This is a genomic window from Streptomyces sp. NPDC085900, from assembly GCF_044540925.1.
GTDB classification, from domain to species: domain Bacteria; phylum Actinomycetota; class Actinomycetes; order Streptomycetales; family Streptomycetaceae; genus Streptomyces; species Streptomyces gilvifuscus.
Window position 1 is genome coordinate 1 of sequence record NZ_JBITSP010000012.1, and the last position, 56,758, is coordinate 56,758.

A 56,758-nucleotide genomic window follows, 5' to 3' on the forward strand; every position below is an offset into this window, starting at 1 on the left:
CCCGGCGTGCAACGACGGTCCTCCAGAGGCTCGCCGTGCTCGTAGCGGTAGTGGCACGAGCCTGCGGCCGGCTGCTGCTGGACGGTGTAGTGCTTCTGCGGGCCCGCCCCCACCGCGATCGCCTTCCCCCCGCCGGCTGGCGGGGCCGTGGCGGGCGCCCCCGCGGCGGGACTGCTCTTGCTGACGGCCGCTGTCGGGTCGCGCAAGTCGACGGACGAACAGCCCGCCAGCAGCAGGCAGCTGAGCAGGAGGGGCAGCAGGCAACGGCGGGCAGGATGCATGACGATCCCTCACAGGCAGGCGACGGCTGAGCAGATACTCCCCCATCACCCCCCGGCTCTACCGTGCGGGGTACCGCGCAAGGAAGCGTGGTTTTGCACGCTCGCGGTTACCTGGGCCGGCAAAACGATGTGAGCCCCATCCCGGCGATGACGGGATGGGGCTCACACAGTGGAGCGCCGGGCAGGCCTTGCACCTGCATTTCCCCGCAGGAAGCGGGGCGTCTTTCCTTGGACCACCAACGCACGTCCGAACGACCAGAGTTGGTCCAGTCGGCTCAAGATCCATCATAGCGGGTCTCGCGGCCGGTGTGATGGTGAAGGCATCACACCAAGCCCCGTTCGCTCGAGCACGAGGAAGTGGCGCCGTATCGAGCGGGACGAGCACGACCCACCTGAAGAACCGGAGGACCTCACCGAACTCCGTACCGACCCCGCCGCCCCACCCACCTCTCGCGCCCTCCTCGTGCTGACGAACCTCGACACCACCACTGCCAGATGAACTACACGGCAGACGAGGACCCGCGCGCACCACGTCGTGACTCTTCGCCCAGCAGAAGGATCTCCAAGAACTCCTGCAGGGCATCCCTGCAGACGTCATGGCCGCTGTCCAGGGTGTGGACGTCCCAGATTGGGTCGTTCGCCAGCCGGTCGCGCACGGCGGTGAAGGGCGTGCCGTCCCACCCGGACAGATACACGTAGTCCCGGGTCTTGACGTCACGCAAGCCGCCCGCGTCCAGCCGGATCCGCTGAAGGAATGAGGCCAGTGGATGTGCGCTCACGCGCGGGTCGCTGCCGGACGGCGGCTGGACCGCGTATCCGTCCACCGCCGCGCCGTCCAGGAACAGCCTGCGGTAGGCATCGGTGGTCAGATCCCAACAGGATTGGCCGTCCTCGGGTACGTAGGCGTCGCAGTAGACCAGGCGGCGCACGACGCCGGAAGAGGCGCGGTCGGCGGCACCGGTGATCACCATGCCGCCGTAGCTGTGCCCGACGACGACGGCGTCGCTGACCTCCTCGGTAGCGAGTACGGCGAGCACGTCGTCGATGTGCGTGTCGAGATTGACGTTGGAAGAATTCAGGTGGGCGCGGTCACCGACACCGGTGGGGGTAACAGTCAGCGCCCGGTGTCCGGCGGTGCGCAGCCGGTCGGCCAGGCCGGAAAAATACCAGCCGCCGCGCCAGCCGCCGGGAACGAGAACAAAGGTCGTCATGCACGCAGGAACGATGCCCACAGGACGCTGATTCCTCCACGGGCATGGCCAGTTCGCGAGTCCTGCTCGTCTTGACAAACCTCGGCGCAAGCCACACCGAAATGGAAGTAACTGCTGTCTACGGACCGGGAGTTGGTCGTCAGCTGGTGTCCGTGGGCCCTGGCATGATCGCTTTTATGACTCCTTCGATCGTGGAAGAGCTCGTCCTGCGAACGGCCGAGAGGCACGGCGTCCCCGGGCCGGTGGCGCAGGAGATGCTCGCCGGTTTCCGGCCGTGCCTCCACCTGGTCCCCTTCCAAGACCTGACTCCCGCCCAGCAGAAAGAGGCCCGTCCCGCCGCGCGCACGGGGGGCCTCCCCAATCTGCCGGACGGCATCGACTGGCCCGATGGACGCGCACCTCTGGTGCTGACCATCGACTGCGCGGCACTCCCCCGTGAAGCCCTGGACATCGAACTGCCGCCCGACGGGAGCCTGTTGTTTTTCACCGAGATCGAGTACGAGCCGGAGTCGTCGACGGTGGTTCACCTCCCCGCCGACGCGCGGACCACGCAACGCGCAGCGACGTACCAACTCGACGGCGAGCCGGAACAGACCACTGTCTACCAGCCGGGCGTCCTGTATCCGGTGCCGGGGCTGACCGTGGCGCCCGACTGGCGTGACGCCCCCGCGACCAGCGCGTTCCTGGACGGCGGTGCGGGCCGGGACGACATCCTGGACGATTTCGAGGACGCCGTGCGGGACGCGGCAGCGGGCGGCGCCTCACATGGAGTCTCTATCCAACTGGGCGGCTTCTCCAGTCCCTGGCAGTTGGCACCGGACGAGGGGGACCTCGTTCTCCTGGCGCAGATACACGGCCAGTCGATCGAATCCAACGTCTACACCCAGACTCTGATCGTCGGCACCCGCGAGGACATCGCCGGGCGCCGGTATGAAGCCTTGGTGTTCGAACAGCAGGTCTGAGCAGCCGGCTGCTTGCTCGCCGCGGCCCTGGCAGGGACGGGCGTTCCGCAGAGGAGCTTCCGAGGGGCGCAGCTTGGTCGACTGGGTTTCCTTTTGCCCCGATGACCCGCAGCAGCAGGACGTGAGTGCGGCGGGGGTTGTGGTCCTCGCAGAACCGCAGCGCGCCCGCAGCCTGCGGACCCACCCGTGCGACGCTCCGCGACCCGGCAGCGGCCGGGGACGCACCCGCCCCGCTAGAACTCCCACTCGAGGGTTCCGTCAGCGGTGTACACCGCAGTACACCCGTTGCGGGTCAGGTGAGGATCATCGTCGTCTGCGGTGCCCTGCGTGGAGCCGGTTTCCAGCGCGCTCGCCACGTCGGCCACATTTCCGTCACGCTGCGCCATGTGGGCGTGCCGAAGAGGCCGTCGTCCCTGCTCCAGGTCAGCACACTCCCGCGCAGCTCGCCCGGCCGGTTGTCCACCACCAGCAGGTCTCCGGTCGTGTCATCCCCGATCGGCACCAGGAGCGGATGGAATCCGTGACACGGCTCTCCGGCCACAGCTGGGACATCCGCCTCTCCTGCGCCCGGGATCGGCGAGGCGGCGTGCTTACGCTGCCACAGCATCTGCATGCGCTGGAGCCCGACGGGGATGTACAAGGGGGGCAGTAGAACACCGGTGATCGGGTTCGTCTCCGCCCCGTCGAACAGCAGCAGTTGTTCCCTCACTGCTTCGGGGAACGTCTGCTTCATCACGCACTGAGCCTCAGCTATGTCGCCCATCGCCGCCGATGCCCGCACCGTGCGTGCTGTGGAAGGGGCGTGCGTTTCCAGAGCGGTTCGCACGCGTGCCCAGGCGCCGGCGAGTGTCGTCGTCATGGTGGCATCCTGCTGCCTGAAGATGATCATGTAGGCCGTTTTCCATGCGCGTATCTGCTGTTCACCCCTTGGAGGCCCACTACGCAAGGACCCACGACGACCTGGTGGCGAAGGTGTTCCTCGGCGCCGGCGAGGCGGAGCTCGCCGATCCCTACCTGGCCGCCGTGGACATCGTCGGATCGATGACCCGCATGGCGCAGCTGCTGCGGCTGCGCAACCTCCCTTCCATAGCTCACTTCCCGCTTGTACCCCCGACAGACCCACGGTTCCGCGTTGCCGTATGCCCTCAACGAGGGTCTGCGCACGTTGTATCCCTGCGCCACCCCCAGCGCCGAATGAGCAGATCCACGGCAGTAGCACGCATCGCCCCGCTGCAGGAAGAGTGGACGCAGCCGACCCGGGGGTCGGCCGCGCCGGCGCCTGAAGCGTCGGATCAGGGGCACAGGCCTTGGTCGGAGTTGTAGTAGATGTCGATCGAACCGCTCCAGGTCATGCACTGGCCGGGCTCGGGGAGGCCCTTGTACACCGGGCCGGCGTAGGTGGTGTAGGAGCCGGCGTCCCTGGCCGGGTGGTTGCCGGAGGGCCAGGTGTCCAGGGTGACCTCCATGAAGACGCGGGCGCCGGGCTTGTTGCGCACCGTCACCGCGCACCACTGCTTGTCCGCGGAGCTGTAGGCCACGTACGTGGTCGCAGCCACGGTCCGCTGCGAGGACATGATCGGCGTCGACATGAAGACCTCGTACCCCGTGCCGCACGCTCCGTTGTAGGCGCCGGCCGTGGCGGCCGAGGCCGGCGTCGTCGCGGCGAGCGTGCCGCCCAGAGCCAGGACTGCAAGAGCTCCGGCGGTAGCTGCCTTACGGCGGATCGACTTCATGGTGTTCCCCCTGTTGATGTCGGCGGGACGGCCGGTCATCGCCGTCCACGCCAAATGAGACCCGGAAGCCCCACTGACAGTTGTGGGCATTTTTGTCGTGGTCCTGTCACCGACGTCACAACCGCCGTTACGTCGACGCTGCGGTGTCGACCCGTTCGCGTGGCCCTCGCCCGTTCGCGTGACCCTCGCTGGCGCCCCTCTGCTGGAGCCGGTCGGGAGTCGCGGACGACCAGTGTTCACCTGCCTCGCGACCGTTCCTCGACCCGTGGTCGAGTGCGGCGCTCGAGGATGCCACCGGGTGGGGGGTGAGAGACCTCCGTTCGGCGTGAGGAGTGCGTATGCGCAAGGTCGTTTTCCGTGACGGCACCACGACCGCCTGCGAGAGGACAGGGGACTGCCCCGCGGCCGGCCCGGTATGTAGCACGGCGGGCGGGGCCTTCGCCGTCGTCCGCCCGGGTGACGCCATGCGTGCGGGAAGGCGGCTGTGATGCGGCGCGTCGCGGTCGTCGGGGCCGGTGCGGCGGGGGCGCTGACGGCGGTTCAGCTGATGCGGCAGGCCGACCGGCTCGGCCGGGCGGTCGGGGTGTGGTTAATCGATCCGGGTGGGCGGACCGGGCCGGGGGTCGCCTACGGCACGTGCGATCCGCGTCATCTCCTCAACGTGCCCGCCGGCCGCATGAGTGCCTTCCCCGACGACCCCGAACACTTCCTGCGCTGGCTGACGGACCGGGACCCGCACGCCGCGGCCGGTGACTTCGTCCCCCGCCAGGTGTACGGGCAGTACCTCACCGACATCGTCGAGCGCACCGCCGCCGCCTCGCCGCACGCCCGCCTGCACCGGGTGCGGGACGAGGTCGTCGCCGTACGCGAGCAGGGATTCGGGCCGGCTCTGCGGCTGGCCGGCGGTGGTGAGTTGCGGGTGGACGCGGCCGTGCTGGCGCTGGGCAGTCTCGCCCCGGCGCAGGACTGGGCGGGCGCCGAGCTGCGGGGGTCCGGGCGGTTCGTCGCCGACCCCTGGGCGCCGGGCGCTCTCGACGGTCCCGCCGGGGAGGGGGATGTTCTGCTCGTCGGCACCGGTCTGACCATGGTCGATGTGGCTGCCACGCTGGCCCGTCCAGACCGCGTGGTCTACGCGGTCTCCCGGCACGGGCTGCTTCCCCAGGAGCACCTGCCTGCCGCGGCTCCGCCGGTCCAGGCGCCGCCGGGCCTGGACGGTTCGCGCGGTCTGGACGTGCTGCGCCGCAGCGTGCGGCGGCATCTGTCCGCCACCCGGCGTACTTGCGGGGACTGGCGGCCCGCGCTGGACGGGCTGCGGCCGGTGACGGCGGCGCTGTGGCAGCAGCTGCCCGTGGCCGACCGGGCCCGCTTCCTGGAGGAGGACCTGCGGGTCTGGGAGGTGCACCGCCATCGCATGGCACCCGCGAGCGCGGCCACGCTGCGCACACTGTTGGCGTCGGGCCGGCTGCGGATCGGTGCCGGGCAGGTGGTCGCCGCCGTGCCGGCCGATGACGCGGTGACCGTCGACCTCAGCGACGGCACACGGCTGCGGGTCGGTGCGGTGGTCAACTGCACCGGGGCCCGGACGGGCCCGCGCGGCACGACGGCTCCCCTGGTGCGGTGTGTGCTGGAGGGCGGATACGGCCGTCCCGGGCCCGCCGGGCTCGGGCTGGACACCGCCGGGGACGGGCGGCTGGTGCCCGCGGCCGGCGGCCCGGTTCTGCGGCTGTGGGCGGTCGGGGCCGCGCGGCGCGGGAATCTGCTGGAGACCACCGCCGTTCCGGAGATCCGCGCGCAGGCCGCCGAGGTCGCCGGCACCGTGCTGGAGGCGCTCACCGACCGCCGCACCCCCGCGCCGACCGACCGCTACGGGCAGCGCCTGAGCACCTCACCCGAGGCGGCCGAGCTGTACGACCGGGCTTTGGGGCGCATCCTGGCAGGCCGCCTGGGCGCCGAGGAACTGCTGGGCGAAGCCGTCGCCGCCGATCCGGACTTCGCCGTCGGCCACGCGACTCTGGCGCTGCTCGGCCACGAGCGCGGGGGCGTCGGGCAGACGCCTGCGGCGTTGGCGTCCGCCCGCCGGGCCGCGGCCGTACGGGCGGATGACCGCGAACGCAGCCTGGTCGCCGCGGTGGACGCCTGCCTGACCGGCACCGAGGAGCGGGGCAAGGCGGCCCTGCTGGGCCACATCGCCGCCCATCCCCGGGACGCGCTGGCGGTGAGCGCGGCCGTACCCACCGTCTCCTTCAACGGGGTGACCGCCGCCGAGGAGGCCTGGGCCCTGGTCGAGGGACTGTCGGGAACTTACGGCGACGACTGGTGGTATCTGGGGCAGTTGGCCTTCGTCCGGCAGGAACAGGAGCGCTGGGAGGAGGCCGAGGCCCTGGCCTGCCGGGCGCTGGCCGCGCAGCCGGATGCCGGGCACGCCGTGCACGCGCGGGCTCATGTGTACTACGAGACCGGTGAGCACCGCGTGGGCCTGGCCTGGCTGGACGAGTGGCTGCGCCGGCACGGGGACGGGGCGGCACAGCGTTCCCACGTGGCCTGGCATGCCGCCCTGCATGAGCTGTCGCTCGACGACCGGCCCGCGCTGCTGCGCCGTTACCGCGACGAACTCGTCGCCTGCCGGGTGGGCGGGGGCCGGCTGCTGGTCGACTCCGCCTCGCTGCTGTGGCGGGCGCGTATGACGGACAGCTGGAGCGGCGAGTTGCCCGTCGCCGAACTGCTGCACGCCGCTCCCCCGCACTGGCTGGACGCGCCGGCGACGAGCTTCGCCGCGCTGCATGGCGCGTTGGCGCTCGCCGCGGCCGGGGACGTCGACGCCCTGGGCAGGTTGCGTGCCCATGCGCTGGCCCACCATCAGGCGGTGTTCGCGCTGCTGGTCGCGCCGCTGTGCGAGGCGCTGTCGGCCGTCGTGCGGGAGGAGTGGCGGCAGGCGGTACGGCGGCTTCGGCCGCTGCTGCCTCTGCTGGCGCGCACGGGTGCCAGCAAGGCCCAGCAGGAGGTGGTGGAGGAGACCTTGCTGCACGCTCTGATCGCGGGAGGCGAGTACGACCGGGCGGAGCGGCTGCTGGCGGACCGGCTGGAGCGTCGTGCGTCGCCGCTGGACTGGCGGCGGCTGGAGGCGGTGCGGGGGCGGGGTGCGCGGTGGCGTGGGCCTGTGGTCGTCGGCGGGTCCTGGGAACGCGCTCGATCCGCCTGACAGGCGGCCCCTGGGTTTGGTCCGGGCACTGCGGTGGCGCTGACGGAAAGGGGGGTTTCCCCCTGCCGTCAGCGCCACCGCTCGTCACGGGCGTGTGCCACGGCCTCGTTGTCGGGGTCATGGCGCCCGGGTCACCAGGTGGTGCCGGCGGGCTCCTCGATGGTGGTGTTGAGGCGGTTGAAGAAGTTGGTGAGGGCGATCATGAGGATGATCGCGGAGAGCTGTTCCTCGGTGAAGTGGTCCGTGGCCTCGTTCCAGACCTCGTCGGGAACGGCCTTACCCGTACGGTCGGCGATCCGGGTGGCGGCCTCGGTCAGGGCCAGGGCCGCGCGCTCGGCGTCGGTGAAGAACGGTGCCTCGCGCCAGGCGGCCACGGAGTGCAGGCGCTGGTCGCTCTCCCCGTGCTTCTTGGCGCCCGCCACGCCGGCGAACACGCAGGCGCTGCAGCCGTTGATCTGGCTGGCCCGCAGGTGGACCAGTTCGAGGATCTGCGGGGCGACACCGCCCTGGTACATGGCCTGGTAGATGCTCTGGATGCCCTTCATGGCGTCCGGCAGGACCATGGCGGGGTTCTTCATCCGGGCGGTGGGGGTGCTCGCGGCGTTCATGTGCTGCCTTCCGGTTGGTTGGTGAGTGTCTGTCACTGGGCCGGTGGGTCCGGGCGCGGGGGTGTGACAGGTGGGCGATGGCGATGGCTCTTTTTGTGGTCGGCCGGCGCATGGAGCCGGGGCCGCCGGACGCGGGGGATGTCGTCCGGCGGCCCCGGTGCGCGGGGGTCGTGCGTGGGCGGCTCGGTCCGGTCAGACGGCGCTGAGGACGGCCGCCGAGTTGAAGCCGCCGCGGCCGCGGGCCAGGACCAGGGTGTGGCGCACGGGTGTCTCGCGGGGTGCGGTGACCAGGTCGATGGGGCAGTCGGCGGCGGGTTCGGTGGTTCCGGTGGTCGGCGGGATCACCTGGTCGCGCAGGGACAGCAAGGCGGCTGCGACGTCGAGGGAGGCGCCGCCGGCCAGCAGGCGTCCGGTCATCGACTTCGGTGCGGTGACCGGCACCCGGCGGGGGCCGAACAGGGCGGCCAGCGCTTGGGCTTCGGCGCGGTCCGCGGCGCGTGCGCCGGCCGCGTCGGCGTACACCACGTCGATGTCCTCGGGCCGCAGTCCGGCGTCGTCGAGGGCGAGGCGGGCGGCGTCCTGCAGGCGCGGGGTGCCGGGGCCGTCGAAGGTGGCCGCGTATCCGGTGAACGCCCCGTACACACGGGCATCACGTGCGCGGGCGGCGGCGTCGCTCTCCAGGACGAACAGGGCGCCGCCCTCGCCGACCACGTGACCGCTGGCGGCGGCGTCGAAGGGGAGGTAGGCGCGGGCGGGGTCGGCCACCGGGCTCAGCTCGCCGGCGGCGAGGTGGGCGGCCCAGCCCCAGGGACACAGGGCGGAGTCGACGCCGCCGGTGACCATCAGCGCCGCGCCCTTGCGGATCTGGCGGCGGGCGTGGGCGACGGCGTCCAGGCCGCCGGCCTGTTCGGCGACGACGACGCCGCTGGAGCCGCGCAGGCCGTGCCGGATGGAGATCTGGCCGGTGTTGACGGCGTAGAACCAGGCGAAGGACTGATAAGCGCTGACGTGTTGGCCGCCCTTGGACCACAGGGCCTGCAGTTCGCGCTGGCCGAATTCGAAGCCGCCCGCGGAGGATGCGGTGACCACTCCGGCGCCGTATTCGGGCAGTGCGGTGGGGTCGGTGCCCGAGTCGTTCAGTGCTTCGGCGGCGGCGGCCAGCGACAGCCGGGTGACGCGGTCGGTCTGCGGCAGCAGCCGGCTGGGCAGGTGTTCGTCGTCGACGAAGCCGGGGACCTCCCCCGCGATGCGCACCGGGTAACGGGAGGCGTCGAAGCGGGTGAGGGGGCGGATGCCACTCTCGCCGCGCAGGGTGGCCGCCCACCAGGCTTCGGTACCCAGGCCGTTGGGGGCGGCCACACCGATGCCGGTGACGACCGAGCCGGTGCGGGCGCCGGCGCCCGGCCGGGCGGTGGGACGGTCCAGTGTGGCTGTGGTCATGCCGCCTCCTGAAGTCGCGGCCGGGTCAGGACGATGGCGCTTTGGAAGCCGCCGAAGCCGCTGCCGACGCTGAGCACGGTGTCGGTGCGCTGTTCGCGCGCGGTGAGGGGGGTGTAGTCGAGGTCGCAGGCCGGATCGGGCTCGTGCAGGTTGGCCGTCGGCGGCACGGTGTTGTGCTCGATGGCCAGGGCGCTGGCGGCGATCTCCAGGGAGCCGATCGCGCCGAGCGAGTGGCCGATCATGGATTTGATGGAGCTGACGGGCACCCGGTAGGCGTGCTCGCCCAGGCTGCGCTTGAACGCGGCGGTCTCGTGCCGGTCGTTCTGCTTGGTGCCGGAGCCGTGGGCGTTGATGTAGTCGACGGCGGTGGCGTCCAGGCGGGCTTCGTCGAGGGCGGCGTGGATCGCTGCGGCCATCTCCACGCCGTCGCTCTTGAGTCCGGTCATGTGGTAGGCGTTGCTGCGGCCGGCGAAGCCGGCGATCTCGGCGTAGATGTGGGCGCCGCGCCGGCGGGCGTGTTCGAGCTCCTCCAGGACCAGGACGGCCGAGCCCTCGCCGAGGACGAAGCCGTTGCGGGAGCGGTCGAAGGGGCGCGAGGCGGTGGCGGGTTCGTCGTTGCGGGGGCTGGTGGCCTTGATGGCGTCGAAGCAGGCCACGGTGATCGGGGAGATGGGTGCCTCGGTGGCGCCGGTGACCATCACCTCGGCGCTGCCCTCGCGGATCAGGTCGACGGCGTGGCAGACGGAGTCGATGCCGGAGGTGCAGCCGGTGGAGACCAGCGAGACCGGGCCCTGGGCGCCGATGGCGAGGGCTACTTCGGCGGCCATGGAGCTGGGCACGAAGTAGTCGAAGAGGTGGGCCACGGCCCGGGTGTGGTCGACCTCCCAGGTGCTGCCGTTCTCGCTGACCACGCCGTACTCGTTGTCCAGACCGGTGGTGCAGCCGACGGCGCTGCCCAGGGTGAGCCCGGTGCGCACCGGGTCAAGGGCGCCGGTCAGTCCGCTGTCCTCGACCGCCTCCCGGGCGCTGGCGAGGGCGAACTGGGCGGCGCGGTCGAGGCGGGCGGCGTCGGCGGCCGCGATGTGGTGGGCGGCCGGGTCGAAGTCGACCTCGGCGGCGATGCGCGAGCGGAAGGTGCTCGCGTCGAACAGGGTGATGCCGCGCGTGGCGGTGCGGCCCGCGGTCAGGGTGTCCCAGAACGCGCGGGTGCCCACGCCGCCCGGGGCCACGACCCCGATGCCGGTGATGACGACCCGCCTCATCGTGTGTCCCTCACAGTTGTCCTCCAGATAGGGGCCCAGGTACGAGCCGGGTGCGTCGCACCACGCGGCAGGCGCGCCCGATCAGTTGGGGTGCGTGCGGGCCGCGGACGAAGAAGTGGTCGCCGGGGACGGTGCGCCGCACGAACCGGCCGGTGGTCCAGCGGGCCCAGCCGTCCAGCACCCTCGCGCCGACGACGGGGTCGTCCCGGCCGGCGACGGCCAGGACGGGAACCGTCAGCGGGCCGCCGGTGTCGGTGAGCGCGTCGGCGCGCAGCGCGTCGGCGAGCTTGAGGTCGTCGCGCAGCAGGGGCAGTACGCGGCGGTACCAGAGGCTGCCGGGGGCGGCGAGCGCGCCGTCGGGCGCCGCGCCGAGGCCGGCGGCGAACCGCAGCAGCCGTTCGTCGCTCAGGCCGTCGGCGTCGTGGCCGGTCGGTGCGGTCTGCGGTGGGGGGCTCGCGCCGACGGCGAGGCAGGCGGGGGCGGGCAGCCCCCGGTGGATCAGGGCGCGGGCGAGGGTGTGGGCGACGATGCCGCCCAGGCTGTGCCCGTACAGCACGTAGGGGCGGCCGTCGGCGACCTGCTCGGCCAGCGGCTCAAGGAGCGCGCCCAGCAGTGCCTCGCGCGAGGTCGTACGGGGTTCGCGGCGCCGGGTGCCGCGTCCGGGCAGCAGTACGGGCACGGTGTGCACCCCGGGGCCGGTTGCGGTGCGCCAGTGCGCGAAGCCGGACGCGCCCGCGCCGGCGTGCGCGAAGCAGTAGAGCGTGACCGGCGGGCCATCCCGCATGTGTGTCGCACCTCCTCGGCCGCCGCCTTCGACAAGAGCGCATCGGCTGCTTTCGAGCCTCGCCGACGGGCCTGGAGGAAGACTCGAATCGGCCACGCGCGCGAACGCAGCGGTGGCGGCGGATGCCCGCCGACGGGTGGCTCGTGCGGGGCCGGGCGTGGGTCTCAGTGCGCTGGCGTCACGGTGGGCGGCGGTGTCCGCGCCGGTCCTGCGGTGTCGAGGGCGCGGGCGGTGAGGGCCGGTGCGTCGCCCACGTAGGCGGTGGGGTCGAGCAGCTGCTCCAGCTCTTCGACGCTGTGGTGCGCGGTCACGTCCGGCAGGGTGCGCAGCACCTCCAGCAGGGGGATGCAGCGCAGGTCGGCGGTGTGCGAGGCCTGGGACAGCAGGTCCTTGGCGCGCGCCCTGCCGATCCTGGGTGCGAGCACGGCGGCCAGGCGTTCGCTGACCACCTGGCTGCCGGTCAGGCCGAGGTTGTGGCGCATACGGGCCGGGTCGGGGGTGAGGCCCTCGGCCAGCTCGGCGGCCGTGACGGCGGCCCCGCCCGCCAGGCGCAGCGCCTCGCGCAGCAGCAGCCACTCGGCGTGCCACACCCCGGCCGAGCGTTCGTCCTCGGCCACCAGACACTGGGTCAGGCCCGCGGTCAGCAGCGGCACCTGCAGGGCGGCGCTGCGGATCAGCGTGGACAGCACGGGGTTGCGCTTGTGCGGCATGGCGGAGGAGCCGCCCCGGCCCGCGACGGCGGGCTCGGCGACCTCGGCGATCTCGGTGCGGACCAGCACCTGCACGTCGGCGGCGAGTTTGCCCAGGGCGCCGGTGGTGAAGGCGAGCGCGGCGGCGGTGTCCGCGACCGGGGTGCGCAGCGCGTGCCAGGGCAGGACCGGGCGGGCCAGATGGGTCTCGGCGGCGAAGGCGTCCACGAGCCGTTCCCGGTACTCCCCCGCGCTCGCGGCGCCGGCGTCGGGTGCGGCGAACTGAAGGTATCCGGCGAGGGTGCCCGCGGCTCCGCCGAGGGAGACGGGCAAGGCGTCACGGGCGGCCGCGATCCGGGTGGCGGCGTCCAGGACCAGTCGGTGCCAGCCGGCCGCCTTGAGCCCGAAGGTGGTGGGGACGGCGTGCAGGGCCAGGGTGCGGCCGGCCATCACGGTGTCGCGGTGCCGGCCGGCCAGCGCGGCCAGTGCGGCGGCCGTGCGCTGAAGGTCGCCGAAGATGAGGTCCAGGGCCCGCCGGCACATCATCATCATGCCGGTGTCCAGCACGTCCTGGCTGGTGGAGCCGCGGTGCACGTACTCGGCGGCCTCAGGGTCGTCGGCGGCCACCGCCGCGGTCAGGGCGCGCACCAGCCCCACGACCGGGTTGGCGGTCTCCCGGGCCTGCACCGCCAGCGCGCGCGGGTCGAAGCGTTCGGCTCGGGCGGCACGGGTGATGGCGCGGGCGGCGTGCGCCGGGACGGTGCCCAGGGCGGCCTGGGCCCGGGCGAGCGCCGCCTCGGCGTCCAGCAGGCACTGCAGCCACGCCGTCTCGCTGACGGCCTCCTCCACCGGCGTGCCCGCGCGCACGGGAGAGAACAGTCCGGCGTCGGGGCCGCCGTCGAAGCCGCTCGTCGCGGGGGTCAAGGCGTCATCTCCAGAACGTCGGTCGGCAGGCCGGGAAGGGGGACGGTCAGGCGGGCGGGGCCCAGGGCGAGGACCGTGCGGGCGATGGCGTCGGAGTCGCCGAGAATCACCGAGTCGACGCCCGGGCGGATGCCGGCCGCCGTCACCCAGTGCACGGCCTCGGTGGGGACGCCGTAGGCGAAGCGGCGCGGGTGGGGCAGGCCGTGGGCGTCCACGAGGTGGTAGGGGCGGGCGGAGACGGCGAGGCCCGCCGACTCATAGGCGCTTTCGCCGGTGGTCTGCATCCGGTAGGGGGCCGCCTGGCCGGTGGTGAGCAGGTGGCGCAGCAAGGGGTCCGCGGTGCGGTGCAGGTCGGGTTCCGGCAGGCGTGCCTCGATCAGTGCCCTCGCATGGACGGGGGCCGCGTCGACGCCGTCGGCGGTGGCGACGAACGCGGCCCGGCCGCCGTCGGTGCGGAGGCTGATCCGGGTGCCGGGGCCCAGCGGGCGGATGACGTCGGCCTCGATCAGCGCGTGCAGTTCCTCGATGCGGGAGACGGGGGGCCCGATGGACAGGAAGGCGTTGAGCGGGGTGTACCAGGCGGTGAGTTCGTCGCGGTAGGAGTCGCCGTCCAGGCCGCCGTGGTCGACGGCGAGGCGAATTTCGTTGCGCAGGTCGCGCAGGACGTCGAGGGCGGCCTTGAGGGGGCCGTTGACGTTTCCGGCCCTTGCGTGGCGGATGTCCTCGGCCAGGTGACCGAGCAGCCAGTTGCGAAAACTCGTCCGGTCGGGGAAGCGGCGTCCGGCGGTGGGGTGCTGGATGCGGTCCCAGTCCCAGCGTGCGGCGGGGTCGATGCGGTGGGCGTCGAGGAGGCGGGCGCGGGCCGGGGCGGTGCCGGCGGTGAGGAAGGCGGGCACGAACGCGGCCGCCTCGCGCGTACGGCCTTCGGCGTGCAGCAGCGTCTCGTAGTAGACGCTTTCGACCTCCAGGCGGATCAGCGGCCACAGGTCGGTGCCGAAGCGGACCGCCTCGCCGCTCAGGCGGCGGCGCCGCAGTGTGTCGATGGTCTCGGGGGTGAGGACGCGCGGTTGGTGGCGGCCGTGGGGGCCCTTTTCGTTCTCGCCGCGCGCGTGATGGGGGACGCCGCGGCGGGAGCCGGCGTAGATCCGCGGTTCGCGGCCGGAGGGCAGGTAGGTGAGGCGTCCGGAGCGGCGGACGAACGTCCCGCCGCGTCCTTGGGTGAGCAGGGCCATGCCGTCGAAGAAGTTCAGCCCCAGCCCGCGCATCAAAACGGGCTGCTGCGCGGGGAGGGCGGCTAGGTCGAGGTCGGCGGGGTTGGCCGGGGGGATGTAGGTCAGGTGGTGGTGTGCGGCCGCGGCGGCCCAGACGGATTCCTCGGCGGTGGGGCGGCGCGACAGGTGGCCCTGGGCGAGGACGACGGCGTCCAGGTCGCGCAGGCGGGTGCCGTCGGCGAGGGTGAGGGTCTGCGGCCCGCCCGGGGTGCCGGTCTGCTCGCGCAACGCCACGGCGTGGGTGCGGTGTTCGACGACATGGCAGTGGGCGGGCGCCGTGCGCACGATGCGCCGGTAGCAGTCCTCCAGGTAGCTGCCGTAGAAGGCGCGGGTGGGGTAGGCGTCCGGGTGCAGGGCCGCTGCTTCGGCGTGCACGGCGTCGCCGTACCGGCCGGCGGGTGCGGCCAGGACGACGGAGCGGGCCCACGCGTACAGGTCGGGTCCCGCTTCCACCGGTCCCTTCATCGCGACCGTGTCGTCGGTGAACACCGTCACCTGGCAGGCGACGGTGTTCATCAAAAGCAGCCGTGACTGGTCGGTGCGCCAGACGCGTCCGGCGCCGGGCCGGCAGGGGTCGACGAGGTGGATCGTCACCCGGCGCGGGGCGGGGTCGGCCCGTTCGTTGGCGCAGATGCGTTCCAGCACGGACAGGCCGCGGGGTCCGGCTCCCACGATGCAGACGCTGAGGTCTGCGGCGCTCACCTCGTCGTCCCGGGGCAGGCGGGGGCGGGCGGACGGCACGGGTGCGACCGGCCGACCGGTCGGCGGCCGCCGGGGCCGGTGCAGGGGCCGGGCGGGGTGGGGCGCCGGTGGCGGGTGGTCATGACGGGTGCTCTCCTCACGTCGGTGCGCCGGTGGCGGTCGCTGCGGGCGCGCCGGCCATGGCGGCCGGTGGCTCGTCGGCGAGGGCGGCGAGCGCGTCGGAGACGGTCGCCGCACCGCCTGCCAGGTGGGGCAGTTCGCGCAGCAGGCGGGCGCACTGGCCGACCAGGCGTGCCGCGTCGGCGTCGGCGAGCCGGGCGCGGTCGTGGACGGCGCTCAGGTGCAGGCCGTCGTCGGCGTCCCGGCGGGCCTGCAGGGTGACGGGCAAGACGGTGGGCGTGCCGGCCGGGCGGGGCGGTGTGACGCTGATGCCCTGGGCGGCGAGCGCGGAGCGCAGGGTGGGGGAGCCGCGCCGCCGGTGCTCGAAGACGACGAGGCTCTCGAGGAGTTCGTCGCCCGCCCCGCGCCCGCTCCAGGCGCCGATCTGCTGCAGGGACACCCATTCGTAGGCGGCCATCTCCAGTGCCTGGTCGCGCAGGTCGGCCAGCAGCCGGGCCACCGGCGCGCCGGGGTCGACCCGGACGGTCATGGGCAGGGTGTTGGCCAGCAGGCCGGGCAGCCGCTCGACGAAGTCCACGGCGACGCCACGGCCCAGGACGCTGACGCCGAAGCCGACCAGCGCGGGCCCGGCGGTGGCGCCCGCCCGGTACAGCAGCAGCGCCCACGCCGCCTGCAGCGCGCCGGCCTCGGTGCAGGCGTGGGAGGCCGCCCAGGCTCGCAGCCGGCCCGCCGGTCCGGCTGCGAGCCGGGTCTCGGCCCGCCCGTATCCACTCAGGCCGGTGGCCGGGCCCGGGGTGCCGGGCCGTATCAGGGCGGTGGCGCCGGGGGCGGTGGAGGACCAGAAGTCGCGGGCGGGCGCGGTGTCCTGGCCGGTGAGCCAGCGGGCGTAGTCCCGGTGGTCGGGGCGGCGTTCGCCGCCCGGCAGGCGGCCCCCGGCGAGGTAGGCGCGGTAGAACTCCTCCAGCAGGACGGCCACGCTCCAGTCGTCCAGCGCGAGGGTGTGGAAGGTGAGCAGGATCCGCACGGACGGCGGATCGCCGCCGTGCGGGGCGGCTTCGTCGACGAGGCGGAGCCGCAGCAGGCCCGGGCGGCGCAGGTCGAAGCCGCGCAGCCGGTCCCGTGCGGTGAGCCGGTCGAAGTCCACGGAGCCGACCGCATGGCGGACGACCTCGGCGCGGACGTGCTCGTGCAGGACCATGCGTGGTTTGTCGCCGTCGAAGGCGGCGCGCAGGACGCTCTCGTGCGCGAACACCGACTGCCAGGCCGCGGTGAACCGGCCGGTGTCCAGAGGGCCGCGCCAACGCCAGTGCAGCTGCTGCACGAAGCGGCCGGTGCCGCGGTGGGCGAGGGCGTGCGGGAGCAGGGCACGCTGCTGGGGGGTGACCGGCACGCTCGCCGCGGCCCACCGGCTCTCCCCCGGCGTCGAGGCGGTGTCGGATGCGGCCGCGGTGAGCGCCGCCAGCGCGCGGTGGTCGGTACGGCCGTCGGGCAGCAGGGGAATGTACGGCACCCGGTGCACACGGGCCGGGAGCAGATGGGACGGCAGGCGGGAGCGCAGGGCGGCGCGCAGTTCGGCGGGCGGGGTGCGCGTCACCACGTGCGCGACGATCCGCGGGCCACCCGGGGCGTGCCGGGCGGCATGGACGGCGGCATCCCGCACACCGGGCAGCGACACCAGGGCAGCACGCACCTCACCGAGTTCGGCCCGGTCGCTCATGAGCTCTCCCTTGGTCGGCGGCAGACGGGACGGGCCCGGCCTGCTGTCGCCGCAGCGGTGCGCCAGGAGCCTGACGCACCGCTGACGGCCACCGCCGGGTTCGGTCTCGCCACGCTCCATCACAGGGCCCGGGAGTCGAATGCGGCTGTGGCCGCGCTGGTGGGCCGCTGGGGCCGCCCGCCGACGGACCGGGGGCAGGGGGCCCGGGTCACGCGGTCCGGGCGAGCGGGACCCAGGAATCTCACGACCGTTCTTCGACCCGTGGTCCAGCGAGGCACTTCAAGCTGCCGACAGGTGGGAGGTGAGGGCACCTCCGCTCGGCGTGAGGAGTGCGTATGCGCAAGGTCGTTTCCCGTGACGGCACCACGATCGCCTACGAGAAGGCGGGAGACGGTCCGCCGATCGTGCTCCTGAACGGCTCGTTCCGCGACCACACCATCTTCGACGCGCTCGTGCCCGAACTGGCGCCGCACTGCACCACCTACGTCTACGACCGCCGCGGACGCGGCGAGAGCGGCGACGCCCCGCAGTATGCGGTCGCCCGCGAGATCGAGGACCTCGAGGCGGTGATCGAGGAGGCCGGCGGGTCGGCGGTGGTGTTCGCCGGATCATCGGGAGCCAACCTCGCGATCGAGGCGGCCCTCGCGGGCGCCCCGATCACCCGGCTGGCGCTGCACGAGCCGTTCTACCGCACCGACGGCTTCCCCAAGCCCCCCTGGAACGTCGCCAAGACACTGCGGGTGCTGATGGAGCAGGACCGCCGTCAGGAGGCGGTCGAGTACTACCTGGGCAGTTTCCTGGGGCTGACCCCGGACACGGTCGCGCAGTGGCGCCAGGGGCCGATCTGGGCGGTGAACGAGGCCAACGCCCACACCCTCGCCTACGACGTGGCGATCTGCGGCGACTGCAGCGTCCCGGCCGGCCGGCTCGCCGACTACCGCACACCGACGCTGGTCCTCAACAGCAGCGGCACCAGCGACTGGCTGCGCGCGGCGGCCCAGGCCACCGCGGCGGCCCTGCCCGAGGGCCGGTCGCTGGAACTGCCCGGTTCCTGGCACCGGATCGACATGGACGTCCTGGGCCGGACCCTGGCCGAGTTCGCCACCGCCTGACCCCGTCCCGCTCCGGCACGTCACCTCACGTTCAGGAGGGCAATCACCGTGACCACGGCTCACACCCTGGCCGCCGCACCCCCTACGGCACCGGCCGCGGCCGCCGCCACCCGCGAGCGCGGCGCCACCGTGTGGCTGACCGGGCTGCCGAGCGCGGGAAAGACCACCCTGGCCCGCGCGGTCGCCGACCGGCTGACGGCCACCGGCCGCCGGACCGAGGTACTCGACGGTGACGAGATCCGCCGGTTCCTGTCCCAGGAACTGGGCTTCACCCGGGCCGACCGGCACACCAACGTCACCCGGATCGGCTACCTGGCACAGCTGCTCGCCTCCCACGGCGTGCTGGTGCTGGCCCCGGTCATCGCCCCCTACGCCGCCTCCCGCGCCGCGGTCCGAGAGCGGCATACCACCGGCGGCACCGAGTACCTGGAGGTGCACGTGGCGACCGCGCTGCAGGTGTGCGCCGAGCGGGACGTCAAGGGCCTGTACGCCCGGCAGGCGGCGGGCGAGCTGACCGGGCTCACCGGCATCGACGACCCCTACGAGGTGCCGGACGCCCCGGAGCTGCGGATCCGCACGGAGGGCAGGTCGGTGGCGGAGACCGCCGCCGAACTGCACGCCTTCCTGGCCGAAAGGGGCCTGGCATGACGGTCCTGACGCAGGATCCGGCGGGACTGGCCCGCGACGCCACGACGGTGTCCCACCTCGACGGCCTGGAGTCGGAGGCGGTGCACATCTTCCGTGAGGTGGCGGGCGAGTTCGAGCGGCCGGTGATCCTGTTCTCCGGCGGCAAGGACTCCATCGTCATGCTCCACCTGGCCTTGAAGGCGTTCGTCCCGGCCGCGGTGCCGTTCTCGCTGCTGCACGTGGACACCGGGCACAACTTCCCCGAGGTCCTCCACTACCGCGACCGGGCGGTCGCCGCACACGGGCTGCGGCTGCACGTCGCCCTGGTGCAGGACTACATCGACCGCGGCGTCCTCAAAGAGCGCCCCGACGGCACCCGCAACCCGCTGCAGACACTGCCGCTGACGGAGAAGATCCAGGCCGAGAAGTTCGACGCGGTCTTCGGCGGCGGACGGCGGGACGAGGAGAAGGCGCGCGCCAAGGAGCGGGTGTTCTCGCTGCGGGACGAGTTCTCGCAGTGGGATCCGCGCCGGCAGCGCCCGGAGCTGTGGAACCTGTACAACGGCCGCCACTCCCCCGGCGAGCACGTCCGCGTCTTCCCGCTGTCCAACTGGACCGAACTGGACGTGTGGCAGTACATCGCCCGCGAGGCCATCGACCTGCCGGAGATCTACTACGCCCATCACCGCGAGGTGTTCCGGCGCGGCGGCATGTGGCTGACGGCCGGCGAGTGGGGCGGGCCGAAGGACGGCGAGCGGGTGGAGAAGCGGCGGGTGCGCTACCGCACGGTCGGCGACATGTCCTGCACCGGCGCGGTCGACTCCGACGCCGACACCGTCGAGAAGGTGATCGCGGAGATCGCCGTGTCCCGGCTGACCGAGCGCGGGGCGACCCGGGCCGACGACAAGCTCTCCGAGGCCGCGATGGAAGACCGCAAGCGCGAGGGGTACTTCTAGCCATGACCACCGCCGTGAATGCCGCCCCGACCGCACTGCTGCGGTTCGCCACCGCCGGTTCCGTCGACGACGGCAAGTCCACCCTCGTCGGGCGGCTGCTGCATGACTCCAAGTCGGTGCTGGCCGATCAGATGGAGGCCGTCGAGCGGGCCTCCGCGGGCCGCGGCCAGGAGGGGCCCGACCTCGCGCTGCTCACCGACGGGCTGCGGGCCGAGCGCGAGCAGGGCATCACCATCGACGTCGCCTACCGCTACTTCGCCACCCCGCGCAGGCGGTTCATCCTCGCCGACACCCCCGGCCACGTGCAGTACACCCGCAACATGGTCACCGGCGCCTCCACCGCCGAGCTGACGGTGATCCTGGTCGACGCCCGCAACGGCGTCGTCGAGCAGACCCGCCGCCACGCGGCGATCGCGGCCCTGCTGCGGGTCCCGCACGTGGTCCTCGCCGTCAACAAGATGGACCTCGTCGGCTACCGGGAGTCGGTCTTCGCGGCGATCGCCGCGGAGTTCACCGCCTACGCCCTCGAACTGGGCGTGCCGGAGGTCACCGCGATCCCGATCTCGGCGCTGGCCGGGGACAACGTGGTGGAGCCGTCCGCGACCATGGACTGGTATGCGGGCCCGACCGTGCTGGAGCATCTGGAGACCGTGCCGGCCGGGCACGACCCGCGGCCCTGCCCCGCCCGCCTGCCGGTGCAGTACGTGATCCGGCCGCAGAGCGCCGAGCACCCCGACTACCGCGGCTACGCCGGGCAGATCGCCGCCGGCACCTTCCGCGTCGGCGAGGCGGTGACGGTCCTGCCCTCCGGGTGTGCCACCCGCATCGCCGGGATCGACCTGCTCGGCGAGCCGGTCGAGGCGGCCCAGGCGCCGCTGTCGGTGACGCTGCTGCTGCAGGACGACCTCGATGTCTCCCGCGGCGACCTGATCGTGCCCAGCGGCGACGCGCCGGCGAGCACCCGGGACATCGAGGCGACCGTCTGCCACGTCGCCGACGCCCCGCTGACGGTCGGCCACCGGGTGCTGCTCAAGCACGGTACCCGCACGGTCAAGGCGATCGTCCAGGACATCCCCTCCCGGCTCGCTCTCGACGACCTGTCCCTGCACCCGCACCCCGGGCAGCTCGCCGCCAACGACATCGGCCGCGTGCAGATCCGCACTGCCGCACCACTGCCCCTGGACTCCTACGCCGACTCCCGGCGCACCGGCGCGTTCATCCTGATCGACCCCAGCGACGGCACCACCCTCACCGCGGGCATGGCCGGGGAGTCCTTCGCCCCCGCGGCCTTCGCCGACGCCGCACCCGGCCACGGGCACCGGCACGTCTGAGCACGCTCCATTCGAGAGGACGCCTACCGTGTCTGCCACCCCCGCCCGGCGCTGCATCCTCGCGGCCCTGGCCACGCTTCCCCTGCTCGCTCTCGCCGCCTGCGGCTACGGGGCCCAGGCCAAGGACGAGAACACCGCCAAGGTCGCCGCCGGCGCGAAGAAGATCGACGGGCTCGGCTCCGTCCGGATCGGCTACTTCGGCAACCTGACCCACGCCACTGCACTGGTCGGCCGTGAGCAGGGCCTGTTCCAGAAGGAACTGGGCGCCACCAAGGCCGAGTACGCCCTCTTCAACGCCGGGCCCTCGGAGATCGAGGCGCTGAACTCCGGCTCCATCGACATCGGCTGGATCGGCCCGTCCCCGGCGGTCAACGGCTACACCAAGTCGGGCGGCAAGAGCCTGCGCATCATCGGCGGTTCGGCGTCCGGCGGGGTGAAGCTGGTCGTCAACCCCAAGAAGGTCAGGTCCCTGAAGGACGTCAAGGGCAAGAAGATCGCCACCCCCCAGCTCGGCAACACGCAGGACGTGGCCTTCCTGAACTGGATCGCCGGCCAGGGCTGGACGGTCGACGCCCAGAGCGGCAGGGGTGACGTCACGGTCGTCCGCAGTGACAACAAGGTGACGCCGGACGCGTTCAAGGCCGGTTCCATCGACGGCGCCTGGGTGCCGGAGCCGACCGCCGCCAAGCTGGTCGCCGAGGGCGGCACGGTGCTGCTGGACGAGGCGACGCTGTGGCCCGGCCACAGGTTCGTGATCACCAACATCGTCGTGCGGCAGAGCTTCCTGAAACAGCACCCCAAGGCCGTCGAGGCCGTCCTGAAGGCGTCGGCCGAGACCAACACGTGGATCAACGCCCACCCGGAGAAGGCGAAGGCCGCGGCGAACAAGCAGCTGCAGGCCGACTTGGGCAAGGCCCTGCCGGCGAACGTCCTTGACCCGGCGTGGGAGTCCCTCCAGATCACCGACGACCCGCTGGCCGCCACCTTGAGCACCGAGGCAGAGCACGCGGTCACGGCGGGCCTGCTCGACAAGCCCGATCTGAAGGGCATCTACGACCTCACGCTCCTGAACAAGGTGCTGAGGGCCAAGGGCCGGAGCACGGTCGACGACGCCGGTCTCGGCGTCGGCTGACACAGGTTTCGACGAGATCCCAGGAGGTGACGACCATGACCACGACCCTCGCCACAACCGCCGTCGAGGCAGCCGGAGCGGCCCGGACCACCGCGGCGGGCTCCTGCGCCGCCCGCCTCGCGCACGTCTCGAAGTCGTTTACGGGCCCCGCCAAAAGCCAGCTCGTGCTGGACGACATCAGCCTCGACATCGCCCCCGGCGAGTTCGTCACCCTGCTGGGTGCCTCGGGCTGCGGAAAGTCCACCCTGCTCAACCTGGTCGCCGGCCTGGACGAACCCAGCGCCGGCACCATCGCCACCGACGGCCGCCCGGCGCTGATGTTCCAGGAGCACGCCCTGTTCCCGTGGCTGAGTGCGGGCAAGAACATCGAACTCGCCCTGCGGCTGGCCGGTGTGGCCCGCTGCGAGCGCCGGGAGCGGGCCGAGGAGCTGCTGGAGCTGGTGCGGCTCAAGGGCGCGTACGGCAAGCGGGTGCACGAGCTGTCCGGCGGGATGCGCCAGCGCGTGGCGCTGGCCCGGGCGCTGGCGCAGGACAGCCGGCTGCTGCTGATGGACGAACCCTTCGCGGCGCTGGACGCGATCACCCGGGACGTGCTGCACGAGGAGCTGATCCGCATCTGGGCCGAGACGGGCCTGTCGGTGCTGTTCGTGACGCACAACGTGCGCGAGGCCGTCCGGCTGGCCGAGCGGGTGGTGCTGCTGTCCTCCCGCCCCGGACGCATCGCCCGGCAGTGGACGGTGGACATGCCGCAGCCGCGCCGTATCGAGGACATGGCCGTGGCGGAACTGTCGGTCGAGATCACCGAAGAGCTGCGTGGGGAGATCCGCCGCCATGGCCGGCACTGACACCGCCGTCACAGAGGGCGGCAGCGATCTGTCCGGCCTGGAGGCAGGCCTGGACGCCTTGGAGACGGTGCCCGCGGCCCGTACGCCGCTGCGGCAGATCCTCACCGAGAAGATGCTGCCGCCCGTCATCGCCGTCACCCTGGTGCTCGGCGTCTGGCAGGGGCTGGTGTCCTTCGGGGTGGTCGACGATCCCACCAAGCTGCCCGCCCCGGCCGCCGTGTGGCAGGTGCTGCGCCAGGCCTGGCTGAAGGGCGAACTGCTCGGCTACATCTGGACATCCGTCTCGCGCGGCCTGCTCGGCTTCCTGCTGGCCCTCGCCATCGGCACCCCGCTGGGACTGGTGGTGGCGAGGGTGCGGTTCGTGCGGGCGGCGATCAGCCCGATCCTGTCCGGCCTGCAGTCCCTGCCGTCGGTGGCGTGGGTGCCGCCCGCGGTGCTCTGGCTGGGCCTGAACAACAAGATGATGTACGCCGTCGTCCTGCTCGGCGCGGTGCCGTCCATCGCCAACGGCCTGGTCTCCGGCGTCGACCAGGTGCCCCCGCTGTTCCTGCGCGCCGGCCGCACCCTGGGCGCCACCGGGCTGAAAGGCATCTGGCACGTCACCCTGCCCGCCGCGCTGCCCGGTTATGTCGCGGGGCTCAAACAGGGCTGGGCGTTCTCCTGGCGCTCGCTGATGGCCGCCGAGATCATCGCCTCGTTCCCCGATCTGGGCGTGGGGCTGGGGCAGTTGCTGGAGAACGGCCGCAACGCCAGTGACACGGCGATGGTGTTCGAGGCCATCGTGCTCATCCTCGCCGTCGGCATCGCCGTCGATCTGCTGCTCTTCAGCCCGCTGGAACGCTGGGTGCTGCGCAGCCGTGGCCTGCTGGTGAAGGGCTGAGACGGCCCTTCAGGCCTGCTGGTGACGGGCTGAGACGGCGCCTCCAGCGGGGCTTGAGCCATGGCCCGCCGCTTCTTGAGAGGCCTCGCCGAAGGTGGCGGTGAATGGTTGGCCGGCGAAACGGAGACCGACATGCGGGCACGGCGCTCATCCGCCTTCAAGGCCATCGGCAGGAACCTCGGCGAGGGGCTCATGTGGATGGCGATCGGCTGGTACGGAACCTACCTGCCGACTCCCTGGACCCAGTGCGTCAGCCCGCCCGGCGAACCACCGTGCCTGCCGCCGCTGTCGCAGGAGGAGCTGGCCCGGTGGCACGAGCTGGTCGGGGACCTGTGAGAACCGGCCGCGGCGCCCGTCGTTTCGACTCCAGCGAGGACAAGGAGACCAGGGTGAGGACCACCGGGTCGGCCACTGCCCGCCATCCCGTCAACAAGCGGCGGATACTGAAGCTGTTCCGCCCCTACCGCAAGAGCCTTCTGTCCGTGGCGTTCCTGGTCGCGGCCTCCTCGCTGGTCTCCCTGATCAACCCCTTCCTGATCCGTGAGATCGTCGACGTGGCGCTGCCCGAGAGCAGGACCGGGCTGCTGTCGGTGCTGGCCCTGGGCATGGTGGCCGTCGCGGTGGCGAACAGTTCGTTCAACGTGTGGCAGACCTATCTGTCGGCGCGGGTGGGCCAGTTGGTCATGCACGATCTGCGCACCGCCGTCTACTCCCATCTGCAGCGCATGTCGCTGGCGTTCTTCACCCGCACCCGTACCGGTGAGGTCCAGTCCCGCATCGCCAACGACGTCGGCGGGATGCAGGTGACCGTGACGACCACGGCGACGGCGCTGGTGTCGGACGTGACGACCGTGCTGGCGACGATCACCGCGATGGTGCTGCTGGACTGGCGGCTGACCCTGGCGTCGCTGGTGGTGCTGCCGGGATTCGTGTGGGTCAGCCGCCGCGTCGGCGACGAGCTGCGCGTGCTGACCCGGGCGCGGCAGCGGCAGTTCGCCGACCTGTCCTCCAACGTGCAGGAGTCGCTGTCGGTCAGCGGCATCATCCTCGGGCACACCATGGGCCGTTCGCGTTCGCTCAGCGACGCCTTCGCCGCGCAGTCGCGCAAGCTCACCGACACCGAGGTCCGGGCGAGTACGGCGGGGCTGTGGTACCAGTCGACGATCTGGGTCGTCATGGCGGCCATGCCCGCGGTGATCTACTGGGTGGCGGGGCTGACCGCGAGCGGCGGCCGCATGGCCGTCTCCATCGGTGAGCTGGTCGCGTTCGTCACCCTGCAGCAGATCCTGTTCCGGCCGGCGCAGCGGCTGCTGACGATCGGTCTGGACATCCAGAGCTCACTGGAGCTGTTCGGGCGGATCTTCGAGTACCTGGACCTGCCCGTCGACGTCGCCGAGCCGGAGCGGCCGGTGGTGCCGGCGCGCCTGCGCGGCGAGGTGCGGCTGCACGACGTCTGCTTCCGCTACGCCGGCGCCGAGCGGCCCACCCTGGAGGGCATCGACGTCACCGTGCCGGTCGGGCGCAGCCTGGCCGTCGTCGGGGGAACCGGCTCGGGCAAGACGACGCTGAGCTACCTCATCCCGCGGCTGTACGACGCCACGTCGGGCTCCGTCACGATCGACGGTGTCGACGTGCGCGAGCTGTCCTTCGCCACGCTGTCGGCCGCGGTGGGCGTGGTCTCCCAGGAGTCCTACCTCTTCCATGCCTCGGTCGCCGACAACCTGCGCTTCGCCAAACCCGACGCCACGGACGAGGAACTGATCGAAGCGGCGCGGGTGGCGCACATCCACGACTATCTGATGTCCCTGCCCGAGGGGTACGACACGGTGGTCGGCGAGCGGGGCTACCGGTTCTCCGGCGGGGAGAAGCAGCGGCTGGCGATCGCCCGCGCCGTGCTGCGCGATCCGCCCGTCCTGGTCCTGGACGAGGCCACCAGCGCCCTGGACACCCAGACCGAGCGGGCCGTGCAGCAGGCCATCGACGCCGCCAGCGCGGGCCGTACCACCATCACGGTCGCGCACCGGCTGTCGACGGTCCGCAACGCCGACGAGATCATCGTGCTGGAGCGGGGGCGGATCGCCGAACGCGGCACGCACGAGGAGCTGCTCGCCCTGGGTGGCCGCTACGCCGCGCTGGTGCGCCGGGACACCGAGATGGCCGCCGTCTAGGCTCCTCCCGCCCCGGGCGGGAGGAGCGGTGAACTCCCTTTTCCTGGACGGGACTTCGAGCGGCTTTGCAGCGGGTATTGCCTACTATCCGGCAGATGGAGAATCCCTCTGCCGACATACCCGACTCGCCCCTGTTCGCCCGGCGCACGCTGCTGCGTGGCGGCGCCGTGGCCGGCCTGGCCTCGCTGGTGCCCGCCTACTCCGTCTTCGGTGCGCCGCACGATGCGGGTCCCGGCGGGCCCGAGCCGTCGGCGGAGAAGCTGATATTGACGAAGTTCCAGGACCCGCTGCGCATCCCGCGGGTGCTGCGGCCCCTCGAGCGCGGCGGTCATGACGAGCTGACCGTGCGGATGCGCACCGCCGACGTCCGGGTGCACTCGCAGATGCCCGCGGTGCGGATGTGGACGTACGAGGGAAGCTATCCGGGGCCGACGATCGAGACGGTCCGCGGCCGCCGGCTGCGCGTGGCCTGGGAGAACGAGCTGACGGGCACGATCCCGGTCACCGCCGTCGACTTCGGTGCACCCGGCGGCCCCGCCCCCGACCCGCTGTCCAACTACCCCGGCACCGCGGGCTGCGAGGAGGTGCCCGGGGTGGCCGGTCTGCAGCCGTGGGCCGCGGTGCATCTGCACGGCATGCTGACCGGGGGCGGCAACGACGGCTGGATGGAGAACCTGATCGCCCCCGGCGACGTGCAGCTGTCGGCGTACCCGAACGACCAGGCCGCGACGGCGCTGTGGTACCACGACCACACCCACCACGTGAGCCGCTTCAGCGTGTACGCCGGTCTGGCCGGCCTGTTCGTCTGCCGCGACGACGAGGAGCAGGCGCTGGATCTGCCGCGGGGCCGGCACGAGGTGCCGCTGGTCCTGAGCGACCGCAACTTCGACCTGGATGCCTCGGGCGCGCTCACCGGAGCTCTGGTGCACAAGGTGGAGATGGTCGGCACCAAGCTCATGCGGACCCACGCGGCCCCCTACACCCTGGTCAACGGCGTGATCTGGCCCTACCTCGAGGTCGATCCGCGCTGGTACCGGCTGCGGATCGCCAACACCGCCAACTCCCGCCTCTACCGGCTGATGCTGCTGGCCGACGGCCGGCCCGTCCCCGGCGCCTTCAAGGTCATCGGCACCGACCAGGGCCTGCTCGATGCCCCGCTGCCGGTCGACGGCGCGCTCAACCTCTCCCCCGGCGAACGCGCCGACGTCCTGGTCGACTTCGGCGCCTTCCGCGGGCAAGCAGTGAAGCTGGTCAACACCATGGAGGGCGTGCAGCCCGGGGCGTCGAGCGCCCGCAACGATCTGCTGGAGCCCGACGTGATGCAGTTCCGCGTCACCGGCCGCAAGCGAGCCGGCCGCTCCACCGCGCCGCCTGCGGTGCTGTCCTCCACCTTCGCGCGGATGACCCACGACGACCTGGACCACGACGCCGCCCGGCGGTGGGTGGTGCTGGTCGGCCCGGGCACGGCGAACGTGCCCGAACTGTGGGAGATGGAGGAGGTGATGGACGCCGACGCGGCGGGCGTCACCTTCCCCGCCGCCGGCATCGTCCAGGTCAAGGACGCCGACGGTACCGTCACGACACTGCGCCGCACCGCGATGGACTACGACGACGGCCGCGCGTTCACCGTGGCCCACGACAGCGTGGAGATCTGGAAGTACCTCAACCTCGCCGCCTCCCCCCACCCCATGCACATCCACCTGGCCCACTTCCAGGTGCTCTCCCGCGACAACTACGACGTGACCGGCTTCGACCGCACCGTGCGCGGGACGGCGAGACCGGTGGCGTATCTGAAGGCGGCCGCACTCGAACCGCACGAGCGGGGCGAGAAGGACGTCATCAGGGTGGGCACCGCGGGCGAGATCCGGCTGGGCCCGAACGGAACCCCGGGCGAGATGGTCACCGTCGCGGTCCGCTTCCCCGTCACCGGCCGCGGCGTGCACCACTGCCACATGCTGGAGCACGAGCAGCACATGGTGCGCCCCCTGGTGGTCGGCCCCGCCGACCACCTCCACGCCGGCCACCACCACTGACCTTTCAACGACGAGTGCCCGCGGCGGTGGTCGGCGCGGGCACTCGCAACACACAAATAAAAGAGGGGGGCGGCGCGGTCAGGCGGCCTTGCGGACGATCTCCACGGGGCCGGAGTCCAGCAGGGTGCGCACGGACGCCTCGCCGTCGGCGACGTCCAGGTCCATGTCGTGGAGGCGGCCGATGACGTTGCGCACGACCTTCTCCGGCTGCGTCTTTTCCGTGCCCTCCCAGACCAGCTCCGGGAAAACGGTCAGATAGACCTTGTCGTTTCCCTGGCTGTAGATGTTCACTTCCATGACGTCACGGAGAGCCATCCGGGCTTCGTAGATCAGGTTGTTCATGTGCCACCGACTTTCGGTATCCGGTTTTCTGAAGGCTTCCTGGCCACACGTACCGACCTCATGATGGTCAGCGGCCGAAGCGTGCGCAACGACGCCCGGAGAATAACCCGTTCAACTGCGGGAAATCCGCGAATGAACGGGCTTGCCAATTGCCGGTGTTTGACAGAAAACGGCCGCGCTGCGGACCATCGGTACAGTTCGCGAATGCCGCAGGCCGCATCCCACGAAAAGCATCCGGAGTGCCATGAAAATCCTGTTCATAACCACGGGCAGTCAGGCCACCTACTATGCCGCTGCCCCGCTGGCGACGGCCGCGCGCAACGCGGGCCACCACGTCATGCTGGCCGCCCACGAGCCGTGGGTGGAGACCGCGGAGGCCATCGGCCTTCCCACCTTCTGCTTCACCGTCGACCCGATCCGGCACTTCATGCGGATCAGCAACCCCGGCAAGGGGCTGCGCTTCCCCCGCGAGCTGGGCGACGAGGAGATGTTCGGGCAGGGCCGCGGCTTCGCGCAGATGGGCCTGGCCGGGGTGAAGTCCCTGCTGGAGCTGGCCAAGGACTGGACCCCGGACGTCGTCGTGGGCAGCTCGCAGAGCTACGCCGCGATGCTGCTCGCCGCCCACCTGAAGGTCCCCTACGTGCGCCACATCGAGTACCTGGGCATCCCGCTCACCGGTATCGACCCCGGCGCCGAGGCGGAGCTGCGGCCCGAGATGGAGCGCCTGGGCGTGGACGGGCTGCTCACGCCCGATCTGCTGCTGGACTCCACCCCGCCGTCGCTGCGGCCCTCGCACGACCCGGCCGCGCAGCCGATGCGCTGGATCCCCAGCAACCCCCAGCGCCGGCTGGAGCGCTGGATGTACACCCGGCCCGAGGGCCGCAAGCGCGTGGTGATCACCTCCGGTTTCCGCAGCCTGATGTTCCGCGACCCGGGCTGGTCCATGCCGCTGCTGGTCAAGGAGCTGGAGAAGCTGGGCGCGGAGGCGCTGATCGCGGCGAACCCCGGCGCCGTGGAGCGGTTCGGCGCCGAGCTGGGCACCGCGCGCGTGGGCTGGATCCCGATGGACGTCACCGCCGCCACCTGTGACCTGGCCGTCCACCACGGCGGTGCGACCACCGCCACCACGCTGATGGCCAACGGCGTGCCGCAGCTGGTCATCCCGGAGAACCCGCCGGAGTTCCCGCCGAACTACCACCGGGAGGCCATCGCCAAGGCCATCACCGACTTCGGTGCCGGCAAGACGCTGTGGCCGCAGGCCCAGGAGCCCGACAAGGCGCCCGGTGAAGTGATCGCCGCGGCGTGCAAGGAGCTGCTGGAGAACCCCAGCTACACCGAGCGGACGCAGTTCGTCGCCAAGGAGATCGCGACGCTGCCCACGCCCGCCGAGATCGTGCCCCGGCTGGAGGCGCTGGTCTGACGGCCGGCACGTCGGCCCCGGCCATCGCGCAATCGCCCCGGAACCGCGGAGAACCTCTCCGTCGGTCCCGGGGCGATCCGCGTGATGCATGTGCGATGCGGGCGGCCGGGTGCTCGGGTCAGCGGGAGGCGAGGGCCTCGATCTCGCGCAGCACCTCGTCCGGGGTGGGCAGCGTGGCGGCCTGGGCGGCCACGGCGCGGGCCCGCTGCGCGTACCGGGGCTCGCTGAGGATCTCCAGGCAGCCCGCCACGACCGCCGCCTGCGGGTCCTGTCCCTGCGGGCGGTGGCGGTCCACCAGCACCGCGGCGCCGTAGCCGCTGATGGCCTCGGCGACGGCCTTGCCGTAGCCGTTGTCGGGAACGATCAGCTGGGGTACCCCGGCGTTGAGCAGCGTCATGGCCGTGGTGGCCCCGCCGTGGTGGACGGCGAGGTCGCAGGTGGGGGCGACCACGTCCAGCGGGATCCAGCCGATGCGTACGTCGCCCAGCTCCGCTGCGAACCGCTCGGCGGCCTCGGGAAGGGCCGCGATCAGCACCTCCACGCCCGCGCCGGTCAGCTCCTCCACCAGCGGGCGCAGCGAGCCGGCGGAGGTGTCCAGCAGCAGGTTGCGGGTGCCCGCGGTGATCAGGGCGCGGCGGCGGCCTTCGGGGCGGGTGTACATCCACGGCTCGATGCGGCGCTGGCTGACCCGGGGGACCCAGCGCATCGCCCGCGCGGCCGGCGCGCCGGGCGGGCGCAGCGGGGGCGGGCACAGGTCGATGAAGAGGTCGGGGGCCGGCAGTTCGCTCAGGCCCAGGCGCTCCAGCTGGGGGGCCAGTTCGGCCACTGCGGTGGCGTCGCGGCGGGCCATGGGAGCGATGTGCCAGATGTGGCGGACGTAGGGCACCTTCAGCTTCGCGGCGAGCACCCTCGGCACGTGGGACAGGCCCCCGACGACCAGGTCGGGGGTCCACTGCCCGGTCAGCTCCAGCAGCGCGTCGATGCGGCCGGCGGCGGTCAGGGCGTCCTGGCCGTAGCGCATGCGCTCGGGGGTGATGCAGACGGCGGGCAGGCCGACGGACTGGGCGGCCGCCATCAGCGGTTCGTCGGCGGCCAGCAGGATCTCGTGGCCGGCGTTGCGGGCGGCGGCGGCCAGCGGGGCGACGCCGAAGACGGCCGCCTGGCTGCCACCGACGGTGAACAGTATTTTCATGGCTGCAGCACTTCTTTCCGTTGCGGGGCGGGAACGCGCGGTGCGCGGGGTTCAGCCGGCCTGGGCCATCTCCATGACGTACTGGCCGTAGGAGGAGTGGGCCAGGCGGCTGCCGAGCCGGTAGCAGGACTCCCGGTCGATGTAGCCCATGCGCCAGGCGATCTCCTCCAGGCAGGCGATGCGCACGCCCTGACGGTGTTCGAGGACCTGCACGTAGTCGCCGGCCTCCATGAGCGCGTCGTGGGTGCCGGTGTCCAGCCAGACGAAGCCGCGCCCCAGGGGGATCAGCCGGGCCTGGCCGCGCTCGAGGTAGACGCGGTTGAGGTCGGTGATCTCCAGCTCGCCGCGTTCGGAAGGCCGCAGCCGGCGGGCGATGTCGACGACCTGGTTGTCGTAGAGGTACAGCCCGGTGATGGCCAGGTTGGTGCTGGGGTGGGCGGGCTTCTCCTCCAGAGCGATGAGCCGGCCCTGCTCATCGAGGGTGCCGACCCCGTAGCGTTCGGGGTCGCGGACCTGGTAGCCGAACAGGACGCAGCCCTCGATGTCCTGCGCGGCCCGCTGGAGCATGGGTCCGAACTCATAGCCGTGGAAGATGTTGTCGCCCAGCACCAGGGCGACGGAGTCGTCGCCGATGTGGTCGGCGGAGACCAGGAACGCGTCCGCCAGCCCGCGGGGCTTGTCCTGCTCCGCGTAGGTCAGGGTGATGCCCAGCCAGGAGCCGTCGCCCAGCAGCCGCCGGAACATCTCCGCATCCCCGGGCGTGGTGATGATCTCTATTTCGGTGATCCCCGCCAGCATGAGAGCCGAAAGCGGGTAGTAAATCATCGGCTTGTCGTAGACCGGAAGCATTTGCTTGGAGACCCCGAGAGTGATCGGATGGAGCCTCGTGCCATTGCCGCCGGCCAGGATGATGCCCTTCACCGTGGGGCCTCCTCAGTAACTTCGTGCCAATTTAGGCGGTGCCCGCACTTTATCGGCGTCGGCCACCCGGCCGAAAGTTTCCCCGGATCCCTCCGCGATCGAATTTCCTCCTGTTGACAGGCACGGGTGTGCTTACTCAGGCTGACGGCATACCGGTTCAGGCATGCGCTTTTACTGTCGTCGTTTAGGTGGACCTGTGGAAAACGAAGATCTGACGCCCGATCTCGAATCCGAGCAGAGGGCCGGTATCGGCATCATCGGATGCGCCGACATCGCCACCCGCCGGGCCCTGCCCGCGATCCGCCGCTCGCCGTTCCATCTGGTCGCGGTCGCCAGCCGCTCCGGGCAGAAGGCCCAGCGGGTGGCGGCCGGCGCCGGCTGCGCGGCCGTAGAGGGTTACGAGCGGCTGCTGGAGGTGCCCGGCATCGACGCGGTCTACATCCCGCTGCCCAACAGCGAGCACGCCACATGGGCGCGGCGGGCGCTGGAGGCGGGAAAGCACGTCCTGATCGAGAAGCCCGCCGTGCCCGCCCAGGAGACGGCCCGGGACCTCGTCGCGCTCGCCGAGCAGCGCGGCCTGGCCCTGATGGAGAACTTCGCGTTCCTGCGCCACCCCCAGCACAGCCAGGCGCAGGCGCTGCTCGCCGACGGGGCGATCGGGCAACTGCGCTCCTACCACGGCACGTTCGGCATTCCGCCGACCGATCCGCGCGGCATCAAGTACCAGGCGGACCTGGGCGGCGGGGCGCTGTGGGAGGTGGGCTGCTATCCGGTGCGCGCCTCCCAGGCCTACCTGGGGCCCTCGGCGCGGGTGCTGGGCGCGGCCTTGAGGTGGGATGCGCAGCTGGGCGTGGACGTGTCCGGGGCGGCGCTGCTGGGCGACGACGACGGCATCACCGCGCACTGCTCCTTCGGGCTGTCCCACGGCTACCGGTCGGCCTATGAGCTGTGGGGCAGCGAAGGGCGGCTGGTGCTGGAGTGGGCGTTCACGCCCTCGGCGGGCGCCCGCCCGGTGCTGCGCCTGGAGCAGAAGGACCGCGAGACACGGATCCGGGCCTCGGCCTCGGATCAGTTCCTCGGGGTGTTCACCACGTTCCACAAGGCCGTACGCGACCCGGCGGCGCGGGCGGAGCACCACCGCGACCTGGTGCGCCAGGCGGGGCTGATGGCCGGCATCCGCGCGCACGCCCTGGACGGACAGGGCCTGGTGGGCGCCGCCCGGTGAGCCCCGACGGGGCGCACCGCAAAAGCAGGAAGACGGCGGGCGGCATCCCGGGGATGCCGCCCGCCGTCTGCCACTCCCCCGCCGGCTCTAACGTGCGGGGGTGAGCGGGCGGGGCGGGCACTGGGCGTAGGTGGGCAGCAGGCCGGCGGCCGCCGCCTGGGCCAGGGTGGGCGCCGCGGCGTCCTTGTCCGAGCGGATCGGCGGCTCCTTCAGATCCCACGGCAGGGCGAGGTCCGGGTCGAGCGCGTCGACGTCGATCATCGTGCCCGGCACGTACTCATGCGAGCACAGGTAGCTCATGCAGGTGTCGTCGGTCAGGGCGAGGAAGGCGTGCCCGACCCCGTCGGGCAGGTACACGGCCGTCTTCGTCTCGGGGCTTTGCAGGGTGACGTCGTAGTGGCCGAACGTCGGCGAGCCGACGCGCAGGTCGACGGCGATGTCGAGGGCGCTGCCGCGCACACAGGTGACGAACTTGTCCTGGCCGGGCGGCACCGTGGTGCCGTGGATGCCCCGCAGGGTGTTGCGCCGCGACACCGAGTAGTTGACCTGACGGACCGTGAACTCCCAGCCGCTGGCGGCCAGCAGCTCGCTGGCCCGCACCGACTCGAAGAAGTGGCCCCTGCGGTCGCTCAGCGGCTCCGGTTGGAGGCGGTAGGCGCCGGGGACCGTCATTTCCGTTATCAGCACCGTAGTTCTCCTCGCCGAACTCAACCGGTGGCGGCCGCGCCGGCCGCCTTCACGATCCGCTGCCGCATGGACGCGGTGTCGTTGGTGCGCGGGAAGGCCTCGCGCGGGACGTCGCTGCCGAGGAAGGCGCACAGCGGCTCCCAGCCCTGCTGCACGTCGTAGACGAGGACGTTGTCCGCGCCCAGCGCCCGCACCACTTCCTCGTTGTGGCGGTGGTAGACGTCGATGGCGTGGTCCTTGTCGGCGAACCGGCCGCCGAACAGCCCGTCCCAGACCATGGCGCGGGTGATGCGCAGCAGCCGGGCCTGCGCACTGCCGGGCTCGGGCGGAGCGGCCATGCTGCGCAGCGCGAACTGGTACAGGGTGTCGTGGGTGCTGCGGTACCAGCTGTCGGCGTCGCGCACCGTGAGGATCATCTTGGCATCGGGGAAGGCCTGGCTGAGCTGGCGGTAGTACAGGGCGCAGGGGCCGTCCACCGCGGCCCGGTAGCCCGCGAACAGGGCCGCCCAGTCGGGGCGTTCGCCGTCGCAGACGACCTTCTCCCACTGCCGCAGCCGTTCGCCGTCGCCGACGATGTCGAACATGTGGAAGGAGGGGCCGTGACCGAGCCGGTCCAGGGCCGCCTTCAGCGAGGTCGTGCCGGTCCTGCCCAGACCGGCGTTGATGAGCGTGAGCACGATGGCCCTCTTCCCTTCTCAGCGCCAGGCCGCGTCTTCCTGGCGGGTGGCGACGTTGACCCGGTTCCACAGGTTGACCAGGCCGATGTGCATGACCAGGGCGCCGAGTTGTTCGTCGGTGTAGTACTGGGCGGACTTCTCCCACACCTCGTCCGAGGCCATGTCCTGCGGGTCGGTCATCAGTGTGACGGCCTCCGCCATCTCCAGCGCGTGCCGCTCGGCCTCGTCGAAGCAGGACTCGGTGCGCCAGCCGGCCACCCGCGGCAGCCGCTCGTCCCACGTGCCCGCCGGGTCGTCGGGGAAGGTGTAGACGCGGCCGTTGATCTCGCTGACGCGCAGCCGGACGAGATCGAGGGTGGTCTTGGGCACGCCCGTCTTGCCGATGACCTCGGTCAGGTCGAGCAGGGGCTGCAGGGCGCCGGGAACGACCAGGGAGGGGTTGTCCATCCGTGCAGTCATCGGGTCTTCTCCTGAAGGGGTGTACGGGGAAACGAGTCGGGTGCGGTGCGCGGGCGGCCTTGTCAGGCAGCGGCCTTTCAGACCGGGATGCCCTCGATGACCGAGATCGGCGCGCTGGTGGGCACGGCGCGGGTGAGCTGGAAGCCGGCCTCGGCGAACAGTTCGGTGTACTCGGCGAGGGTGCGCTCCTGGGCGCCGAGCATCAGCATCAGCCACAGGTCGATGGTCTTGCCCAGATGCTGTTCGTTGGTCTCCGGGATCACGTACTCGATGACCAGGAGCTTGCCGCCGGGGGCGATCGCCTCGCGCGCGTTGCGCAGCGCGGTGACGGCGTCGGCCCGCGAGAAGTCGTGGATGATGTGCTTGAAGACGTAGGCATCGCCGTCGGTGGGCAGCTTGTCGAGGTAGCCGCCGTGCTCGATGGTGAACCGGTCGGCGACACCGGCCGCCTCGAACAGCGCCGGCGAGTCGACGGTGGCGACCTTGGAGTCGTACAGCACGCCCTTGGTGTCCGGCGCCTGCTGCAGGATGCCCGCCAGCAGGTTGCCGCGGCCGGCGATGACGTCCACGACCGTGCCGAAGACGGAGAAGTCGTAGGCGGCCAGGATCGGGGCGGTCTCGGAGGCCGACAGCCCGCCGAACGCCTCGAAGAACACCCGCGCGTAGTCGAGGTTGGCGTGGAAGAAGTCCAGCGCGCCCATGCCGCGCAGCTTGGGCAGGTTGGCCTCGCCGCTCTCCACCGTCTCGGCCAGGTGCCCCCACTCCTGCCACAGCATGGGGTGACTCATCAGCACGGCGAAGCCGCGCATCGAGTCCGGGGCGTCCTCCCGCAGGGGCTCCGACAGCGGGGTGTTCTCGTACCGGCCGTCCCCGCGGACGGCGAACACCCCGTGCCCGGCCAGCGCGCGCAGCAGGCGGTGGGTCGCCTGCGCGTCGGAGCCGACGCGGGCGGCGATGTCCGTGGCGGACAGCGGGCCGCCGGCCAGCACGTCCGCGACGCCGAGCCGGGCCGCGACCGAAATAGCCTGGGTGATCACCGCGCCCTGGATGAGATGGAGCAGTGCGTAGGAGTCGGACTGGTCACGAACCTCGGGCAGCACGGACATGCCTTTCCTTTCGGAGCGCCATTTTCGTGGATTCCAGACCATAGGTCGGCGATTCAAAAACCCGCAACTTCCGTATTCCCGGCCTGTCTTCCCGCAATGTTCAACCGGGGAATTGAGCGGTTGAACGGGACCTGCGTCCACTACTCCTCCAGTGAAATTCCGGGACGGCTTGTCAAATTGTTCCGGCCCGGCTACGTCGAGGAGGCCCCGTGCGGCACGACACCCCCACCCCGGTGGATTTCTGGTTCGACCCGACCTGCCCCTGGGCGTGGATGACCTCCCGGTGGATCCTCGAGGTCGCCCGGCAGCGGCCGCTGCGGTTGCGCTGGCATCTGATGAGCCTGACCGTGCTCAACGAGGGGCGCACCGATCTGCCCGAGCGCTGGCACCGCGACCTCGCCGTGCGGCTGGAGCCGGTGCGGGTGTGCGCCGCCGCCGAACAGACCTGTGGCCCACAGGTGTTGGGCGCGCTGTACACCGAGCTCGGCACCCGTTTCCACCTGCAGCGGGCGCCCAAGGAGCACGCCACCTACGCGGCCGCGCTGACGGCCGCGGGCCTCGACCCCCGCCTCGCCGACGCGGCGGGGGCCGAGACGTACGACGCCGCGGTGCGCGCCTCGCACCACGAGGGCATCGACCGGGTCGGCGAGGAGGTGGGCACGCCCGTCGTCGCGGTCGGGGACGTGGCGTTCTTCGGGCCCGTGGTGACCCCCGCCCCGCGGGGTGAGGCCGCGTTGCGGCTGTGGGACGGGGTGCTCGCCGTGGCGGCGACCGACGGGTTCTTCGAGCTCAAGCGCACCCGCACCCGGGGGCCGGTGTTCACCTGAGTCCTTCAGCGGGATGCCGCGGCCACCGGCGCCGTCCAGTTCTGGGCCAGCCAGCTCTCCAGGGTGACCAGGCCGGGCCGGGTGCGGCGCAACTCCTCCAGGTCGGCGCGGTAGCCGTCGCGCTCGAACCAGTCGAACATGTTGGCCAGATCGGGGCGGGCGTTGCGCAGCGGCTCGATCGGCAGCTGCTGGTAGCGGGTGGGGATGCCGCAGACCGCTGCGAAGGCCGCGGCCATCTGCGGCCCGGTCAGCGCGTCGCCGGCGATCTCCACCGTCCGGCCCAGCCAGGCGCCCGCGTCCTCGAAGGCGTCCGCGGCGAACACGCCGATGTCACTGGTGGCGATGAGCTGCACCGGGATGCGCGGGTCCAGCCACATGGCCAGCACCAGGCCGTCCCCGGCCGGGCGGGGGGCGATGTCGAGCAGGATGTCGTGGAACATCACCGGCCGCAGCACGGTCGTGGGCAGGTCGAGGGTCGCCAGGTACTGCTCGACGCGGTGCTTGCTCTCGAAGTGCGGGACCCGGGTGTCGCGGTCGGCGCCGCCGACCGAGCTGTAGACGAAGTGCCCCACCCCGGCGCGCACCGCGGCGTCCGCCACCGCCCTAGCCTGGCGCTCCTCGGCCTCGACGCCGCCGGGCCCCCGGAAGGTCTGCACGCTGAACACCCCGTGCACGCCGTCCATCGCCGCCGTCAGCGACGCCTGGTCGTCCATGTCGCCGGCCACCAGGACCGCGCCCGCCTGCGCCAGCTCGCGCGCCTGCGCCTTGGCCGGGTCGCGGACCAGGGCGTGCACGCTGTGGCCGCGCCGCAGCAGTTCGCGGGCCACCGCCCCGCCCTGCCGGCCGGTTGCGCCCAGCACCAGGATCGTTCCCTCAAGCGCCACTGTCTTTCTCCAAGTCTCGTGCCCGCCAAGAACGCGCCTGGCGGTGCGGTCGGATGCGGCCGCTGGGCGGCCGCCGTGCGTCGGGGCGCGCGCTACCAGGGGATGGGCCCCTCGTCCGCCAGGCACACGCCCGACGGGCCGGACTCCTCCAGCAGGGCGAGGCGGACCACGACGGCGGCCCCCTCGGCGGGCGTGCGCCGGCCGCGGTGGTGGTTGATGTCGGTGGCCACCACTCCGGGCAGGGCCGCGTTGACCTTGACGGAAGTCCCGCGCAGTTCCTTGGCGTAGGCGAGCGTGAGTGCGTTCAGCGCGGTCTTCGACGACTGATAGGCGATCATGTTCACGCCCGCCAGCGGGGAGTCGGGGTCCGAGGTCAGGGCCAGCGAGGCGGTGTGGCTGGAGAGGTTGACGATCCGGCCGGCCTTGGAGCGGCGCAGCAGCGGCAGCATCGCGCCGGTGACGGTGACCACGCCGAAGACGTTGGTCTCGTACACCTCCCGCATCTCGGCCGCGCCGGCCTGGCTGGGCGGGCCGGTGAAGGTGCCCGCGGTGCCGGCGTTGTTGATGAGGATGTCCAGGCGGCCGTGGCGCCGTTCGATGGCCGCCGCGGCCTCGGCGACGCTGGCCGGGTCCCTCACGTCCAGGCGCAGTGCCGTGGCGGCGATGCCGTCGGCGGCCAGCGCGTCGGCGGCCTGCTTGCCCCGCGTCTCGTCGCGCGCGCCGAGGAAGACGACGATGCCCTGCTCGCCGAGCCGGCGCGCCACGGCGAATCCGATGCCCTTGTTGGCACCGGTGACAAGGGCGATCTTCTCGTCCGTCACGTCAGCTTCCTTTCGAGGGGGGCGGTAATGGGCGCATTCGGAAGAAGAAAAGAATCCGATGGCTTGTGACGATATTGCTGCGGCGCGGACCGCATGCTCAAGTGTTCAGTGTCGCGTTCAATTGCGCCGACTCCGCGGTCGAACACCGGTCACCGTGCAGGGAATTGGGGAATCGTTGCGGCCGGAGATTGCCCTGAGTAGCTTCACCATGGCCAACCATTGCCACAGTGCAGAGGGCCTTTGAAGAATGAAAACAACTGACGTCATCGTGGTCGGTGCGGGCCCGGTCGGCCTGATGCTGGCCGGAGAACTGCGTCTGGCCGGGGTGGATGTGGCCGTCTACGACCGGCTGTCCGCGCCCACCGGGGAGTCCCGGGCACTCGGCTTCAACCGGCGCGCCGCCGAATGTCTGGACCAGCGCGGTCTGCTGCCCCGTCTGGGTGCCTTCCGCTGGGGCCCGATGGGCCACTTCGGCGGTGTCCGCTTCGACCTCGACCTGCTGGACGAGGACCACAGCGGGGTGCTGGGCCTGTCCCAGACCCGTACCGAGCAGGCGCTGGGCGAGTGGCTGGCCGAGCTCGGTGTGCCGGTGCGCCGCGGCCGTGAGGTGACCGGCCTGCGCGAGAGCGCCGACGGTGTCGTGGTGTCCTACGCCGGCCCCGAGGGGGTGGGTGAGGAAAGCGCCCGCTACGTGGCCGGCTGCGACGGCGCGGGCAGCACGGTGCGCGCTCTGGCCGGCATCCCCGCCACCGTATGGGAGCCCACCCGGGGCATGTACACCGCGGAGATCACCGGTGTCAGCCCGCGCCCGAGGCCGATCGGTGAACGGCTGCCGGGCGGCCGCATGGTGGTGTGCACCCCGCTGGGCGGGGGCCGCGTGCGGGTGGTCGTCCACGACCCGGACCTGCCCGCCCGGCCGGAGCCGGGTGCGCTGACGTTCGCCGAGGTCGCCGCCGCGTGGCGGCGGCTGACGGGCGAGTCCATCGACGACGCGCAGTGCCTGTGGGTGTGGGCCTCGGGCAACGCCTCCGCACTGGCTCAGACTTACCGGCGCGGGCGGGTGCTGCTGGCGGGCGACGCCGCGCACGAGATCCCCCCGCTGGCCGCCTGGGGGCTGAGCGCCGGCCTGCAGGACGCCGTCAACCTCGGCTGGAAGCTGGCCGCCACCGTGCAGGGCCGCGCCCCGGAGGGGCTGCTGGACACCTACCACGCCGAACGCCACCCGATCGGGGAGCAGTTGATCCGCAACGCCCGGGCGGCCGCCAAGCTCTACCTCGGGGACGAGGCCATGGACCCGGTGCGCGAGGTGGTGGGCGAACTGCTGGCCCACAAGGACGCCGCCGAGCAGACCGCCGGCATCGTCAGCGGCCTGGGCATCCGCTACGACCTGGCCCAGGGCGACCATCCCCTGCTGGGGCGGCGCATGCCCCCCGACACCGCCCTCACCCTCCCCGACGGCCGGCGCACCCGCGTCGGGGAACTTCTGCGCACCGGCCGCGGACTGCTGCTGACATCCGACACCGACACCACCAACTCGGCGGCGGCCGCAGACGGTTACCGCGACCGTGTCCACGTGGCCACCGGCGTCTGGAGCGTGCCGGGCACGCCGTTGGACGCCGTCCTGGTGCGTCCCGACGGCTATATCGCCTGGACCTCTCCCGGCACCGTCGACGACCTCGCCCACGCCCTCGCGCACTGGTTCGGCGCCGCACGCGTCCGGCAGCCGGCCGGCCGGTGAGCTCCACGACGGCGCCCTTCGAATGAGGAGTTGAAGAGATGGCCAGGGATGTAATCGTGGTCGGGGCCGGCCCGGTGGGGCTGATGACGGCCGGTGAACTCGCCCTGCGCGGCGTGGACGTCGTCGTCCTGGAGCGGCTGTCCGCCCCCACCCGCCAGTCACGCGGCGCGAGCTTCACCAAGCGCACTGCCGAATGCTTCGACCAGCGCGGCCTGCTCGACCGGCTGGGTGCCACCGAGCCCGCCGACAGCCACTTCGGCGGGGTCCCGATCGACCTCGGCCTGCTGGAGGAGGACCACTACGGGCACAGGGGGGTCTCCCAGTTCCGCACCGAGCGGATGCTGGAGGAGTGGGTGGGCGAACTCGGCGTGCCCGTCCTGCGCGGATACGAGGTGAGCGGCCTGCGCCAGGACGAGCACGAGGTCGTGGTGAGCGTGGAGGGCCCCGACGGGAGCACCGAGGAGAGCGCGGCCTATCTCGTGGGCTGCGACGGCGGGCGCAGCACGGTGCGCCGGCTGGCCGGAATCGGCTTTCCCGGCACCGAGGGCCGGCGCGGCTTCCTCACCGCCGACGTCACCGGCATCGCCACCCGCAAGCGGCGCATCGGGGAAGACCTGCCCGGCGGCAGCATGGTGATGGCGATGGACCTGGAGAACGGCGTCACCCGGGTCGTCGTCCACGAGGCGGGCACCCCGCCGCCCGCCGACCGGAGCGCCGTCGCCTTCGCCGACCTCGCCGACGCCTGGCAGCGGCTGACGGGCGAGTCCATCCACCACGGGCAGTGCCGGTGGATCAGCTGCTTCACCGACGCCTCCCGGGCCGCCGACGCCTACCGGCGCGGGAGGGTGTTCCTGGCCGGCGACGCCGCGCACGTGCAGCCCCCGGCGATGGCGCAGGGGCTGAGCGTGGGCGTGCAGGACGCGGTCAACCTCGGCTGGAAGCTGGCCGCGACCGTCAAGGGCCATGCTCCTGAGGGGCTGTTGGACACCTACCACGGCGAACGGCATCCGGTGGGCGAGCAGTTGGCGCGCAACGCGCGTGCGGCGATCGAACTGCGGCTGACGGGTGAGGACATGGACCCGGTGCGCGAGGTGGTGGGCGAGCTGCTGGCCCACAAGGGCGCCGCCGAGTACGCGGCGGGCATGCTGAGCAACCTCGGTGTCCGCTACGACCTGGCCAAGGGCACCCACCCGCTGCTGGGGCGGCGCATGCCCCCCGACACCGCCCTCACCCTCCCCGACGGCCGGCGCACCCGCGTCGGGGAACTGCTGCGCACCGGCCGCGGACTGCTGCTGACATCCGACACCGACACCACCAACTCGGCGGCGGTGGCCGACGGTTACCGGGACCGCGTCGATGTGGTCACCGGCCCCTGGGATGTGCCGGGCGCGCCCTTGGACGGCGTCCTGGTGCGTCCCGACGGCTATGTCGCCTGGACCTCTCCGGGCACCGTCGAGGACCTCGCCGACGCGCTCGCGCACTGGTTCGGCGCCGCGAGCACGGCCCTCTAGGCGCTCTCGACCGGGGGGCTGGGCCCCCCAGCGAGACTGCCAGGACCTGTCTTGACGCCGCGGGACGGCGCGAGACGCCCCTCTTCGACCCCAACCGCGAAGGAACTGGTGGAATGGCTGGCAGCGAACAGGATCAGGTGAGTGGAAAGCCCCACGTGGTGGTCATCGGGGGTGGCATCGCGGGACTGGCGGCGGCGTTCCAGCTGCGCAACGAGCCGGTCCGGGTGACGGTGTTGGAAGCCTCCTCCCGGCTCGGCGGGAAGCTGCAGGTCTCCGAGGTGGCGGGCGTCGCCGTCGACGAGGGAGCGGAGTCGCTGTATGCCAACCGGCGCCGCACGACCGGGCTGATCGCGGACGCCGGACTCGGCGAGAAGATCATGTCGGCCGGTGTCACCGCGTCGGCGATCTGGACCAGGGGCAGCATCCGGCAGCAGCCGGACCGTCAGTTCATGGGCGTGCCCTGCGACATGGACGACCTCGCCCGCTCCGGTGTGGTCTCCGCCGAGGGCGTGGAGCGGGCCCGGCAGGATCTGGTGCTGCCCTCCTTCGACCGGGACGGCGACGTCTCGGTCGCCGACCATGTGGGCGGCCGCTTCGGCCAGGAGGTCGTGGACCAGCTGGTCGAGCCGTTCCTCGCCGGGGTGTTCGCCGGCCGCGCCACGGACCTGTCGTTCGAGGCCACGCTGACGCCGCTGGCGAAGGCGGCCCGCTCGCACGTCTCGCTGGCGGATGCGGCCGGCTCGCTGACGCCCGTGCTCGCCGAGGGGCAAAAGCCGCCGCCGGTGCGGGTGGCCACGCTCGAGGGCGGCTTCGGCTCGCTGCCCGCCGTGCTGGTGCGCGAGGTGCTGACGGCGGCGCCCGACGCGTCGGTGCGCACCGACGCCCCCGTGCGCGAACTGGCCCGCACGGCGGACGGCTGGCGGGTCAGCGTGGGCACCGCCTTCGGGGTGGAGCACCTCGCGGCGGACGCCGTCGTCCTCGCCGTCCCGGCCGGCCCCGCGGGCCGCCTGCTGGCGGGAGTCGCCGGGGCCACGGCGGCCGTGGCGGCGTTCGCCGAAGTGCCCTACGCCAGCGTCGGCGTGGTCACCCTCGCCTACCCCCGCGCGGCCTTCCCCGGCGGGCTTGCGGGCCGCGGCTATGCCGCCTACCGGGTGCCGGCGCCGGAGGGCAAGGCGGTCAAGGAGGTCACCTTCACCACCGTGAAGTGGCCGCACCTGGCCGGCGAGGTGGAGATCGTGCGCTGCTCCCTGGGCCGCTTCGGCGAGACGGACCTGCTGGGCCGCGACGACGCCGACCTGGTGGCGCTGGCGGCAGCCGAGCTGGCCGAGGCCACCGGCGTGCAGGGCGTGCCGGTGGCCAGCCGGGTCAGCCGCTGGCAGGACGCGCTGCCGCAGTACACCGTCGGCCACTTCGAGCGGGTGCGGCGCATCCGGGAGACGGTCGCCGCCCAGCCCGGCCTCGCCGTGTGCGGCGCCCTGTACGACGGGGTGGGCGTGGGGGTGTGCATGGCCTCCGCGCGGCAGGCCACCGAGCAGGTGCTGGCGTGGGTGAAGCAGTCCGCCGCCGCCCGTACGGCTGTCGGCGCCTGAACCGGCTCCCTCACACATCGAAGAGGCCGTGCCCCGTGGGGCACGGCCTCTTCGATGTGCTGTACGGCGTGGGGTCAGGGCTGCAGCACGGCGGCGAAGACCTGCGCCAGGACCTGCTCGGCATCCTCGGCGCCGTCCGTGCTGCGCCAGGCGACGTGCTGGTCGGGCCGGACCAGCAGGGCGCCGGCGTCGGTGATCTCACGGACGGCCGCCCAGCCGCCGTCGAGGTCGGCGTGCGTGCCGCCGTCGCCGATGCGCACCACCCGTACCCCCACGGAGAACTTCTCCGCCACGCGGGCGGCCGCCTCCCGCCACGCCGTCCCCTCGGGGCCGGTGATGAGGGTGAAGTCGGTCCGGCCGGTGAGGTCGAGGGTGGACAGGCGCCGGCCGCCGGCGGTGATCCAGGCGTGCGGCAGCCGGTGGCCGGGGCGGGAGGTGGGCCGGTGCTCGTTGCGCATGGGCACGCGGGCCGGCGGCGTACTGCCGTCGCCGAGCAGGGCGCCGTCCTCGTAGTGGAAGCCGACCTCCATGTCCAGGGACTGGCAGCCGCCGCGGTGGGTGTGGAAGATCTCCAGGGCGCGGGCGCGCACGGTGTCGCCGAGCGGGGAGGGGTCGAAGTAGGACTCCAGGCGCTGCTTGCGGCGGCCGGCGGGGATGTTGTGGCCGGCGCCGACGGCGTCGATGACGGCCTGGTGGTGGACGGCCGCGGAGACCGCCCAGTCGACGTTCTCCCGGCCCACGGGCCGGCGTTCGGCCTCGTAGGTGTCGATCAGGTGCTCGCCGGCGCGGCCGGCGAGCACCGCGGCCAGCTTCCAGGCGAGGTTGTGGGCGTCCTGGATGCCGGTGTTCAGGCCCAGGCCGACGGCCGGGGGCTGGCGGTGCGCGGCGTCGCCGGCGATGAGCACGCGGCCGACCCGGTAGCGGTCGGCGAGGTGGGCGTGCACGATCCAGTCCGTCACCTTGTGCACCGTCACCTCGAGGTCGGGGATGCGCAGCAGCTCGCGGATGCGGGGCACGACGCTGTCGTTGTCCCAGCGTCCGGGCGGGCCGGGGGCGAAGTGCAGGCCCCACTGCTCGCACTCCTTGCCCCAGCGCGGCCCCATCTCGATGAGGTTGCAGGACAGATCGGGGTCCTCGGGGCTGAGGAAGTGCGTGATGAGCGTGCCCTCCTCCCACCACGGGGAGAGGTCGGCGGAGAAGTACACGGTGGTGGTGTTGACCAGTCCGGGCGGGCCCTGCATGCGGATGCCGACCTCGGATCCGACCATGCGGCCGCCGTCGGCGCCCAGCAGGTACTGCGCGGTGACGGTGGTGATCTCCCCGCTGTCCACGTTGCGGATCTCGGCGACGACGTGGTCGCCCTCGTCACGGAAGGAGGTCAGCTCGTGGTGGAAGAGGATCCGTCCGGGATTGCGCTGCTCGGCGTGGCGGCGCAGGATCGGCTCCAGCCACATCTGCGGCAGCTTGGCGGGCAGCAGCGGGCCGGCCGCCGCGTAGGTCTCGCGCAGCGTGCCGCCGCCGAAGGCGTCCATCTCGTGGATCAGGCGCCGCTCCAGCGGCCCGTCGCCGGCGAGCGTGGTCTGCCAGCGCACCTTGCCGAACTTCTCCAGCGGCGCCGCCTCGGCGAGCACGTCGTCGGCGACGCCGTGCTGCCGGTAGATCTCCATCGTGCGCTGGTTGAGGTAGTGCGCCTTCGGAACCCTCGATGTGTCCGGGTGCCGTTCCACCAGCAGATGATCGACGCCCTGGTCGGACAGGAAGACGGAAGCCGACAGACCGCATCCGCCACCGCCCACGATCAGAACCGGAACCTCGATGGCTCCCATATTCGCCCCTTAAGGATCGACCGATGCCTTGCCAGTCGCAGCCTGGCAAAGCCGTCTTCAGCACCGGTCAAGCACGACTGGACCGCAGCCGCAGCCCCGACCGCAGCCGTGACTGCTCGCGCCACGGGCGGCGCCGGCCGGACTCCTGCGCGACCGGCTGCGCGGACTGTTCGCTGTAGGCCCAGCCGAGCCAGTCCTTGATGTCGACCGCCACCACCGGGCCGCCGTCTTTGAGGTAGCGGGGGCCGTCGAACTGCTCGTACTTGCCGTCCAGCAGGCCCAGCGCGTGCGTGCGTTCCGCACCGTCGTCGAGGATGCGGGCGGTGCCGCGCAGCCGCACCCACCACGCCCCCAGCCAGTTCTCGTCGTAGCAGTCGGCCAGGACGGTGACCCGCTGGTCGCGGTCGAGGTTGCGCAGCCGCTTGGGCCGCGGATTGCCGCTCTTGGGCTTGTCGGTGGGTGAGTAGAAGACGTTGCCGTCGACCACGAAGATGACCGGCACGACATGGGCGCGGCCGCGTTCGTCGACCGTGGCCAGCCGGACGGCCCGTTCCCGCTCGAACCGGCGGCGCATCTCTTCCTGCCCGAGTTTCATCACCGCTCCTTGTCTGTGGGTCCCTGATGCTGGACAGGACGAAGGTCCTGGGCGCTGGAGAGGACGAAGTGGGCGCACGGCGCCGCTCGTGCGGTGGGGCTCAGCGCCGTTCGGTGCTCACCAGCGGTTCCTGCCGCTGCCGGTGGTGCCGGCGCCGTCGCAGCAGCAGGATCAGCAGCGCGCCGAGGGCGGCGAGGGCGACGGTGGTCTGGCCGGACAGCCGGATCGTGCCCGCCGCGCCGAACGCGCCGACCAGGGGGCCGCCCAGGGCCGCGCCCAGCGGGGTGGCGATCACCAGGATGGCGCTGCGCAGGGCGCTGAGGCTGACCAACTCCTCGATGGGCGCCTTCTGTTGCAGCAGGGTGATCGTCACCGGCCCGTAGGGGGCGTAGATCAGCCCGCCCAGGCCGAAGCCGGCGATGCCCGCGGCGAGCGTGCCGAAGTGGGCGAAGGGCAGGATCGCCAGCCCCCAGCCGGCCACGATGCCCAGCACGGTCGGCCACAGCGGCAGCCGCCGCAGCGTCCCGGTGACCCAGGTCCCGATCACCGCGCCGACGCCGAACGCGCCCCAGATCCAGCCGAGCACGGTGGGATCCGAGCCCATCCGCTCGGCCACCACCACCGGGACCGCCACCTCGATCGGCCCGTACAGCAGGTAGAACACGAAGGTGAGCGCGAGCAGGCCCATCAGCTCCGGATGGCGGGCCAGGGTCTTCCCGCTGCGCCGCAGCGGCACCGCGGGACGGCGCTCGATGGTGCCCTCGCCGCGTACCCGGGCCGTCACCAGGGCGAGGTAGAAATAGCTGACCGCGTCGCCGGCCAGCACCGCGGCCGGCCCGAACGCGGCCGAGACCAGACCGGCCAGCGGCGGTCCGGTGATGAACGACAGCGTCTCCTGGCTGCCCACCAGGGCGTGCCCGGCCAGCCGGTCCTCGGCCGGCAGGGTCTCGGCGACGAACGTCTGCCGGCCGGCGATCCCCCAGGCGTGCAGGATCGAGGACAGGGCGAGCAGCGCGATGTAGGTCGCGGCGTTCAGCAGCCCGGTCCAGTACAGGACCGGGATCAGCGCGAACAGGGTGCCGCGCAGCAGGGCGTTGACCAGGATCAGGCTCTTGGCGTTGCGTCCGCTCAGCCAGCGTCCCAGGGTGAGGGAGCCGAGCGCGGCGGGCAGGCTGTAGGCGGCGACGGCGAGCCCCACCACCAGGGACCGGTCGGCGGGGGCGGCCAGTTCGACGGCCAGCCACGCCACCCCGATGAAGCTCATGCCGTCGCCGAGGAAGGAGATGAGGAATCCCGGCTGCAGCCGGCGGAAGTCGGGGTTGGCCAGACAGCGGGTGTAGCCCTGGGGCAGCACCCGCTGGATCCGCCGCCGTACTTCGGTCATCGACCGGGCCCCTCGGATTCGCTCACCGCGCAGCGGAACCCGATCTCCGGGCTCTTGGTCACCAGCGTCTTGCCCGCCCGGCTCAGGGCGGTGAGCAGCGCGGGGGGTGAACTCCACGCCCCGCCGCGGACGCTGACCTCGGCCGACCACTCGCCCCACAAATCGCCCGGGTCCATGCCGGCGAAGCGGGGCTGGAGCGGCAGGCCGTCCAGGAACCGGGTGGAGGTCCACTCCCACACGTTGCCGCACAGGTCCCGCACCCCGAAGGGCGATTCGCCGCCGGGCAGGTTCACCGGGCCGGTCAGCGCGGGCAGTTGGGCGACGGACAGGTCCTGGAGCCGGCGCAGCCACGCTTGGCGGTCCAGGGCGGCGTCGCCGTCCCAGCCCAGGACCGAGTGCAGGCCCCGCACCCGCTCGGGCCGGAACCGCGCCCCCCAGGGGTGGCGCCGGTGGTCGTCTCCGCGTGCGGCCCGCTCCCACTCGTCCTCGGTGGGCAGCCGCTTGCCGCACCAGGCGGCGTAGGCGACCGCGTCGTACCAGCTGACGCCGGCCACCGGGTGGTCACCGGCGCAGCGGGGGTCGTCGGCGGTGGAACGGGTGTGGTCGGTGTTGCGCGGCTCGTCCGGGTGGCACCACAGGTGGCCCTGCTCGCCGACGTCGGCGACGAAGGCGTCGTAGGCGTCGTTGGTGACCGGGCAGGTGTCCAGGTAGAACCCCTCCACGGCGACCTCGCCGACGGCGGGCTCGCCCAGCTCGTCCCAGGAGCGTTCCTGGCCGGGCTGGGTGCCGCGGCGCAGCCGCCCGGCGGGGATGTGCCGCATCCCGGCCAGGGAGAGCCGGCTGGGCAGCCGGTCGGCCGACAGCGGGACGGGCAGCTCCTCAAGGACCGCCCCGGCCAGGTCCGGGTCGGCCAGCAGCGTGCGCGCCGAGGCCAGGGCCTGGGCGTCCGCCACCGTCACGTAGTTGCCGACGCCCGCGGCGATCTGCTGCGGTGCCCGGCCCAGCACGGCCAGCAGGGCGTGCAGGGCCGCCGGGCCGCCCGCGGACCGCAGGACGGGGGTGGCGGCCAGGGCGGCCAGGGCGGGCGTGCGCACGCTCTCGTCCGGGTCGGCCAGCGCCCAGCCGACGGCCTCGGCCGCCAGCTCCGGGGCCAGGCGGACGGCGGCGGCCAGGGCCTGGCGGCGGATCTCGGGCGTGTCGTGCAGCAGGCCGACCGCGAGGCTTTCGGCGAGCAGCTGCGGGTCGGCGAGCTGCTCCAGGCTGCTGAGGTAGCCGGCGAGCAGGGCATCGCGCTCGGCGGCCGGCCCGTCGGCCCAGGCGGCGATCCGCAGGACTTGGGAGGGAACGTCGGGGGTGGTGGTCGTGGTCATCGCGCGCCGGCCTCCGCTCCGGTGATCATCTTGGCGAAATCCTCGCCCGCCCGGTGGCTGTACGCCGTGCCCGCGGAGGGCTTTTCCCCCGCGGAGTAGTACACGTACAGCGTGGCCCGGCTGGTGTCGTCGAGCACGGGGCCGGAGTGGTGGAGGATGTTGAAGGTGTGGCAGATGACGTCGCCGGCCTCGGCCTCCAGCGGAAGTCCCACCGGTTCCACGCGGCGCGGCGGGTAGCGGTGGGATCCGGGCACCAGGACCAGGCAGCCGTTGCGCAGGGTGGCGTCGTCGAGGTAGATGCCCACGTTCACCAGGGGGGTCAGCGGCAGGTCGTGCGGGAAGTCCAGGTGCCAGTCCAGGGCACTGTAGGAGCTTCGCTTGCCCCGTTTCATCTGCCATACGGCGCCGTCGACGGCGTCCTCGAAGCGCCAGGTCGGCCCGCCCAGCAGGCCGGGGCCGAGCGCGTCGAGGCGGCGTCGCTCGATCAGGTCGCGGGTGTCGGCGCAGTGCAGGGTGAAGTAGGGCAGCCGGTGCAGCGTCGCGTGGCCGTCCTCGTCGTAGGACGGCTTGATCACCTGGTCGCGGTGCTCGGCCGGCACCGTTCCCTCCAGGGTGTCGCGTTCCAGGCGGCGGGCGTCACGCTTGATGAGGTCCACGTCGTCGGCGTCGAAGACGCCGCGGTAGACGACGAATCCGTACTGCTCGTAGAAGGCGCGCTGGTCGGCCGTCACGGTGCCGTCGTAGCGGAAGCGGGGGATGCGCTGCGGGGAGCTCACCGGATCACCCCCCGAAAGCCGATCTCGTTGTGCCGGTCGGTGAACAGGTCCTTGCCGCGGAAGTACGCCGTGACCTGCTCGCGCATGGAGGTCCACGCGCCGCCCCGGATGACCACCGAGGTCTCCTCGGCCGTCGCCCATTCGGTGCGGGGCCGGCCGGAGATCATCGGCTTCATCCGGTCCCGGGTGAAGAAGTTGGTGTCGGTCCATTCCCAGCAGTTGCCGACCAGGTCCGCAACCCCGTAGCTGCTGACGTTCTTGGGGTGGGTGCCGACCGGGACGGTGGTGACGGCGGGGGTGGTCTCGTCGAAGGTGCTCAGGGTGTCCCGCCAGTGCTCCAGGCTCTGCGCCGGGCCGAAGGAGGCACCGAACCAGCGCAGGGCGTCGGGGTCGAAGGTGTCGCCCCACGGATACAGCGAGCCCTTCTCGCCGCGGGCGGCCTTCTCCCACTCCAGCTCGGTGGGCAGGCGTTTGCCGATGTGCGCGAGGTAGGCGTAGGCGTCGTACCAGTCGACGCCGGTGGCGGGGTGGTCGGGGCCGAAGCGGGCGTCGCCGACGATGCCGCGGCGGTGGTCCTTGTCCTCGGGCTCGTCGGGGTGGCACAGCGCGTGCTCGGCGGCCAGCGGGCCGTCGGCCCACGCGTCGTAGTCCCGGTTGGTCACCGGGTGGCGGTCGATGAGGAAGTCGGGCAGGTGGCGCACCTGGCGGGGCACGGCGTCGTCCACGTCGTACAGCGGGTGGGTGACGTCGTCCATGCCGATGCCGACGACGAAGTCGCCGCCGGGGATGAGGACCATGCCCTCGGGGACGGGCCGGGGCAGGTTCTCGGGGTCGTAGTCCCAGTGCTCGCCCAGCGCGCACCCCTCGGGCAGCCGGCCGGTGCGGGCGTGCTCGCGCTCCAGCTGGAGGCGGGCCGCGCGGTCCTCGGCGCCGAGGACGGCGTCCATCGCCTTGGCCACGACGGCGGCACCGATGCCCACCGGCTTGGTGCTGCGCAGCAGGCCGGCCTCGGCCGGCCCGGTGATGTGCAGCAGCTCCTCGTACGCCTCGCCGATGCGGTGCCGGCCGGCGATCTTCGCGGCGGAGAACACCACGAAGTCCTCGTCGTCGCCGAGCAGCCAGACCAAAAATTCCCGCGCCGCGGGCAGCGTGGCCATGAACGGCTCGACGCCTTCCAGAACCGTCAGGCGGACATCCGCACGCGGGTGGGTCGCCGCCATCGCGCAGAGTTCTTCGATGACCATGGGGTGGCGAAGTGCCGCGATCGCCTCACGCAGTTCGGCGCGTTCTTCCCCGGTCAATGGTTCGCGTGATGTCTGCCAGACCTCCGGGGCCAGAAAACGCTCGACCAGCCCGTTCACATTTTTCTGCTCGACGGCAAAACGTTCGTAACTCCACCTGTGCACTGATCCCACCTCGATTGCCACGGTCAGATATCCCTGGGCCGAAAACCCTGGCCTGTGGAGGGTGATATCACCCTCCACAGGCCACGAGAGCGCCTTGATCAGGCAGCCCACTTGAAGTACTTACCGGCCGGGCGCACACCGCCCTTACGCTGCGAGCGCAGAGCGTTCCACTGACGAAGCGTCTTCATCTGATTCACCTCCCGAAGCTGTATCGGCAATCGAGTGCATTGACGATCGCGTCGGGTGCTCCGCTGTGTCAAGTTCCTGGTTTTTCAAGGGTGTTGTTCGAGCGGTTCTGCTTGTTCAACCGCCGACACGCCCCGGTTGAACACGGCGGGCACAGAACAGAATTCGTCTATCCCCGATTGGGAAAGGAGTGCGTTGTGCGAGTTCTCGTCGTGCCGTTTCCGTGGAAGGCGCACGTGTTCAATGTGGTGCCGCTGGCGTGGTCGCTGCAGACGGCCGGGCACGAGGTGCGGGTGGCCTGCTGGCCGGATCTGCTGGATGCCGTCACCTCGGCCGGGCTGACGGCCGTGGCCGTCGGTCCCGGCGAGACGGCACAGGTGCGCACCCAGCGCGACCGGCGCCAGAGCTCCGACCGCGCCGCCGCCGCGCGGCGGGCCCCGCAGCAGGGCCTGGAGGCGCTGTTCGACCCCCGGGCCGACCGTGAGCGGCTGGGCTGGGAGCAGGTGCGGCGGGTCGTGGAGGACCTGGTGCTGCCGCAGGCGCGGCGCTCCAACGACTCGATGATGGAGGACCTCATCGCCGCCGCCCGCGCCTGGCGGCCGGATCTGGTGCTGTGGGGTGCCAAGGCGTTCGCGGGCGCGGTGGCCGCCGAGGCGGTGGGCGCGGCGCACGCCCGGGTGCTGTACTCCGTCGACGTCTACACCCGGATACGGGAGGACTTCCTGCACGCCCAGGCCGGCCGGCCGCCCGGGCAGCGCACCGACGCGCTGCGGCAGTGGCTGGAGGGCTGGGCGGGCCGGTTCGGGGTGGAGTTCTCCGAGGACCTGGTGGGCGGCCAGTTCACCATCGCCCCGCTGCCCCGGGCGTTCCGGCCCGACGCGCGGGCGGACACCCTGCCCGTGCAGTTCGTCCCCTACAACGGCCCGGCCGTCGTGCCCGAGTGGCTCGCGGCGGCGCCGGCGGCACCGCGGGTGCTGATGACGTTCGGCGACTCCGTCGACGACGCCCAGGCCCGGCTGCCGCTGCCCCTCGAACGCCTTCAGCAGATCCTGCGGGCGGTGGCCGATGTGGAGATGGAACTGGTGCTGGCGTTGCCGGCACACGCCCGGCGGGAGGTGGGCCAGGTGCCGGCCAACACCCGTCTGGTGGACTCCGTTCCGCTGGCCGAGGTGCTGCCGACCTGCGCGGCCGTCGTGCACCACGGCGGCACCTGGTCCTTCGGCTGCGCGCTGCGCCACGGCGTGCCCCAGTTGCTGATCAGCCGGGCGTTCGACGCTCCGCTGAAGTTCGCCTGCCTCAAGGCCGCGGGCGCGGGGCTGGCCATGACACCCGATCAGGCGGACGGGCCGGCGGTACGGGCCGCGCTGCTGCGGCTGCTGGGCGACCCGGCCCTGCGGGCGAACGCCGCGAGACTGGGCAAGGAGATGCTGGCGATGCCCTCGCCCAACGACCTGGCGCACACCCTGCAGGATCTGGCCGCCGCCCGCCGGGCCGGCCCGGTGCCCGCCGGACGCTGACCAGGCCGGAACGGGCACGGCACAGGAACGGGGACATGCGAAGAGGGGCCCCGCGTGAGGTTCACGCGGGGCCCCCCTTTTTGTTGTGCGGGGCGGGTCAGGACGCGGGCACCGGATCGTTCGATGCCTGGCAGACGGCGTCGATGCCCTTCTTGGAGGCGGGGCGGGTGCCGTCGCGGAAGAAGTCACCGACGTAGGTGTTGAGGCAGGGGTTGTTGTTGGCCGACAGCGCCGCGCCGACGTTGTGGCCGCCCTTTTCCAGCACCAGACGGGAGTTGGGGAACAGCTTGTGCGTCTCGACGGCGCCGGCCGTGCCGTGCGCGGTGTCGTACTGCGGCTGCACCAGCAGGACGTCGACCTGGTCGTTGCCGACCTTCAGCGGCGTCTTCGGCGCGGGCTGCGGCCAGAACGCGCACGGCGCGCTGTACCAGGCGTTGGTCCACGTCAAGAAGCGGCTGCCGGCGTTGTACTGGCGGGTGTAGTCCTGGTGCCAGCGCTTCCAGTTCAGCGGCCAGGGGCCGTCGGTGCAGTTGGCGGCGTCGTTCATGGCCTGCCGGTTCTGGTGCGGGAAGCCGGGCAGGGTCCAGGTGGCCCGCAGCGAGGCCGGGTCCTTTCGCACCACGTAGTCGGAGAGCACCTTGGCGCGCGAGAGCCAGGTCCAGCTGCGGTAGACGACCGGCTCGAAGACGTCCGCCCACTCCGCCGCGCCGATCCTGCCGTCCAGGGGGGCGGCGGCGAGCGCGTCCTGCGCGGCGTAGTACTCCGCCTCGACCGCGGCCTCGGTGGTGCCCAGGTGGTAGACGGTGTCGTACTTGGCGACCCAGGCGAAGAAGATCTGGGCGTTGCGCTCGGTCAGCACGTTCTTGCGCAGGCTGTTGCGGTATCCCACGCCGCTGGGGCGCACCACGCTGTCCAGCACCATCCGCTGCAGGTGGTCGGGGAAGAGGGTGGCGTAGACGGAGCCGAGGTAGGTGCCCCAGTCGGTGCCGAAGTAGGTGATCTTGTCCTGGCCGAGGGCGATGCGCATCCGGTCCAGGTCGCGGGCGGCGTCCTGGGTGCTCAGGTGCGCCAGGACGTCGCCGTACTTCTCCTGGCAGCTGGCGGCGTAGGAGCGGGCCAGGGTGACCCACTGCTGCTCGGCGGCGGCGGTGGCGGGCACCGGGTTGGGCAGCGCGTGCCCGGGGTCGACGTAGTCGGTGTCGCAGACCAGGGCGGGCTCGCTGGCGCCGACGCCGCGCGGGTCGAAGCCGATCCAGTCGTAGGCGGTGCCGACGTCCTTGGCCAGCCCGGTGGTGCCGGTGGCGTACCGGGTGGGCAGGTCACGGCCGATGCCGCCGGGCCACTGGCCGCGGTTGAGGATGACGACGCCCTTGTAGTCGCTGTCGGGGACGGTGTGCTTGGCCCGGGTCAGCGCCAGGCTGATCTGCCGGCCCTCGGGGTGGTCGTAGTCGAGCGGCACCTGCACGGTGCCGCACTCCAGGCCCTTGAGCAGGTTGCCGAGGACCGGGTCGCTGTCCGGACACGGCACCCAGTCGATACTGCCCGCCGCCACGGCGGTCCCGTCGTTCGCCGCCGCGACCGGGACGACGGCCGAGCCCAGCAGCGCGGCCGCTATGACCGGTATGGCCAACGCAATCCTTCTCACGTGATTTCCCCTCCTAGTTCAGCGCGCTCGCAGCGTGGCACCGGCCTGTCGGCTCGCGGTCGAACCCGTCTGGAAACCGACTTGAGAAGAGGCGGCCCACCTGCCACGGCCTGGAAGGAAAAAAGGGGGGGCACCACGACCGTGGCGCACGCAGCCCGCGGCGGAGGTGGCGGCGGCATCATCCTGCAGGCCGCCTGCCGGTATCCGGGCTGTCCCGGCACGCCGTCGAGCCCGTCTCGAGAGGGTTTCGAGGCCGGCCGTCCACGCTCACGAGCAGGACGGGCGTGAACTCACAAGGGGCCGCCCCGGTACAGGGAGAGGCCATGAGCGGGCACACCGACACCGGTCCGGGCGGCGCGCACACGATCGGCCCTGCTCGCCCCGGGCTGCCGGCACCACGCCCCTTGTCCCACCCGACGCGGCGACGCGACGACGGCAACGGCCGGCGGCGTGCCGGCGATGCCCGGCCGCAAGCAGGTCCCTCCAGCCGCCCGCCGCGCGGCCCCCGCCGACCGGCAGGGCCCGCGGCACTCCTGCCGTCCCCTCGAGAAAAGGGAAAAGGACATGCTTCGAGCGTGGAATGCGGATTGCGATGTGGTCACGTGAACATCCTCGTCACCGGCGGTGCCGGATTCATCGGCTCGCACTACGTCAGGACCATGCTCGACGGGGGCTATCCGGGCTTCGAGGAGGCCCACGTCACCGTCCTGGACGCCCTGACCTATGCGGGCAACCGTGACAACCTCCCCGCCGCCCACCCCCGGCTGACCTTCGTCCACGGCGACATCCTCGACCGGGCGCTGCTGGGCGAGGTCCTCGCCGGCCAGGACGCGGTGGTGCACTTCGCGGCCGAGAGCCACGTGGACCGCTCCATCGCCAGCGGCGCGGCGTTCGTGCGCACCAACGTCGAGGGCACCCAGGCCCTGCTGGAGGCCTGCCTGGCGGCGGGCGTTCAGCGGGTGGTGCACATCTCCACCGACGAGGTGTACGGCTCCATCGACCAGGGCGCGTGGACGGAGCAGTCCCCGTTGCTGCCCAACTCCCCCTACGCCGCCTCCAAGGCGGCCTCCGACCTGATCGCCCTGGCCTACGTGCGCACCCACAAGCTGAACGTCTCCGTCACCCGCTGCTCCAACAACTACGGCCCCCACCAGCACCCGGAGAAGTTCATCCCGCTCGCCGTCACCCACCTCCTCGAAGGCCGACCGATCCCCGTCTACGGCGACGGCGGGCAGGTCCGCGAATGGCTGCACGTCGACGACCACTGCCGCGCCGTGCAGCGGGTGCTGACCGGCGGCCGGGCGGGCGAGGCTTACAACATCGGCGCCGGCACGGCGGTGACCAACCTGCAGCTGGCCCACCGCATCGCCGGCCTGTTGGGCGCGGAAGCGGACATGATCGAGCACGTCGGCGACCGCAAGGGCCACGACCGGCGCTACGCCCTGGACCAGAGCCGCATCGAAGCCGAGCTCGGCCACCGGCCGCTGACCGGATTCGACGCCGGACTGGCCGACACCGTCGCCTGGTACCGGGACAACCCGCAGTGGTGGAAGCCGCTGAAGGACATGGGGGGTCGGCCGTGAGCGCCCCCGCCCTGCTCGTCCCGCGCACCCGGGCGGGCATCGCCGAACGCCTGGCCCGGTCGGCCGCGACCCTCCAGGGCGTGCACACGGTGACCTCCCAGGTGCCGGGCTGGCTGCAGCAGCAGCGCCGCTCTGTCGGGGCGGTGGTGCGGCGGATCCCGTTCGCCGAGCTCGACCACTGGTCCTTCTCCCCCGACACCGGCAACCTCGGGCACGACAGCGGACGGTTCTTCACCATCGAGGGACTGCACGTGACCAGGCCGGAAGCCGAGTGGCAGCAGCCCATCATCGTGCAGCCGGAGATCGGCATCCTGGGCATCCTGGCCAAGGAGTTCGACGGCGTCCTGCACTTTTTGATGCAGGCCAAGATGGAGCCCGGCAACCCCAACCTGGTGCAGCTCTCCCCCACCGTGCAGGCCACCCGCAGCAACTACACCAAGGCCCACGGCGGAATGGAGGTGCAGTACCTGGAGCACTTCCTCGCCCCCCGCCGCGAGCAGGTCCTCACCGACGTCCTGCAGTCCGAGCACGGCGCCTGGTTCTTCCAAAAACGCAACCGCAACATGATCGTCGAGGTGGAGGAGGACGTCCCCGTCCACGACGCCTTCTGCTGGCTCACCCTCGGCCAGATCCTGCAGCTGCTGCGCCTGGACAACATCGTGAACATGGACGCGCGCACCGTGCTGGCCAGCGCCCCGGCGGTGCCGTCCGAAACCAGGGCGCTGTCCTCGGATGCCGACCTGCTGGCCTGGTTCACCGGCGAGCGCACCCGGCACGACGTCCGCGCCCGCCTGATGCCGCTGCGCGAGATCACCGGATGGCAGACCGGCGAGCACGCCGTCAGCCGCACCGACGAGAGGTTCTTCCGCGTGGTGGCAGTCTCCGTGGAGGGCGCCGGCCGCGAGGTGGCCGGCTGGAGTCAGCCCATCATCGAACCCGTCGAACGCGGCGTGGTCGGCTTCGCCTACCGCCTCTTCGACGGCGTCCCGCACGTGCTGGCGCACGCCCTGGTGGAGGGCGGCTTCCTCGACACCGTCGAACTCGCCCCCACCGTGCAGTGCGTGCCGTCCAACTACGCTCCCCT

At 72.2% G+C, this 56,758-nt stretch carries 47 protein-coding genes and 1 pseudogene (1 of these 48 cut by a window edge); 21 read left to right on the forward strand and 27 right to left on the reverse strand.

The features are described from left to right. Together ACIGDI_RS33375 and ACIGDI_RS33380 are read right to left on the reverse strand one after the other, a co-directional pair. Nucleotides 1-281 (reverse strand): annotated as a pseudogene (locus tag ACIGDI_RS33375) (hypothetical protein); the annotation flags it as partial. A gap of 500 nt (nt 282-781) precedes the next feature. After that, the gene (locus ACIGDI_RS33380; RefSeq protein WP_399904584.1) at nt 782-1,492 is read right to left on the reverse strand and encodes an alpha/beta fold hydrolase; all 711 of its coding nucleotides are present in this window, start codon (nt 1,490-1,492) and stop codon (nt 782-784) included. 44 nt (nt 1,493-1,536) lie between these two features. On the opposite strand from ACIGDI_RS33380, the gene ACIGDI_RS33385 reads away from it, so the two are divergent. Further along, nucleotides 1,537-2,454 (forward strand): DUF1963 domain-containing protein, encoded by a 918-nt coding sequence (locus tag ACIGDI_RS33385; RefSeq protein ID WP_399904587.1) that lies wholly within the window; start codon nt 1,537-1,539, stop codon nt 2,452-2,454. A gap of 292 nt (nt 2,455-2,746) precedes the next feature. Here ACIGDI_RS33385 and ACIGDI_RS33390 read toward each other — a convergent pair whose 3' ends face one another. Together ACIGDI_RS33390 and ACIGDI_RS33395 are read right to left on the reverse strand one after the other, a co-directional pair. Beyond that, nucleotides 2,747-3,343 carry an SMI1/KNR4 family protein gene (locus tag ACIGDI_RS33390; RefSeq protein WP_399904590.1) on the reverse strand — a complete coding sequence of 199 codons (597 nt, stop codon included), beginning with the start codon at nt 3,341-3,343 and terminating at the stop codon, nt 2,747-2,749. Nucleotides 3,344-3,746: 403 nt separating this feature from the next. Beyond that, nucleotides 3,747-4,226, reverse strand: a complete 480-nt coding sequence (locus ACIGDI_RS33395) for a hypothetical protein (protein ID WP_399904593.1) — start codon at nt 4,224-4,226, stop codon at nt 3,747-3,749. 448 nt (nt 4,227-4,674) lie between these two features. Here ACIGDI_RS33395 and ACIGDI_RS33400 point away from each other — a divergent pair, with 448 nt between their 5' ends. Beyond that, nucleotides 4,675-7,386, forward strand: coding sequence for an FAD/NAD(P)-binding protein (locus ACIGDI_RS33400; protein WP_399904595.1), 2,712 nt, complete (start codon nt 4,675-4,677; stop codon nt 7,384-7,386). Nucleotides 7,387-7,517: 131 nt separating this feature from the next. On the opposite strand, the gene ACIGDI_RS33405 is transcribed toward ACIGDI_RS33400, so the two are convergent. The 7 genes from ACIGDI_RS33405 to ACIGDI_RS33435 form a co-directional block, all read right to left on the reverse strand. Beyond that, on the reverse strand, nt 7,518-7,994 hold the full coding sequence (locus tag ACIGDI_RS33405) for a carboxymuconolactone decarboxylase family protein (protein ID WP_399904598.1): 477 nt from the start codon (nt 7,992-7,994) through the stop codon (nt 7,518-7,520). 192 nt (nt 7,995-8,186) lie between these two features. Further along, nucleotides 8,187-9,434, reverse strand: a complete 1,248-nt coding sequence (locus tag ACIGDI_RS33410; RefSeq protein ID WP_399904599.1) for a ketosynthase chain-length factor — start codon at nt 9,432-9,434, stop codon at nt 8,187-8,189. Then, nucleotides 9,431-10,696: a beta-ketoacyl-[acyl-carrier-protein] synthase family protein gene (locus tag ACIGDI_RS33415; protein WP_399904602.1), complete on the reverse strand. Its 1,266-nt coding sequence runs from the start codon at nt 10,694-10,696 to the stop codon at nt 9,431-9,433. Before ACIGDI_RS33415 ends, ACIGDI_RS33410 begins: the two co-directional genes overlap by 4 nt. Nucleotides 10,697-10,706: 10 nt before the next feature. Next, entirely contained in the window at nt 10,707-11,480 is a 774-nt protein-coding gene (locus ACIGDI_RS33420) for a thioesterase II family protein (RefSeq protein WP_399904604.1), read from the reverse strand. 164 nt (nt 11,481-11,644) lie between these two features. After that, nucleotides 11,645-13,093: a lyase family protein gene (locus ACIGDI_RS33425; RefSeq protein WP_399904607.1), complete on the reverse strand. Its 1,449-nt coding sequence runs from the start codon at nt 13,091-13,093 to the stop codon at nt 11,645-11,647. After that, nucleotides 13,090-15,066, reverse strand: coding sequence for an FAD/NAD(P)-binding protein (locus ACIGDI_RS33430; protein WP_399904610.1), 1,977 nt, complete (start codon nt 15,064-15,066; stop codon nt 13,090-13,092). The genes ACIGDI_RS33425 and ACIGDI_RS33430 overlap by 4 nt, the downstream gene beginning before the upstream one ends. A 136-nt stretch (nt 15,067-15,202) precedes the next feature. Continuing rightward, on the reverse strand, nt 15,203-16,903 hold the full coding sequence (locus ACIGDI_RS33435) for a condensation domain-containing protein (RefSeq protein ID WP_399904612.1): 1,701 nt from the start codon (nt 16,901-16,903) through the stop codon (nt 15,203-15,205). A 335-nt stretch (nt 16,904-17,238) separates the two neighbouring features. Between ACIGDI_RS33435 and ACIGDI_RS33440 the strand changes: the two genes are divergently transcribed. The 10 genes from ACIGDI_RS33440 to ACIGDI_RS33485 all read left to right on the forward strand — a co-directional run bounded on the left by ACIGDI_RS33440 (nt 17,239) and on the right by ACIGDI_RS33485 (nt 27,987). Further along, nucleotides 17,239-18,015: an alpha/beta fold hydrolase gene (locus tag ACIGDI_RS33440; RefSeq protein WP_399904615.1), complete on the forward strand. Its 777-nt coding sequence runs from the start codon at nt 17,239-17,241 to the stop codon at nt 18,013-18,015. Nucleotides 18,016-18,081: 66 nt separating this feature from the next. Continuing rightward, complete coding sequence (cysC, locus tag ACIGDI_RS33445; RefSeq protein WP_399905293.1) at nt 18,082-18,663, forward strand: adenylyl-sulfate kinase; 582 nt, start codon at nt 18,082-18,084, stop codon at nt 18,661-18,663. After that, nucleotides 18,660-19,598, forward strand: coding sequence for a sulfate adenylyltransferase subunit CysD (gene cysD / locus ACIGDI_RS33450; RefSeq protein ID WP_399904618.1), 939 nt, complete (start codon nt 18,660-18,662; stop codon nt 19,596-19,598). The genes cysC and cysD overlap by 4 nt, the downstream gene beginning before the upstream one ends. A 2-nt stretch (nt 19,599-19,600) precedes the next feature. Next, entirely contained in the window at nt 19,601-20,929 is a 1,329-nt protein-coding gene (locus ACIGDI_RS33455) for a sulfate adenylyltransferase subunit 1 (protein WP_399904621.1), read from the forward strand. A 28-nt stretch (nt 20,930-20,957) separates the two neighbouring features. Then, nucleotides 20,958-22,061 (forward strand): aliphatic sulfonate ABC transporter substrate-binding protein, encoded by a 1,104-nt coding sequence (locus tag ACIGDI_RS33460; protein ID WP_399904624.1) that lies wholly within the window; start codon nt 20,958-20,960, stop codon nt 22,059-22,061. 35 nt (nt 22,062-22,096) lie between these two features. After that, nucleotides 22,097-22,906: an ABC transporter ATP-binding protein gene (locus tag ACIGDI_RS33465; RefSeq protein ID WP_399904627.1), complete on the forward strand. Its 810-nt coding sequence runs from the start codon at nt 22,097-22,099 to the stop codon at nt 22,904-22,906. Further along, a complete protein-coding gene (locus ACIGDI_RS33470) occupies nt 22,893-23,786 on the forward strand; it encodes an ABC transporter permease (RefSeq protein WP_399904630.1) in 894 nt (297 codons plus the stop codon). Before ACIGDI_RS33465 ends, ACIGDI_RS33470 begins: the two co-directional genes overlap by 14 nt. A 132-nt stretch (nt 23,787-23,918) precedes the next feature. Beyond that, nucleotides 23,919-24,122 (forward strand): hypothetical protein, encoded by a 204-nt coding sequence (locus tag ACIGDI_RS33475; RefSeq protein WP_399904633.1) that lies wholly within the window; start codon nt 23,919-23,921, stop codon nt 24,120-24,122. A 53-nt stretch (nt 24,123-24,175) separates the two neighbouring features. Further along, entirely contained in the window at nt 24,176-25,954 is a 1,779-nt protein-coding gene (locus tag ACIGDI_RS33480; protein ID WP_399904636.1) for an ABC transporter ATP-binding protein, read from the forward strand. A gap of 95 nt (nt 25,955-26,049) precedes the next feature. Further along, a complete protein-coding gene (locus ACIGDI_RS33485) occupies nt 26,050-27,987 on the forward strand; it encodes a multicopper oxidase family protein (protein ID WP_399904639.1) in 1,938 nt (645 codons plus the stop codon). 78 nt (nt 27,988-28,065) lie between these two features. On the opposite strand, the gene ACIGDI_RS33490 is transcribed toward ACIGDI_RS33485, so the two are convergent. After that, nucleotides 28,066-28,302: a hypothetical protein gene (locus tag ACIGDI_RS33490; protein ID WP_399904642.1), complete on the reverse strand. Its 237-nt coding sequence runs from the start codon at nt 28,300-28,302 to the stop codon at nt 28,066-28,068. 271 nt (nt 28,303-28,573) lie between these two features. On the opposite strand from ACIGDI_RS33490, the gene ACIGDI_RS33495 reads away from it, so the two are divergent. After that, nucleotides 28,574-29,749, forward strand: coding sequence for a glycosyltransferase (locus ACIGDI_RS33495; RefSeq protein ID WP_399904645.1), 1,176 nt, complete (start codon nt 28,574-28,576; stop codon nt 29,747-29,749). 118 nt (nt 29,750-29,867) lie between these two features. Here ACIGDI_RS33495 and ACIGDI_RS33500 read toward each other — a convergent pair whose 3' ends face one another. Beyond that, on the reverse strand, nt 29,868-30,941 hold the full coding sequence (locus ACIGDI_RS33500; RefSeq protein ID WP_399904648.1) for a glycosyltransferase: 1,074 nt from the start codon (nt 30,939-30,941) through the stop codon (nt 29,868-29,870). A gap of 51 nt (nt 30,942-30,992) precedes the next feature. Further along, on the reverse strand, nt 30,993-31,862 hold the full coding sequence (gene rfbA, locus ACIGDI_RS33505) for a glucose-1-phosphate thymidylyltransferase RfbA (protein ID WP_399904651.1): 870 nt from the start codon (nt 31,860-31,862) through the stop codon (nt 30,993-30,995). A gap of 196 nt (nt 31,863-32,058) precedes the next feature. Between rfbA and ACIGDI_RS33510 the strand changes: the two genes are divergently transcribed. Then, nucleotides 32,059-33,087: a Gfo/Idh/MocA family protein gene (locus tag ACIGDI_RS33510; RefSeq protein WP_399904654.1), complete on the forward strand. Its 1,029-nt coding sequence runs from the start codon at nt 32,059-32,061 to the stop codon at nt 33,085-33,087. Between the two features lie 87 nt (nt 33,088-33,174). Here the strand turns inward: ACIGDI_RS33510 and ACIGDI_RS33515 are convergent, their stop codons facing one another. The 4 genes from ACIGDI_RS33515 to ACIGDI_RS33530 all read right to left on the reverse strand — a co-directional run bounded on the left by ACIGDI_RS33515 (nt 33,175) and on the right by ACIGDI_RS33530 (nt 36,016). Further along, entirely contained in the window at nt 33,175-33,774 is a 600-nt protein-coding gene (locus tag ACIGDI_RS33515; RefSeq protein WP_399904657.1) for a dTDP-4-dehydrorhamnose 3,5-epimerase family protein, read from the reverse strand. 20 nt (nt 33,775-33,794) lie between these two features. Then, nucleotides 33,795-34,451: a sulfotransferase family protein gene (locus ACIGDI_RS33520; RefSeq protein ID WP_399904659.1), complete on the reverse strand. Its 657-nt coding sequence runs from the start codon at nt 34,449-34,451 to the stop codon at nt 33,795-33,797. 18 nt (nt 34,452-34,469) lie between these two features. Next, nucleotides 34,470-34,910 (reverse strand): carboxymuconolactone decarboxylase family protein, encoded by a 441-nt coding sequence (locus tag ACIGDI_RS33525; protein WP_399904661.1) that lies wholly within the window; start codon nt 34,908-34,910, stop codon nt 34,470-34,472. 77 nt (nt 34,911-34,987) lie between these two features. Next, nucleotides 34,988-36,016, reverse strand: coding sequence for a methyltransferase (locus ACIGDI_RS33530; protein WP_399904664.1), 1,029 nt, complete (start codon nt 36,014-36,016; stop codon nt 34,988-34,990). 209 nt (nt 36,017-36,225) lie between these two features. On the opposite strand from ACIGDI_RS33530, the gene ACIGDI_RS33535 reads away from it, so the two are divergent. Then, entirely contained in the window at nt 36,226-36,843 is a 618-nt protein-coding gene (locus tag ACIGDI_RS33535) for a DsbA family protein (protein WP_399904667.1), read from the forward strand. Nucleotides 36,844-36,848: 5 nt separating this feature from the next. On the opposite strand, the gene ACIGDI_RS33540 is transcribed toward ACIGDI_RS33535, so the two are convergent. Both ACIGDI_RS33540 and ACIGDI_RS33545 read right to left on the reverse strand, forming a co-directional pair. Continuing rightward, nucleotides 36,849-37,727: an NmrA/HSCARG family protein gene (locus ACIGDI_RS33540; protein WP_399904670.1), complete on the reverse strand. Its 879-nt coding sequence runs from the start codon at nt 37,725-37,727 to the stop codon at nt 36,849-36,851. A 92-nt stretch (nt 37,728-37,819) separates the two neighbouring features. Then, nucleotides 37,820-38,548, reverse strand: a complete 729-nt coding sequence (locus tag ACIGDI_RS33545; protein WP_399904673.1) for an SDR family oxidoreductase — start codon at nt 38,546-38,548, stop codon at nt 37,820-37,822. A 247-nt stretch (nt 38,549-38,795) separates the two neighbouring features. Here ACIGDI_RS33545 and ACIGDI_RS33550 point away from each other — a divergent pair, with 247 nt between their 5' ends. The 3 genes from ACIGDI_RS33550 (at nt 38,796) to hemG (ending at nt 43,386) form a co-directional block, all read left to right on the forward strand. Beyond that, the gene (locus tag ACIGDI_RS33550; RefSeq protein WP_399904675.1) at nt 38,796-40,286 is read left to right on the forward strand and encodes an FAD-dependent monooxygenase; all 1,491 of its coding nucleotides are present in this window, start codon (nt 38,796-38,798) and stop codon (nt 40,284-40,286) included. Between the two features lie 38 nt (nt 40,287-40,324). Next, complete coding sequence (locus ACIGDI_RS33555; protein WP_399904678.1) at nt 40,325-41,797, forward strand: FAD-dependent oxidoreductase; 1,473 nt, start codon at nt 40,325-40,327, stop codon at nt 41,795-41,797. A 113-nt stretch (nt 41,798-41,910) separates the two neighbouring features. After that, nucleotides 41,911-43,386, forward strand: a complete 1,476-nt coding sequence (gene hemG / locus ACIGDI_RS33560; protein WP_399904681.1) for a protoporphyrinogen oxidase — start codon at nt 41,911-41,913, stop codon at nt 43,384-43,386. A gap of 74 nt (nt 43,387-43,460) precedes the next feature. On the opposite strand, the gene ACIGDI_RS33565 is transcribed toward hemG, so the two are convergent. The 6 genes from ACIGDI_RS33565 to ACIGDI_RS33590 form a co-directional block, all read right to left on the reverse strand. Beyond that, nucleotides 43,461-45,212, reverse strand: coding sequence for an FAD-dependent monooxygenase (locus ACIGDI_RS33565; protein WP_399904684.1), 1,752 nt, complete (start codon nt 45,210-45,212; stop codon nt 43,461-43,463). A gap of 67 nt (nt 45,213-45,279) precedes the next feature. Next, the gene (locus tag ACIGDI_RS33570; protein ID WP_399904687.1) at nt 45,280-45,807 is read right to left on the reverse strand and encodes a pyridoxamine 5'-phosphate oxidase family protein; all 528 of its coding nucleotides are present in this window, start codon (nt 45,805-45,807) and stop codon (nt 45,280-45,282) included. Nucleotides 45,808-45,907: 100 nt separating this feature from the next. After that, entirely contained in the window at nt 45,908-47,191 is a 1,284-nt protein-coding gene (locus ACIGDI_RS33575) for an MFS transporter (protein ID WP_399904690.1), read from the reverse strand. Then, nucleotides 47,188-48,561, reverse strand: a complete 1,374-nt coding sequence (locus tag ACIGDI_RS33580) for a formylglycine-generating enzyme family protein (RefSeq protein WP_399904693.1) — start codon at nt 48,559-48,561, stop codon at nt 47,188-47,190. Before ACIGDI_RS33580 ends, ACIGDI_RS33575 begins: the two co-directional genes overlap by 4 nt. After that, nucleotides 48,558-49,337 (reverse strand): phytanoyl-CoA dioxygenase family protein, encoded by a 780-nt coding sequence (locus ACIGDI_RS33585; protein WP_399904695.1) that lies wholly within the window; start codon nt 49,335-49,337, stop codon nt 48,558-48,560. The genes ACIGDI_RS33580 and ACIGDI_RS33585 overlap by 4 nt, the downstream gene beginning before the upstream one ends. After that, entirely contained in the window at nt 49,334-50,638 is a 1,305-nt protein-coding gene (locus ACIGDI_RS33590; protein WP_399904698.1) for an SUMF1/EgtB/PvdO family nonheme iron enzyme, read from the reverse strand. The genes ACIGDI_RS33585 and ACIGDI_RS33590 overlap by 4 nt, the downstream gene beginning before the upstream one ends. 488 nt (nt 50,639-51,126) lie before the next feature. Between ACIGDI_RS33590 and ACIGDI_RS33595 the strand changes: the two genes are divergently transcribed. Further along, nucleotides 51,127-52,446, forward strand: coding sequence for a nucleotide disphospho-sugar-binding domain-containing protein (locus ACIGDI_RS33595; RefSeq protein ID WP_399904701.1), 1,320 nt, complete (start codon nt 51,127-51,129; stop codon nt 52,444-52,446). Nucleotides 52,447-52,543: 97 nt separating this feature from the next. On the opposite strand, the gene ACIGDI_RS33600 is transcribed toward ACIGDI_RS33595, so the two are convergent. Then, on the reverse strand, nt 52,544-54,076 hold the full coding sequence (locus tag ACIGDI_RS33600; protein ID WP_399904704.1) for an alpha/beta fold hydrolase: 1,533 nt from the start codon (nt 54,074-54,076) through the stop codon (nt 52,544-52,546). Nucleotides 54,077-54,693: 617 nt separating this feature from the next. On the opposite strand from ACIGDI_RS33600, the gene rfbB reads away from it, so the two are divergent. Then, nucleotides 54,694-55,674 carry a dTDP-glucose 4,6-dehydratase gene (gene rfbB / locus ACIGDI_RS33605; RefSeq protein WP_399904706.1) on the forward strand — a complete coding sequence of 327 codons (981 nt, stop codon included), beginning with the start codon at nt 54,694-54,696 and terminating at the stop codon, nt 55,672-55,674. Continuing rightward, nucleotides 55,671-56,758, forward strand: partial view of an NDP-hexose 2,3-dehydratase family protein gene (locus tag ACIGDI_RS33610; protein ID WP_399904709.1) — the 5' portion only. Its footprint extends 295 nt past the window's final position; only the first 1,088 of its 1,383 coding nucleotides appear in the window; its start codon is at nt 55,671-55,673; its stop codon lies beyond the right edge, outside the window. The genes rfbB and ACIGDI_RS33610 overlap by 4 nt, the downstream gene beginning before the upstream one ends.

What these genes read in the sequence shown, in the direction of transcription:
- ACIGDI_RS33380 (WP_399904584.1), bottom strand. Translation starts at nt 1,492, where the DNA reads ATGACGACCTTTGTTCTCGTTCCCGGCGGCTGGCGCGGCGGCTGGTAT.
- ACIGDI_RS33385 (WP_399904587.1), top strand. Translation starts at nt 1,537, where the DNA reads ATGGCCAGTTCGCGAGTCCTGCTCGTCTTGACAAACCTCGGCGCAAGC.
- ACIGDI_RS33390 (WP_399904590.1), bottom strand. Translation starts at nt 3,343, where the DNA reads ATGATCATCTTCAGGCAGCAGGATGCCACCATGACGACGACACTCGCC.
- ACIGDI_RS33395 (WP_399904593.1), bottom strand. Translation starts at nt 4,226, where the DNA reads ATGACCGGCCGTCCCGCCGACATCAACAGGGGGAACACCATGAAGTCG.
- ACIGDI_RS33400 (WP_399904595.1), top strand. Translation starts at nt 4,675, where the DNA reads ATGCGGCGCGTCGCGGTCGTCGGGGCCGGTGCGGCGGGGGCGCTGACG.
- ACIGDI_RS33405 (WP_399904598.1), bottom strand. Translation starts at nt 7,994, where the DNA reads ATGAACGCCGCGAGCACCCCCACCGCCCGGATGAAGAACCCCGCCATG.
- ACIGDI_RS33410 (WP_399904599.1), bottom strand. Translation starts at nt 9,434, where the DNA reads ATGACCACAGCCACACTGGACCGTCCCACCGCCCGGCCGGGCGCCGGC.
- ACIGDI_RS33415 (WP_399904602.1), bottom strand. Translation starts at nt 10,696, where the DNA reads ATGAGGCGGGTCGTCATCACCGGCATCGGGGTCGTGGCCCCGGGCGGC.
- ACIGDI_RS33420 (WP_399904604.1), bottom strand. Translation starts at nt 11,480, where the DNA reads ATGCGGGATGGCCCGCCGGTCACGCTCTACTGCTTCGCGCACGCCGGC.
- ACIGDI_RS33435 (WP_399904612.1), bottom strand. Translation starts at nt 16,903, where the DNA reads ATGAGCGACCGGGCCGAACTCGGTGAGGTGCGTGCTGCCCTGGTGTCG.
- ACIGDI_RS33440 (WP_399904615.1), top strand. Translation starts at nt 17,239, where the DNA reads ATGCGCAAGGTCGTTTCCCGTGACGGCACCACGATCGCCTACGAGAAG.
- cysD (WP_399904618.1), top strand. Translation starts at nt 18,660, where the DNA reads ATGACGGTCCTGACGCAGGATCCGGCGGGACTGGCCCGCGACGCCACG.
- ACIGDI_RS33455 (WP_399904621.1), top strand. Translation starts at nt 19,601, where the DNA reads ATGACCACCGCCGTGAATGCCGCCCCGACCGCACTGCTGCGGTTCGCC.
- ACIGDI_RS33465 (WP_399904627.1), top strand. Translation starts at nt 22,097, where the DNA reads ATGACCACGACCCTCGCCACAACCGCCGTCGAGGCAGCCGGAGCGGCC.
- ACIGDI_RS33470 (WP_399904630.1), top strand. Translation starts at nt 22,893, where the DNA reads ATGGCCGGCACTGACACCGCCGTCACAGAGGGCGGCAGCGATCTGTCC.
- ACIGDI_RS33475 (WP_399904633.1), top strand. Translation starts at nt 23,919, where the DNA reads ATGCGGGCACGGCGCTCATCCGCCTTCAAGGCCATCGGCAGGAACCTC.
- ACIGDI_RS33485 (WP_399904639.1), top strand. Translation starts at nt 26,050, where the DNA reads ATGGAGAATCCCTCTGCCGACATACCCGACTCGCCCCTGTTCGCCCGG.
- ACIGDI_RS33490 (WP_399904642.1), bottom strand. Translation starts at nt 28,302, where the DNA reads ATGGCTCTCCGTGACGTCATGGAAGTGAACATCTACAGCCAGGGAAAC.
- ACIGDI_RS33495 (WP_399904645.1), top strand. Translation starts at nt 28,574, where the DNA reads ATGAAAATCCTGTTCATAACCACGGGCAGTCAGGCCACCTACTATGCC.
- ACIGDI_RS33500 (WP_399904648.1), bottom strand. Translation starts at nt 30,941, where the DNA reads ATGAAAATACTGTTCACCGTCGGTGGCAGCCAGGCGGCCGTCTTCGGC.
- ACIGDI_RS33525 (WP_399904661.1), bottom strand. Translation starts at nt 34,910, where the DNA reads ATGACTGCACGGATGGACAACCCCTCCCTGGTCGTTCCCGGCGCCCTG.
- ACIGDI_RS33530 (WP_399904664.1), bottom strand. Translation starts at nt 36,016, where the DNA reads ATGTCCGTGCTGCCCGAGGTTCGTGACCAGTCCGACTCCTACGCACTG.
- ACIGDI_RS33550 (WP_399904675.1), top strand. Translation starts at nt 38,796, where the DNA reads ATGAAAACAACTGACGTCATCGTGGTCGGTGCGGGCCCGGTCGGCCTG.
- ACIGDI_RS33555 (WP_399904678.1), top strand. Translation starts at nt 40,325, where the DNA reads ATGGCCAGGGATGTAATCGTGGTCGGGGCCGGCCCGGTGGGGCTGATG.
- hemG (WP_399904681.1), top strand. Translation starts at nt 41,911, where the DNA reads ATGGCTGGCAGCGAACAGGATCAGGTGAGTGGAAAGCCCCACGTGGTG.
- ACIGDI_RS33565 (WP_399904684.1), bottom strand. Translation starts at nt 45,212, where the DNA reads ATGGGAGCCATCGAGGTTCCGGTTCTGATCGTGGGCGGTGGCGGATGC.
- ACIGDI_RS33570 (WP_399904687.1), bottom strand. Translation starts at nt 45,807, where the DNA reads ATGAAACTCGGGCAGGAAGAGATGCGCCGCCGGTTCGAGCGGGAACGG.
- ACIGDI_RS33575 (WP_399904690.1), bottom strand. Translation starts at nt 47,191, where the DNA reads ATGACCGAAGTACGGCGGCGGATCCAGCGGGTGCTGCCCCAGGGCTAC.
- ACIGDI_RS33580 (WP_399904693.1), bottom strand. Translation starts at nt 48,561, where the DNA reads ATGACCACGACCACCACCCCCGACGTTCCCTCCCAAGTCCTGCGGATC.